The 56,197-nt window shown below is 46.6% G+C and carries 58 protein-coding genes, 1 riboswitch and 1 other annotated feature (2 of these 60 only partly in view); of the genes, 24 read left to right on the forward strand and 34 right to left on the reverse strand.

The features are described 5' to 3' along the window. From cls to AUC31_RS14650, 4 genes are all read right to left on the reverse strand, one after another. Positions 1–477 carry the start of a cardiolipin synthase gene (cls, locus tag AUC31_RS14635; protein ID WP_237150639.1) on the reverse strand. The gene continues 996 nt to the left of window position 1, outside the view, so the window shows 477 of its 1,473 coding nt (coding positions 1–477); its start codon is at positions 475–477; its stop codon lies off the left edge, out of view. A 154-nt stretch (positions 478–631) separates the two neighbouring features. After that, the gene (locus tag AUC31_RS14640) at positions 632–1,507 is read right to left on the reverse strand and encodes a GAF domain-containing protein (RefSeq protein ID WP_058382482.1); all 876 of its coding nucleotides are present in this window, start codon (positions 1,505–1,507) and stop codon (positions 632–634) included. Positions 1,508–1,668: 161 nt separating this feature from the next. After that, positions 1,669–2,241, reverse strand: a complete 573-nt coding sequence (locus AUC31_RS14645; protein ID WP_058382481.1) for an MEDS domain-containing protein — start codon at positions 2,239–2,241, stop codon at positions 1,669–1,671. A gap of 259 nt (positions 2,242–2,500) precedes the next feature. Continuing rightward, complete coding sequence (locus AUC31_RS14650; protein ID WP_058382480.1) at positions 2,501–3,835, reverse strand: hypothetical protein; 1,335 nt, start codon at positions 3,833–3,835, stop codon at positions 2,501–2,503. Positions 3,836–4,077: 242 nt separating this feature from the next. On the opposite strand from AUC31_RS14650, the gene AUC31_RS14655 reads away from it, so the two are divergent. After that, on the forward strand, positions 4,078–4,908 hold the full coding sequence (locus AUC31_RS14655) for an SDR family oxidoreductase (protein WP_058382479.1): 831 nt from the start codon (positions 4,078–4,080) through the stop codon (positions 4,906–4,908). A 67-nt stretch (positions 4,909–4,975) separates the two neighbouring features. On the opposite strand, the gene AUC31_RS14660 is transcribed toward AUC31_RS14655, so the two are convergent. Continuing rightward, entirely contained in the window at positions 4,976–5,362 is a 387-nt protein-coding gene (locus AUC31_RS14660; RefSeq protein WP_058382478.1) for a potassium channel family protein, read from the reverse strand. A gap of 21 nt (positions 5,363–5,383) precedes the next feature. Then, the gene (locus AUC31_RS14665; protein WP_058382477.1) at positions 5,384–5,854 is read right to left on the reverse strand and encodes a peptide-methionine (S)-S-oxide reductase; all 471 of its coding nucleotides are present in this window, start codon (positions 5,852–5,854) and stop codon (positions 5,384–5,386) included. A 409-nt stretch (positions 5,855–6,263) separates the two neighbouring features. Between AUC31_RS14665 and AUC31_RS14670 the strand changes: the two genes are divergently transcribed. Next, the gene (locus tag AUC31_RS14670) at positions 6,264–7,922 is read left to right on the forward strand and encodes a M4 family metallopeptidase (RefSeq protein WP_058382476.1); all 1,659 of its coding nucleotides are present in this window, start codon (positions 6,264–6,266) and stop codon (positions 7,920–7,922) included. A gap of 122 nt (positions 7,923–8,044) precedes the next feature. Here the strand turns inward: AUC31_RS14670 and AUC31_RS14675 are convergent, their stop codons facing one another. Further along, positions 8,045–8,563, reverse strand: coding sequence for a helix-turn-helix domain-containing protein (locus AUC31_RS14675; protein WP_058382475.1), 519 nt, complete (start codon positions 8,561–8,563; stop codon positions 8,045–8,047). A gap of 179 nt (positions 8,564–8,742) precedes the next feature. Between AUC31_RS14675 and AUC31_RS14680 the strand changes: the two genes are divergently transcribed. From AUC31_RS14680 to AUC31_RS14705, 6 genes are all read left to right on the forward strand, one after another. Beyond that, positions 8,743–8,994 carry a PLDc N-terminal domain-containing protein gene (locus AUC31_RS14680; protein WP_058382474.1) on the forward strand — a complete coding sequence of 84 codons (252 nt, stop codon included), beginning with the start codon at positions 8,743–8,745 and terminating at the stop codon, positions 8,992–8,994. Then, positions 8,969–9,859 carry an ABC transporter ATP-binding protein gene (locus AUC31_RS14685; protein ID WP_058382473.1) on the forward strand — a complete coding sequence of 297 codons (891 nt, stop codon included), beginning with the start codon at positions 8,969–8,971 and terminating at the stop codon, positions 9,857–9,859. Before AUC31_RS14680 ends, AUC31_RS14685 begins: the two co-directional genes overlap by 26 nt. Next, complete coding sequence (locus AUC31_RS14690; protein WP_058382472.1) at positions 9,856–10,623, forward strand: ABC transporter permease; 768 nt, start codon at positions 9,856–9,858, stop codon at positions 10,621–10,623. The genes AUC31_RS14685 and AUC31_RS14690 overlap by 4 nt, the downstream gene beginning before the upstream one ends. A gap of 95 nt (positions 10,624–10,718) precedes the next feature. Continuing rightward, positions 10,719–11,675: an arsenic resistance protein gene (locus AUC31_RS14695; protein WP_058382471.1), complete on the forward strand. Its 957-nt coding sequence runs from the start codon at positions 10,719–10,721 to the stop codon at positions 11,673–11,675. 219 nt (positions 11,676–11,894) lie between these two features. Then, positions 11,895–13,364 carry a Na+/H+ antiporter NhaC gene (gene nhaC / locus AUC31_RS14700; RefSeq protein WP_058382470.1) on the forward strand — a complete coding sequence of 490 codons (1,470 nt, stop codon included), beginning with the start codon at positions 11,895–11,897 and terminating at the stop codon, positions 13,362–13,364. A 229-nt stretch (positions 13,365–13,593) separates the two neighbouring features. Further along, a complete protein-coding gene (locus tag AUC31_RS14705; RefSeq protein ID WP_058382469.1) occupies positions 13,594–15,672 on the forward strand; it encodes a GAF domain-containing sensor histidine kinase in 2,079 nt (692 codons plus the stop codon). A gap of 73 nt (positions 15,673–15,745) precedes the next feature. Here the strand turns inward: AUC31_RS14705 and AUC31_RS14710 are convergent, their stop codons facing one another. After that, complete coding sequence (locus AUC31_RS14710) at positions 15,746–16,627, reverse strand: LysR family transcriptional regulator (protein WP_058382468.1); 882 nt, start codon at positions 16,625–16,627, stop codon at positions 15,746–15,748. A 123-nt stretch (positions 16,628–16,750) separates the two neighbouring features. Between AUC31_RS14710 and AUC31_RS14715 the strand changes: the two genes are divergently transcribed. Beyond that, complete coding sequence (locus AUC31_RS14715) at positions 16,751–17,485, forward strand: SDR family oxidoreductase (protein ID WP_058382467.1); 735 nt, start codon at positions 16,751–16,753, stop codon at positions 17,483–17,485. 31 nt (positions 17,486–17,516) lie between these two features. Further along, positions 17,517–18,089 carry a DapH/DapD/GlmU-related protein gene (locus AUC31_RS14720; protein WP_058382466.1) on the forward strand — a complete coding sequence of 191 codons (573 nt, stop codon included), beginning with the start codon at positions 17,517–17,519 and terminating at the stop codon, positions 18,087–18,089. Positions 18,090–18,178: 89 nt separating this feature from the next. On the opposite strand, the gene AUC31_RS14725 is transcribed toward AUC31_RS14720, so the two are convergent. From AUC31_RS14725 to AUC31_RS17970, 3 genes are all read right to left on the reverse strand, one after another. Continuing rightward, complete coding sequence (locus tag AUC31_RS14725; RefSeq protein ID WP_167549949.1) at positions 18,179–18,697, reverse strand: cyclophilin-like fold protein; 519 nt, start codon at positions 18,695–18,697, stop codon at positions 18,179–18,181. A 271-nt stretch (positions 18,698–18,968) separates the two neighbouring features. Next, positions 18,969–19,619 carry a class D sortase gene (locus AUC31_RS14730; RefSeq protein WP_058383752.1) on the reverse strand — a complete coding sequence of 217 codons (651 nt, stop codon included), beginning with the start codon at positions 19,617–19,619 and terminating at the stop codon, positions 18,969–18,971. A gap of 82 nt (positions 19,620–19,701) precedes the next feature. Beyond that, the gene (locus AUC31_RS17970; RefSeq protein WP_058382465.1) at positions 19,702–20,634 is read right to left on the reverse strand and encodes a DUF6612 family protein; all 933 of its coding nucleotides are present in this window, start codon (positions 20,632–20,634) and stop codon (positions 19,702–19,704) included. Between the two features lie 365 nt (positions 20,635–20,999). Here AUC31_RS17970 and AUC31_RS14740 point away from each other — a divergent pair, with 365 nt between their 5' ends. Beyond that, complete coding sequence (locus tag AUC31_RS14740; RefSeq protein ID WP_058382464.1) at positions 21,000–21,530, forward strand: GNAT family N-acetyltransferase; 531 nt, start codon at positions 21,000–21,002, stop codon at positions 21,528–21,530. Positions 21,531–21,625: 95 nt separating this feature from the next. On the opposite strand, the gene AUC31_RS14745 is transcribed toward AUC31_RS14740, so the two are convergent. Then, complete coding sequence (locus tag AUC31_RS14745) at positions 21,626–23,146, reverse strand: cobyric acid synthase (RefSeq protein ID WP_058382463.1); 1,521 nt, start codon at positions 23,144–23,146, stop codon at positions 21,626–21,628. A 103-nt stretch (positions 23,147–23,249) separates the two neighbouring features. Further along, a riboswitch (cobalamin riboswitch) is annotated at positions 23,250–23,434 on the reverse strand. A 142-nt stretch (positions 23,435–23,576) separates the two neighbouring features. Between AUC31_RS14745 and AUC31_RS14750 the strand changes: the two genes are divergently transcribed. Beyond that, positions 23,577–24,101 carry a cysteine hydrolase family protein gene (locus AUC31_RS14750; protein ID WP_058382462.1) on the forward strand — a complete coding sequence of 175 codons (525 nt, stop codon included), beginning with the start codon at positions 23,577–23,579 and terminating at the stop codon, positions 24,099–24,101. Positions 24,102–24,696: 595 nt separating this feature from the next. Beyond that, the gene (locus AUC31_RS14755) at positions 24,697–25,419 is read left to right on the forward strand and encodes an NADPH-dependent F420 reductase (protein ID WP_058382461.1); all 723 of its coding nucleotides are present in this window, start codon (positions 24,697–24,699) and stop codon (positions 25,417–25,419) included. Between the two features lie 191 nt (positions 25,420–25,610). On the opposite strand, the gene AUC31_RS14760 is transcribed toward AUC31_RS14755, so the two are convergent. From AUC31_RS14760 to AUC31_RS14770, 3 genes are all read right to left on the reverse strand, one after another. After that, complete coding sequence (locus tag AUC31_RS14760) at positions 25,611–27,047, reverse strand: DHA2 family efflux MFS transporter permease subunit (RefSeq protein WP_058382460.1); 1,437 nt, start codon at positions 27,045–27,047, stop codon at positions 25,611–25,613. A gap of 118 nt (positions 27,048–27,165) precedes the next feature. Beyond that, positions 27,166–28,503, reverse strand: coding sequence for an NtaA/DmoA family FMN-dependent monooxygenase (locus AUC31_RS14765; protein WP_058382459.1), 1,338 nt, complete (start codon positions 28,501–28,503; stop codon positions 27,166–27,168). A gap of 227 nt (positions 28,504–28,730) precedes the next feature. Then, positions 28,731–29,156: a MarR family winged helix-turn-helix transcriptional regulator gene (locus AUC31_RS14770; protein WP_058382458.1), complete on the reverse strand. Its 426-nt coding sequence runs from the start codon at positions 29,154–29,156 to the stop codon at positions 28,731–28,733. Between the two features lie 207 nt (positions 29,157–29,363). On the opposite strand from AUC31_RS14770, the gene cyoE reads away from it, so the two are divergent. Beyond that, positions 29,364–30,263: a heme o synthase gene (gene cyoE, locus AUC31_RS14775; RefSeq protein ID WP_058382457.1), complete on the forward strand. Its 900-nt coding sequence runs from the start codon at positions 29,364–29,366 to the stop codon at positions 30,261–30,263. Continuing rightward, positions 30,260–30,496 carry a hypothetical protein gene (locus AUC31_RS17780; protein WP_157073512.1) on the forward strand — a complete coding sequence of 79 codons (237 nt, stop codon included), beginning with the start codon at positions 30,260–30,262 and terminating at the stop codon, positions 30,494–30,496. Before cyoE ends, AUC31_RS17780 begins: the two co-directional genes overlap by 4 nt. Before the next feature lie 407 nt (positions 30,497–30,903). On the opposite strand, the gene AUC31_RS14785 is transcribed toward AUC31_RS17780, so the two are convergent. Then, a complete protein-coding gene (locus tag AUC31_RS14785; RefSeq protein ID WP_058382455.1) occupies positions 30,904–31,197 on the reverse strand; it encodes a hypothetical protein in 294 nt (97 codons plus the stop codon). Between the two features lie 405 nt (positions 31,198–31,602). Here AUC31_RS14785 and AUC31_RS14790 point away from each other — a divergent pair, with 405 nt between their 5' ends. Beyond that, the gene (locus AUC31_RS14790) at positions 31,603–31,836 is read left to right on the forward strand and encodes a hypothetical protein (RefSeq protein ID WP_058382454.1); all 234 of its coding nucleotides are present in this window, start codon (positions 31,603–31,605) and stop codon (positions 31,834–31,836) included. A gap of 189 nt (positions 31,837–32,025) precedes the next feature. On the opposite strand, the gene AUC31_RS14795 is transcribed toward AUC31_RS14790, so the two are convergent. Beyond that, the gene (locus AUC31_RS14795; protein ID WP_058382453.1) at positions 32,026–32,685 is read right to left on the reverse strand and encodes a hypothetical protein; all 660 of its coding nucleotides are present in this window, start codon (positions 32,683–32,685) and stop codon (positions 32,026–32,028) included. Positions 32,686–33,156: 471 nt separating this feature from the next. Between AUC31_RS14795 and AUC31_RS14800 the strand changes: the two genes are divergently transcribed. Beyond that, positions 33,157–34,062 carry an SMI1/KNR4 family protein gene (locus AUC31_RS14800; protein ID WP_058382452.1) on the forward strand — a complete coding sequence of 302 codons (906 nt, stop codon included), beginning with the start codon at positions 33,157–33,159 and terminating at the stop codon, positions 34,060–34,062. A gap of 79 nt (positions 34,063–34,141) precedes the next feature. Here AUC31_RS14800 and AUC31_RS14805 read toward each other — a convergent pair whose 3' ends face one another. From AUC31_RS14805 to AUC31_RS14825, 4 genes are all read right to left on the reverse strand, one after another. Continuing rightward, positions 34,142–34,594, reverse strand: coding sequence for a hypothetical protein (locus tag AUC31_RS14805; protein ID WP_058382451.1), 453 nt, complete (start codon positions 34,592–34,594; stop codon positions 34,142–34,144). Positions 34,595–35,124: 530 nt separating this feature from the next. Then, on the reverse strand, positions 35,125–35,457 hold the full coding sequence (locus AUC31_RS14815; RefSeq protein ID WP_058382449.1) for a hypothetical protein: 333 nt from the start codon (positions 35,455–35,457) through the stop codon (positions 35,125–35,127). Positions 35,458–35,805: 348 nt separating this feature from the next. Continuing rightward, positions 35,806–38,127, reverse strand: a complete 2,322-nt coding sequence (locus tag AUC31_RS14820; protein WP_058382448.1) for an MMPL family transporter — start codon at positions 38,125–38,127, stop codon at positions 35,806–35,808. A gap of 26 nt (positions 38,128–38,153) precedes the next feature. Then, positions 38,154–38,765 carry a TetR/AcrR family transcriptional regulator gene (locus AUC31_RS14825; RefSeq protein ID WP_058382447.1) on the reverse strand — a complete coding sequence of 204 codons (612 nt, stop codon included), beginning with the start codon at positions 38,763–38,765 and terminating at the stop codon, positions 38,154–38,156. Between the two features lie 137 nt (positions 38,766–38,902). Between AUC31_RS14825 and AUC31_RS14830 the strand changes: the two genes are divergently transcribed. Continuing rightward, positions 38,903–39,559, forward strand: coding sequence for a Type 1 glutamine amidotransferase-like domain-containing protein (locus tag AUC31_RS14830; RefSeq protein ID WP_058382446.1), 657 nt, complete (start codon positions 38,903–38,905; stop codon positions 39,557–39,559). Between the two features lie 81 nt (positions 39,560–39,640). Here the strand turns inward: AUC31_RS14830 and AUC31_RS14835 are convergent, their stop codons facing one another. Then, the gene (locus tag AUC31_RS14835) at positions 39,641–40,636 is read right to left on the reverse strand and encodes a YhdH/YhfP family quinone oxidoreductase (protein WP_058382445.1); all 996 of its coding nucleotides are present in this window, start codon (positions 40,634–40,636) and stop codon (positions 39,641–39,643) included. Between the two features lie 168 nt (positions 40,637–40,804). Here AUC31_RS14835 and AUC31_RS14840 point away from each other — a divergent pair, with 168 nt between their 5' ends. The 3 genes from AUC31_RS14840 (at position 40,805) to tyrS (ending at position 44,532) form a co-directional block, all read left to right on the forward strand. Then, a complete protein-coding gene (locus tag AUC31_RS14840) occupies positions 40,805–41,380 on the forward strand; it encodes a TetR/AcrR family transcriptional regulator (protein ID WP_058382444.1) in 576 nt (191 codons plus the stop codon). Between the two features lie 32 nt (positions 41,381–41,412). Continuing rightward, positions 41,413–42,879, forward strand: coding sequence for a DHA2 family efflux MFS transporter permease subunit (locus AUC31_RS14845; RefSeq protein WP_058382443.1), 1,467 nt, complete (start codon positions 41,413–41,415; stop codon positions 42,877–42,879). A gap of 118 nt (positions 42,880–42,997) precedes the next feature. Next, positions 42,998–43,239, forward strand: a binding site (T-box leader). A 78-nt stretch (positions 43,240–43,317) separates the two neighbouring features. Next, positions 43,318–44,532 (forward strand): tyrosine--tRNA ligase, encoded by a 1,215-nt coding sequence (gene tyrS, locus AUC31_RS14855; RefSeq protein ID WP_058382441.1) that lies wholly within the window; start codon positions 43,318–43,320, stop codon positions 44,530–44,532. Positions 44,533–44,876: 344 nt separating this feature from the next. Here tyrS and aldA read toward each other — a convergent pair whose 3' ends face one another. The 4 genes from aldA to AUC31_RS14875 all read right to left on the reverse strand — a co-directional run bounded on the left by aldA (position 44,877) and on the right by AUC31_RS14875 (position 47,786). After that, positions 44,877–46,316, reverse strand: a complete 1,440-nt coding sequence (gene aldA / locus AUC31_RS14860; RefSeq protein ID WP_083509198.1) for an aldehyde dehydrogenase — start codon at positions 46,314–46,316, stop codon at positions 44,877–44,879. A 99-nt stretch (positions 46,317–46,415) separates the two neighbouring features. Beyond that, complete coding sequence (locus tag AUC31_RS14865; RefSeq protein WP_058382440.1) at positions 46,416–47,114, reverse strand: Type 1 glutamine amidotransferase-like domain-containing protein; 699 nt, start codon at positions 47,112–47,114, stop codon at positions 46,416–46,418. Positions 47,115–47,140: 26 nt separating this feature from the next. Then, positions 47,141–47,554: an NUDIX domain-containing protein gene (locus AUC31_RS14870; protein ID WP_058382439.1), complete on the reverse strand. Its 414-nt coding sequence runs from the start codon at positions 47,552–47,554 to the stop codon at positions 47,141–47,143. Further along, the gene (locus AUC31_RS14875; protein WP_058382438.1) at positions 47,544–47,786 is read right to left on the reverse strand and encodes a hypothetical protein; all 243 of its coding nucleotides are present in this window, start codon (positions 47,784–47,786) and stop codon (positions 47,544–47,546) included. The genes AUC31_RS14870 and AUC31_RS14875 overlap by 11 nt, the downstream gene beginning before the upstream one ends. A 157-nt stretch (positions 47,787–47,943) precedes the next feature. Here AUC31_RS14875 and AUC31_RS14880 point away from each other — a divergent pair, with 157 nt between their 5' ends. Further along, on the forward strand, positions 47,944–48,618 hold the full coding sequence (locus tag AUC31_RS14880) for an ArsR/SmtB family transcription factor (RefSeq protein WP_058382437.1): 675 nt from the start codon (positions 47,944–47,946) through the stop codon (positions 48,616–48,618). Continuing rightward, positions 48,615–49,841 (forward strand): MFS transporter, encoded by a 1,227-nt coding sequence (locus AUC31_RS14885; protein WP_058382436.1) that lies wholly within the window; start codon positions 48,615–48,617, stop codon positions 49,839–49,841. Before AUC31_RS14880 ends, AUC31_RS14885 begins: the two co-directional genes overlap by 4 nt. A gap of 87 nt (positions 49,842–49,928) precedes the next feature. Here the strand turns inward: AUC31_RS14885 and AUC31_RS14890 are convergent, their stop codons facing one another. The 5 genes from AUC31_RS14890 to AUC31_RS14910 all read right to left on the reverse strand — a co-directional run bounded on the left by AUC31_RS14890 (position 49,929) and on the right by AUC31_RS14910 (position 53,302). Then, entirely contained in the window at positions 49,929–50,282 is a 354-nt protein-coding gene (locus AUC31_RS14890; protein ID WP_058382435.1) for a hypothetical protein, read from the reverse strand. A 24-nt stretch (positions 50,283–50,306) separates the two neighbouring features. Next, positions 50,307–50,576: a 30S ribosomal protein S14 gene (gene rpsN, locus AUC31_RS14895; RefSeq protein ID WP_058382434.1), complete on the reverse strand. Its 270-nt coding sequence runs from the start codon at positions 50,574–50,576 to the stop codon at positions 50,307–50,309. A gap of 39 nt (positions 50,577–50,615) precedes the next feature. After that, a complete protein-coding gene (gene rpmG, locus AUC31_RS14900; RefSeq protein WP_058382433.1) occupies positions 50,616–50,765 on the reverse strand; it encodes a 50S ribosomal protein L33 in 150 nt (49 codons plus the stop codon). Positions 50,766–50,780: 15 nt separating this feature from the next. Further along, positions 50,781–51,899 (reverse strand): GTP-binding protein, encoded by a 1,119-nt coding sequence (locus AUC31_RS14905; protein ID WP_058382432.1) that lies wholly within the window; start codon positions 51,897–51,899, stop codon positions 50,781–50,783. Between the two features lie 146 nt (positions 51,900–52,045). Continuing rightward, a complete protein-coding gene (locus tag AUC31_RS14910) occupies positions 52,046–53,302 on the reverse strand; it encodes a Y-family DNA polymerase (RefSeq protein ID WP_058382431.1) in 1,257 nt (418 codons plus the stop codon). A gap of 171 nt (positions 53,303–53,473) precedes the next feature. Between AUC31_RS14910 and AUC31_RS14915 the strand changes: the two genes are divergently transcribed. Then, on the forward strand, positions 53,474–54,223 hold the full coding sequence (locus AUC31_RS14915) for an SDR family NAD(P)-dependent oxidoreductase (protein WP_058382430.1): 750 nt from the start codon (positions 53,474–53,476) through the stop codon (positions 54,221–54,223). Between the two features lie 41 nt (positions 54,224–54,264). Here the strand turns inward: AUC31_RS14915 and AUC31_RS14920 are convergent, their stop codons facing one another. The 3 genes from AUC31_RS14920 to AUC31_RS14930 form a co-directional block, all read right to left on the reverse strand. After that, entirely contained in the window at positions 54,265–55,155 is an 891-nt protein-coding gene (locus tag AUC31_RS14920) for a fumarylacetoacetate hydrolase family protein (RefSeq protein WP_058382429.1), read from the reverse strand. 416 nt (positions 55,156–55,571) lie between these two features. After that, positions 55,572–55,859 carry a hypothetical protein gene (locus AUC31_RS14925; RefSeq protein ID WP_058382428.1) on the reverse strand — a complete coding sequence of 96 codons (288 nt, stop codon included), beginning with the start codon at positions 55,857–55,859 and terminating at the stop codon, positions 55,572–55,574. A gap of 12 nt (positions 55,860–55,871) precedes the next feature. After that, positions 55,872–56,197 carry the 3' end of a FusB/FusC family EF-G-binding protein gene (locus tag AUC31_RS14930; RefSeq protein WP_058382427.1) on the reverse strand. 355 nt of this gene lie beyond the right edge of the window, so the window shows 326 of its 681 coding nt (coding positions 356–681); its start codon lies off the right edge, out of view; the stop codon is at positions 55,872–55,874.

Genomic DNA, 56,197 nt, shown 5'->3' on the forward strand with positions numbered 1-56,197 from the left:
GATGAAATACTGGAGGTGGATATGTTTTGAGGCAGCGCGGATATCGTCGAACAAAGCATCAAACTTCCGTTTGCCATCATTGAAGATTTGAATATCAGCGGCTGTCGACAAAGGCGCATCAGTCCGCGCAGCATTCATTTGAACAATATCCATCCATTTCTCTTCGAGTGCAGCAGGCGGCTGGAAGCTTCTTGATTTCATTTCCGCAAGCTGGCGATCCTTCAGATCGGTAAAGTCACGGTTCTCATAGGCAACTGGCCGATTCAGACGGCTGCGCCTCAGGGGTTTTCCGAACAATAAATACAGCACAAAGCCGAGGATCGGGATAAAGAACAGGATCAAAATCCAGGCCCATGCCGAAGAAGCCGTTTTCCGCTCAAAAAATAAAATGAAAAACGCCAGAACCACATTGACGATGATGAAAATATTACTGATCGTGCTGAGCCATTCGAATGAAATTGCAATCCCTCCTCCCACTATTCTTTCTATATGAACGTTCAATAAAGCTTGTATCTGTTGTATTACCCTTTGATTGGGGTTTTTAACGTCTTCTTCCATGGAAACAAACGAACCCCGGGGAATCCATTAAACGTGGATTCATCCGGGGTCTCGCCTTTTTGTGTGCGTTCGTTTATTTCGAAAGGCCGTTTTCGTAGGAATTTTTCTGAATCAAGGCGAATCCGAGCTGATCGATGGCGATCTTCAGCGTCGCTTCCATTCGTTCGCCTTTCAAGGAATGGGCGAAATGCGGGACTTTCATAGCCATCGTCGGCAAAATGCCGGTAATGATCGGGGTGATTCCCATGATCTTCAAAGCTTTAATCAAATCCAGGAGAGGATCTTCGATGCGCGGATCGATTTGTGTAATGCCCGAGAAATCCAAGATCAGGTAATCGATGCCTTCACTTGCTTTCATCACGACATCCTCGATCAATTGATAAGCGCGTTCAAGCGTAATATGGCCTATAATCGGCAAGATCGAAATCTCATCCGACAAGGGCACGAGCGGAGACGACAAGGTCTGGATTTCCTTTTGGGCTTTGTCGAGTTCCAAGATATAGCTCAGCAAGGACGACATCATCTCGAACATCTCCTGCTGCTCTTCGGTGAACGAAACCGGTTGCTTGTCCAAGCCGCAAATCGTGCCGTACACTTCCCCGCTTTCGTAATAGATCGGGATCCCGATGAACGCACCGTTGCCGAATTGCGCCGAAATCTCAAGCTTGCCGGCATTGTCGTCTTTTGAGATATCTTCGATCAATAGCGGCTCCTGCCCATAATTAATCGCTAAACTGCAGAAGGTCTGGTCAAGCGGCGATTGGCTGTCTTCCACTACCAGTTCTTCGTGTCTATTGAACGCTTTCTTGATGGTATTGGTTTTTCCGTCATTTTCAGCAATGAATAGCGTGTTGATGTCCATTTGCTTGCTCAACATGTTCAAGATCTGATTAGCTGCATCATTGAAGTTCTGAAATTTTCTGGAAGGGCTGATTGTCTGATGGTGCATGTGATCCCTCCTCTATAGGGAGTGTCCAATGAGAAAATTGGCGCACTTTTCCTAACGATACTATAAGCCGCTCTTTGAATGCAATGTGCAGGATTTCTGGTATCGCCGTAATCGGCGGAACCCATGCTTCACAAAATTTAAGGCTAAATGAAAAACCAGGCTTAAGCCTGGTTCGATACTGATTGGTACTGAGGCGAAGCAATCAATTCGTCTTCCAATAAGACATATGGATGGGTTTTCATCAAACTTTCCGTTAAATGAAGAGGCATCTTCTTTTTTTCATACGCACAAACCAGTGGGAATTGATATTCATCCACCGCGCGATCTGCAATTTTTTCGAAATCTTCTATAAGGAATAGCGGTTCTTTCACACTTTCCCATTCCACATGCGCCCATGAGCGGAAGCTTAATTCGTTTTCAATATAAGGCGCCACCGTTTTGGTGAAATACTCATGGATGGCGGGTGGATGGTAACTTCCACTCGACCAATAGAAATGAAGGCTATTAACGAATTGTACCAGCTTTAGTTGTTTTTCAGTATACCGTTCCTCTAGGTGCGGCTTAAGTTCACGGGTCATCCGTTCGTTTTCCACGACTAAAATGTATTCGCCAGCATGAATTCCTTCATCTATGTAATTCAATAGCTGCTGCGCATAAGTTTCGGCTCCATCGAAAGCATACAATACGTGAACATTGCGCTGGGTTTCAAGCAATTGATTCATCTTGCTTCTCAAGCGACCTACCTTCTTTCTTTATTCAATTTCAACCAAAAAAGAAGTTCAATCCTCGACAAACTAATGAATCGAGAAAAACAGCTTGCTTTCTATTAAATTATACCATTACCCTGTACTTTTCTGCTGTTATTCTTTTGTATGCCTTCCAGCCTGGACGTTAAGCACCATATACACCGTTTTAGAACCTATACCACAAGAGAGAACACAGCCCTAATCAAAAAAAAGAAAGGGCTTGAGCCCTCTCTTTTTCAATCGTAAGTTACTGTTTTTTAGTTTGACGATACGTCAGTGTTCCAGCAGCCATGAAGATCAATGTGCTGAGTGCGACCCACAAGATCATCGTATTGGATTGGCCGGACATGCCGCCGAATCCAGTTGAAGGCATCTTGTCAGGTGCTGTGTTCTCGAAGTTCTCTGGGAATTGGTCGACGATGGCGCCGCTCAATCCTTTACCGATATCGAACATGATCGCATAACCTGCGCGGTATGTGTCATATGAAGCAGCATAGTCGCCGTTCACGTATTGCTGGAATGTGTCTACAACGGATTGTTCATGTGCTTCCACGCCTGCAATTGTTTCATCCAACGGCATGCGGTCTTCCGTTGCTGTGTTCAAGAATGTGCCAAGGTCTGTCGCGAATGTGCTTGTCAAAGTGGAAACGGCTTGCTCTTTCGCTTGCTCATCTTCTGAAGCTGTCGCATTTGCCAAGTCGCCTTGGACAGCGATGTGTTCGTTATTCCATAGTTCCACAAACTGGTTGCTCGCTTCTTCACCATAAACAGAAGCTAGAGCCGAACGGAACTCTTCAGTGTTTTGGTCTTGTGCCCAGTTGACGAAATCGAAGTCAGCCGAACCGTTATAGCCTTTTGCCATGCTCAATTGCGCAAGGGCAAAGTGTTCTGCTGCAATGCGGTTCACTGTCGAGCGGAAGTCGCCGGCTGGTGTGTTCGGGTCAGAAAACTGATCCGGGAACTGTGCCGAAATCGCTCCGCTGATGGCGCTGCCTGCACCGAAGATTTGCGTGAAGCCTTCCAAGTACATTGTGTAAGCAGCTTCGTAATCGCCTTCTACATAAAGATCAAACGTGTCTTGAACGAAATCTTCATGCTCACGAAGTGCTGCTGTCGCACCATCTTCAGGAAGATTGCCTTCTGTTGCCGTGCCGAGGAATGCACCCATTTCATCAACGAACGATTGGATTTGATCCAATGCTTCTTGTTGCATCGCGGCGTCATCCGCTTTCACGGCCGCTGCGTAATCATCTGTTCCCATATTGTGCTTATCGAAGATTTCAACGAAAGCCGCTCCGCCATCTTCCCCGTAAACGGAAGCGATGACCGGTTCCATATCAGCTGCGTTCTCATCGAGTGCTGCCATGGCTTCATCTGCAGCTTCGTCGCCATCATAAATTTTCATCATGGAATCCACTGCAAGCGCATAATGCTCGGACAATAGTGAATCCAAAGTTGCGCGAAGTTCCACGCCTGTCGTTTCCGTCGGCGGTGTTTCCTCAGCCGCCAATACGGTAGATCCGATTCCTGGCACCAAAAGCGATGCACCTACTACTGGTAGTAAAAGCTTTTTCATTTTCATCTAACCACTCCTCTGTTTTGTTTTCTTATAAGCTCAACGGAGCGGGTTTGAATTTAGATCACAATTTCTCAAAAAAAGTTCGCACCGGTTAAGCGGTTACATTGGAAAAGCCGGTTTAGCGCCCATTTCAGGTGGTAGTTAAGATAAAGTATCGTCATTTAAATACGAAAGCCCCGGCACAAGATATGGCCGGTTAGACAATAGGATTTTTAAGAACAGACTATATAGAGGAGGAACAGAACATGGGTAAATTACAAGATAAAGTAACCGTCGTTACAGGCGCAGCGACAGGCATCGGGAAAGCGACGGCAGAACTGTTTGCACAAGAAGGCGCGATTGTCCTGCTTGCGGATATTAAAGAAGAAGAATTGCAGGAAACAGTCGCTAAGATCAACGAAAACGGCGGCACGGCGAAAAGCTTCCAGGTGAATATCGCCAAGGAAGAGGACGTCACATCTTTCGCCAATCAAGTAAAAGAACAATACGGAACGGTTTATGCGTTGTTTAATAACGCCGGTATCGACCAAGAAGGCGGCAAAGTGCATGAGTATCCGGTCGATTTGTTCGACGACATCACTGCTACTGACTTGCGCGGCACTTTCTTGATGAGCAAATATTTCATCCCGCTCATGATGGACAATGGCGGAGCGATCGTCAACAACGCTTCAATGTCCGGCAGCTTTGCCGATTTGGACCGCTCCGGCTATAACGCAGCAAAAGGCGGCATCATCAACTTCACGAAATCCATCGCCATCGAATACGGAAGATCCGGCATCCGCGCCAATTCCGTATCCCCTGGCACGATTGAAACACCGCTGATCGATGAATTAGCTGGCTCTAAAGAAGAAGAAGCCGGACGTGAGTTCAGAGAAAGCAATAGATGGCTCGCTCCTCTAGGACGCCTTGGCTTACCGAAGGAAATCGCTACGACGGTATTGTTCCTCGTCTCAAGCGACAGCTCTTACCTGACAGGCCAGGACATCGTCGTCGACGGTGGGCTTACCGCTTACACATGGCCGGGCAAAATGGTCATGGACGACAGCTGGAAAAAAACGACCACAAAAGAACAATAAGGTTATAAAAAGAACCCCGACCGGCAGCTACTTTCAACAGCAGCCCGTTCGGGGTTCTTTCCTATTTCTATTTAGTTTTTTGTTTCGGTGTAGACTTTGCTTGGTTTGCCTTCACGTCCAATTGCTCGGGCCGCTCAAGTTTCACTACCGCATACGCGAGCCTCATCAACACCATGACCATTACACCAACACCGACAGCCAAATAAATCATCGTAAAGCTTCGGCTCAAGTTGCCGCTAGGTACGAGACCCGTATCGACTCCGGTTGGAATCAGGCTGACGAACGCAAAGTAAAAAGCATCAAACAAGGACCAGCCTTCTATTTGATAATAGAACAAAGTTCCCGACAGCACGATGAACGCCAAAGTCAGCAGCAAAGTCCTGAATAAGGGCTCTTTGCCAATGCGGTAGATGGCGGACAGCAAGCGTTTTAAGGTCAGTATAAGTGAAATCATCGGGTCATCACGCTCTTTTCTTTACGCATACTTAGTCAATAAAGCTGTTGGGATATGGCAGTAATCATCCGGACATCTGTCCAAACGGTCCTGATGCTCTGCTGCGCTCGCTATGTAGTTTTCAAGCGGCAAGACTTCGACTGCAATGCGCGCCGAATCCGTTCTTTCATTAATGAAGGCTTTCGCCGCCGTTAAATGCTCGGGGCTTTCGCTATAGACACCGGTCCTGTATTTCTCGCCGACATCCTCGCCTTGTTTATTGACGCTATAGGGATCGATGATTTCAAAGAAATACCCCATCAGTTGTTGGACCGACACGCGCGAAGCATCGAACGTAGTTTTGACGCATTCCGCGTAGCCATCATAATCGCCTGCTAGCGATTGCGTCTTGCCGTTCGCACGCCCCGCTTCGGTCGACTCGACACCCGGCAAGGTTTTGATGAACGCCTGAACGCCCCATAAACACCCGCCTGCAAAGTATATAGTCTCCATATCGACACTCTCCTTGTGCTGTAGTAGCTCTTTCTGCCGCTCTGATATATAAGCCGAGCTGTTCCATTCAGTATAGCATCTCAAGGAATCCAGCATAAATCTTCGCTAATTTCCTTATGCCATCTTTTGGCTGCGCCCAAATTTATTGTTTCAATAAACTGCTTTTTAAGAATAATTAGCCTTTCAAATCGTTTGCGCCTTTTCTGAATGGCGAAATAGCGCTAGAAGTGGCTCCATTTGGCCTAGTAAATAAACAAAAGGATTTTTTTGCCGTCTTCCCCCAAGTACAATCTTCACTTTTAACGGCTCATCAAAATACATACTCTACCCTATATATTCAGAATAATTAAATAGCTATGATGATTTTACCGAGTTGCAATACCGGTAAGACGAGAAGGAGTGACTTTTGATGAGCAAAAAGAAATTACTGACTTTAAGTTTGGCAGCATCACTCGCATTATCCGCCACAGCGGTTTCCGCCGATACCCTATCTAAACAGGCAACAGAAAAAGTCCATGTCAATAAAGACACCCAGACACCTGATTTCATTTCCGGAACATTGACTGAACCGTCCGATCAAGATGCAAAAGAAATTGTCTTTACATATTTGGAAGAAAACGAAGACACATACAAAATCGATAAAAAAGACCTTTCCAGCTTCAAAGTGATCAGCCAGGAAACAGATGATCTCGGCTTCACAAAAGTGAAGCTCCAGCAGAAATTCAAAGGAGTGCCCGTTTTCGGTTCCGTGATTAACGCCCATGTTGACCAAGACGGCGTGCTCACGTCCATCTCCGGGAATTTGGCGCCGGAATTGTACGATAAGAAATCCTTGAAGAAAGGCGCAACCTTGAAAGCCGGGGCTGCAGTCGAAAAAGCAGCAGCCGACCTGGAAGAAAAAATCGGCAGTTCCCCAGAGCTTGAAGCTGAAGTGACGCCGGAATTGGTCATCTATTCCAAAGACGGGCAAGCGCATTTTGCCTACAGCGCTGAATTCGAGTTCCTCTATCCGGAACCGGGGAATTATCAATACTTCGTGGATGCCAAAACAGGCGACATCCTCGATTCCTACAACCAGATCCATGAAGCGAAGCCTTCCGGAGGCGGTTCAAGTTTGACGGGAGAAGATTCAACAGCAACCGGCAAAGGCGTATTGGGCGATACAAAATCGTTCAATACTTTAGTCAATAGCAGCGGTTCTTACCTGGTCGACCGTACGCGCGGCAGCGGCATTTTCACGTACGACGCGAAAAACCGCACACGTACGCCGGGTACGCTTTGGCTCGACAGCGACAATGTCTACAACGCCGCTTATGACGGCGCAGCGGTCGATGCCCATACTTATGCTGGCCAGACTTACGATTACTTCCAAGACGTCCATAGCCGCAATAGCTACGACGGCAACGGCGCTGAACTGATTTCCACTGTCCATTATGGCCGCAGCTATAACAATGCGTTCTGGAGCGGTTCCCAAATGGTTTACGGCGACGGTGACGGCAATACCTTCGTGCCGCTATCCGGTGCGCTGGATGTCATCGCGCATGAATTGACGCACGCCGTGACCGATACTTCCGCTGACTTGATCTACCAGAACGAATCCGGCGCAATCAACGAATCGATGTCCGATATTTTTGGAACGCTTGTCGAATACCATTTCAATAACAAGCCGGACTGGCAAGTGGGCGAAGACATCTATACGCCAAGCGTCGCGGGCGATGCACTGCGCTCGATGGAAGACCCGACCTTGAGCGGAGACCCAGATCATTATTCGAAACGCTACACCGGCACGGGTGATTACGGCGGCGTTCATATCAACTCCGGCATCAGCAATAAAGCGGCGTTCCTGCTCGCCAATGGCGGCTCGCATTACGGCGTGACGGTCGCTGGCATCGGCAACGACAAAGCGGGCGATATCTACTACCGCACACTCACGCAATACTTGACGCCGAACTCCAACTACAGCCATTTCCGCGTTTCTACTATTCAAGCGGCAACGGACCTGTACGGCGCATCGAGCGCTGAAGTCGCAAGCGTCAAAGCGGCATTCTCAGCTGTAGGGGTTAACTGATCGATCGGCCAAAGCAACATAACGCAGCTATAAGCGCAGCTTTCATTTGCGCTCCTTATCCATAAATAAAGCACAGCTGATTCCATTCAGCTGTGCTTTATTGCGTTCATACTTTTATCGGATTATGGAATAATCACCAACGAAACAGCGCGCTCAGTACCCTCTTCCGGCTCTTGAGCATGATAGTATTTTTCCATTAATGAACTGAGTTCTGATTGAAACTCGTTAAAGGATTCGTCTGTTAGATTCAACTTCACTAAAGAAAATGTCGATTGATCCTGGGTCTGCTCTTCCACGCTGCGCTCATGATAATTTTTATAGTTTTGCAGAATGTACATGAAATAGTACGTGATGAACCGGATTCTCTCACTATAAGTAGCCGACTGCCAGTCTTCCTGGCTCACTTTATAGGCTTGCGTGTTCAGTGCATAGAGTTTTTCTTCCACTTTCCCGCTGCGGTTGATGCCCACGACTTTCAGTAAATCATCCTCCACCATGGAATTCACGTGTCTGTACAAAGTAGCTTGCGACACTTCTTTCAATAGTTTATTCAGCTGCAAAATCGATAATCCCTCTTCAACATCGATCAATTCCAAAGCTATTTTAAACCTGACCTGGTTTTTAAATAAATCAAATTCCATGTGCAATGTCCCCTTTTTGAGTGCGCTTAATTAGCTATTATATATTCTTTCAGGTGTTTTACCAACTTCCGTCAAATGCTTATCCAGGAGTATGTACACACTGAAAAAGTTGGGCATGCATAAAGTAGTTGACGTTTCTATTATCATTATTGATAATGATAATAGAAAGGGTGATAAATATGAATACTGATATTACTGCTTTACTGGAAATTGATTGGGGCCGGATTCTTCCATTCGCCTTGCCCATTATCGTTTTCAACTTATTGCTCATTGGCGTCGCGCTGTACGACTGGTTTAAGCGGAAAGACCGTATTGCGGCACCGTATGCTTGGCTCGCCGCCATCTTATTGTTCCAATCATTGGGGCCGATCTTGTATCTGGTCATCGGAAGGAAGGTCATTCGCCATGATTACAGTCGAGAAGCTTCATAAGACGATTAAAAAACGACAAATCTTGAGCGATGTCTCTTTTACGGTTGCACAGGGGGAATGCGTCGGCTTACTGGGGCCAAATGGTGCCGGCAAAACGACACTTATTAAATGCATGACTGGCGTTTTGCACTATGAACAAGGGAACATCACCTTCCATTCCAAGCCTATTGCCCAGCACAAACAAGATATTGGCTATTTGTCCCAACATACAGACTTCAAGCCGTGGATGAGCTGCGCGGAATCGCTTCGTTTCTTCGGAAAACTGTCCGGCCTGGATGCGGCAGTTTTACAGGAGGCTATCCCTGCGGTGTTGGAGGAAGTTGGGCTGAAGGGTAAAGAAAGCTATAAAGTGGAACAATTATCCGGCGGGATGAAGCAGCGGCTCGGAATCGCACAAGCCATTTTGCACGAGCCGCAATTGTTGATTTTGGATGAACCGGTCTCGGCACTCGATCCGATCGGCCGGAACGAAGTGAAAAAATTGATCGCCCGCTTGAAGAAACGAACGACGATCATCATTTCCACACATATCCTGGACGATGCCAGCGAATTTTGCGACCGCTACATCGTGATCAAAGATGGCGTGATTGCGGGAACCATCGACAGCCAACTTCAACAGGCCGACCGCAAACAGATCTTGGTGAAGACAGCGAAGACTCCACCAGCAAGCGGTATTGGGGCCGGTGATGGCGTGGCACATATTGAACGCCTGTCACCCTCCGCTTTCCTTTTGACAGGGACTGAACAACTTGATTTGAAAAAAGTCGTTAATGACATGGATGCACAAGAGCTGGATGTCAAGTCCATCGAGTTTTATGAAAAAGGAATCGAGGAAATTTTCCTGGAGATGGTGTCGGACACATGACCAACTTTTATACACTCACCCGTACAGAGCTGGCCGAAGCCGCAAAAGAATACAAGTTCATTTGGCTGACCTTGTTTTTCGTCATCTTGGGCGTCACCCAGCCTTTGGTCCATAACTATATGGACGTAATCCTCGAAAACGTAGGCGGTGCAGACGGCATCACGATCGACCCGAACCGGCCGGTGCCGAGTTCCGGAGAAGTTTTGCTGTCGACCATTTCCGGCCAATTTAACCAAATCGGGCTCATCATTTTAATCATCAGTTTCATGGGGCTCATTGCCTCCGACCGTAATAGCGGCATGCAGGACTTTATCTTGACCCGCCCGGTTTCGCTGCAATCTTACCTGATGTCAAAGCTTGCTGGCCACTGGCTCATCAGCATGTTCGCCATTGCCATTGGAGCCGTCGTTTCCTACGGCTATACCATTTTCTTATTCGGTTCGTTCTCTTTTTCCGATTTCTCGTTGTTCCTTTTGATGTACAGTTTGTGGATTCTCTACGTTATTAGCCTAGCGATCTTGATCAGCACATTCATCAAGGGGCCAATCCTGATTGCGGTCGCGACCATTGCCGCCTCCATTTTCTTTATCTTGATTAAAGGCTTTAACCAACTGGCGTTTCAATTGTCACCAGGCGGAGTCTTGAACGTCGCAGAAAACTACTTGCTGCCGGGTCGCGAGGTCAATCATTTCAGCATCCTGTCGTGCGGAATGTTTATTGTGTTTAACCTTTGGCTGGCTAAGAGAAACATCACACAGCAATAATCTTCAAGCGAACAGCCAGAAAAACAAACGCGTCCAACGGCTATGGTAGAATAAAGTCAAAATGTTCTTTACTTGAAGTTAGGTGTGGCGCAAAAATGAAGTTATTTGAGAAACTATACTCCTTAGTCATTTTTCTGGCCGTCCTGATTGGCTTGGGGCTCGGCCAATTCGAAGCAATCCAACAAAATGCAGAGCTGCTCATTCTCCCTTTACTGATCATCATGCTTTATATCACATTTCTTCAAATCCCCCTTGAACAGGCCAAGCAGGCTTTTAAAAATGCCAAGTTTTCCTCTATCGCCTTGATGGTTAATTTTGTTGTTACCCCTCTTGTCGCCTGGTTGCTGGCCTCTCTCTTCTTGGGAGGACAGCCCGCGTTATATATCGGCTTCATTATGTTGATGGTGACACCGTGTACGGATTGGTATTTGATTTTTACGGGGATGGCCAGGGGCAATGTGGGCTTATCGACAGCGATGCTGCCTATTAACTTGATTCTTCAAATTCTCCTGTTGCCGTTCTACCTTCTCGTTTTTGCCGGGACAAGTGGAAGCATTGATCTTTCCTTTTTGCTGGAAAGCGTATTGACGGTCTTGCTCCTGCCTTTATTTTTGGCTATTGTTACAAGAAAACTTGCCCAAAAGGGAAAATGGCTCAATGAACGGCATTTAGCTAAGCTTGCTTCATTGCCGATTTTGTTCCTCGCTTTGGCGATTACGGCCATGTTCGCTTCACAAGGCCGCTTGCTGCTAACAAACCTCGACTTGTTATGGCAATTGTTGCTGCCAATCTTGACATTTTTCCTTGTGACCTTCATCTTTGGCCAACAACTCGGGCGTTACCTGGAGTTTACATATGAAGATACCGTCAGCTTGAATATGACGACCTTGGCGAGAAACTCACCCATCGCCTTGGCTATTGCCATGACCGCTTTCCCAGACGAGCCTTTGATTGCGTTAACTTTGGTTATCGGTCCCTTGCTTGAATTGCCGATTCTGGCTGCTGTCACACAACTACTGCTGATCCTTCGAAAATTTCGGCCGCATTCTTAAGAATCCCCACCAGTTCATAGCCAACTGATGAGGATTTTTTCTATTGAACACCAAGTATTATGGATTTCTTTCATAAAATATAATATCAAAATAGCGCAAAAATATTTTGCGCAAAAATTTTAGATTTTGAAATTTTTGAAAAAATCATTTGCACCTCTTCGGAGCTCATGGCAAAATAGTTGAAAAGGCTTTCATTATCTTGCATTGAGGAGATGAACCATGAAAAATCAACAGAAAATAGAAATTCCTTTTGTTATGGCGTTAATTCCCTTCATCGTCATGATCAGCATCATGGCAATTACGATCATCAAATTTGGCGGCAGCCCGCATATCCCATTATTGATTGGTGCGGCCATTGCCGCTTTGATTGGCTGGCGCTACGGATACAAATGGGAAATCATCGAAGAAGGCGCCTATAAAGGCATCCGCATGGCGCTTCCGGCAATTGTCATCATCATACTCGTCGGTTTGATCATCGGGGCTTGGATCGGCGGCGGGATTGTGGCCACGATGATCTATTATGGATTGAAAATCATCACCCCTTCCCTATTCCTCGTGACCATCTGCATCATCTGCGCAATCGTCACTTTGGCCATCGGCAGTTCGTGGTCGACAATGGGAACGATCGGTGTCGCGGGAATGGGCATCGGCGTGAGCATGGGGATTCCTGCCGCCATGGTAGCCGGCGCTGTCATTTCCGGTGCTTATTTTGGCGACAAAATGTCCCCGCTGTCAGACACGACCAATTTGGCGGCTGGAATTACGGAAACGCCTTTGTTCACGCATATTAAGCATATGGTGTATACGACGATTCCCGGCCTCATCATCGCGTTAGTCGTTTACTTTATCCTCGGCAGGCAGTTTGCCGGCACTGCGGTGGATATCGGCAACATCAACAGTATCCTTTCCGCATTGGAAAGTAATTTCGTCATTTCCCCTTGGCTATTGCTCGTGCCGCTTGCGGTCATCGTCTTGGTAGCGAAAAAAGTTCCTGCACTCCCCGCTTTGACGATCGGCGTGTTGCTCGGTTGGCTGTGCTATGTCTTTATCCAAGGCGGCAGTGTGGCGGACGCCGTCAATACGCTTCACGACGGCTTCGTGATTTCGAGCGGCAATGAAATGGTCGATAATTTGTTCAATCGCGGCGGCATCGAGTCGATGATGTACACGGTGTCCTTGACGATTGTCGCGATGATCTTCGGCGGCATCATGGAACAAGTGGGGATGCTGCAAGCGATCGTCAACCAAATTCTCAAGGTCGCGAAATCAGCAGGCAGTTTGATCGCGGCGACAATCGTTTCTGCCTTTTTCACGAATGCGACCGCTTCTGAACAATACATATCGATTCTTCTCCCGGGAAGAATGTACGCCAAAGCGTATCGGGACAAAAAACTGCATTCGAAAAACTTATCACGGGCATTGGAAGACGGCGGCACCGTCACGTCTCCATTGATTCCTTGGAATACATGCGGCGTGTTTATCGTGGCGACTCTCGGCGTCACCACCTTCGCCTACGCGCCATACGCGATCCTGAACTATACCGTTCCGATCATCTCCATCTTCATGGCATTCTTTGGGCTGAAAGTCGAATTCTTGACCGAGCAGGAATTAAAAGCACTGGAAGAAAAAGAAGCACGGCAATCAGCAAAACCCGGCGACAGCGACACTTCAGATTCTGTCCTGACCTAACTCAGAAAACATCAAGCTAATCAAAGCTTGATGTTTTTTTAGATTGCCGGGAATCCATTCCCTATTCGAAAGGAAATTTTTTTATACAAACATTTAGTAACAAATAAAAGGATTGTAACTACACAGATATAGTAATATTGTAGACAGATATACAAAGTGATTCGGAAAGAAATGTTAAAGGCACTTGCAGATAGGCCCAACGATCAGTTGGCGAGAATGGAGACATACTATGGTGAATGATCAATCGCGGTATTCGAGGCTTGCGAACATCACACGCATTGTAAATACGAAGCTGGATTTGCATGAAGTTCTGCAGCAGGTCACGACGGCTATTTCCGAGGAAATTGTCCGATGTGATTCTGTCGGCATCTTTTTGCCAGAAGGCGATGGCACGTATCGCGGCTTTGCGGGAAAGCCGGAGATGATGAGTGGCATGACGCTGCAATCGCAAATTATCGACCCAAACACAGACAACCTGGCAGCGGAACTGATAGCGACACAAAAAACCATCTATATAGCGGATACCTCCACAGATAACCGGCCGGACTTGAAGCCAGTCGGCGCCTTCCAAATCAATTCCTTATTGGCGCTGCCGATTTCCTATGAAACGGACTTTATGGGGATGGTGTTCTTGTTCAATTACGGCACACCGATGAACCTGACACAATCAGAGATTGAAAGTGTCGAAGCTTATGTAAATATGGCAGCGGTCGCCATTCAAAACGCGAAGAGCTTCAATCAAAAAGAGAAACTATTAAGGGAAAAGCAATTATTGCTCGATCTTACACGTGAACTGTCTTTCTGTTCGACGATCCAAGAAAGCCTGAACGTGTGCTTCGCCTATTTGAAACGGGCGTTTGGCGACGGAGATTTTGCCGCACACATCATAAAGCCGCCAAGCATGAAAGGCGGCACGCCGACCCAATTTCAGGCAGCCAATGATATGACCGAACAGCACTGGCAGAAACACCTCGCCGAAATGGGGCTAAACGCCATTTATGCAGAACTGCTCGCACGCGCTGTATTGCAAAAAGAAGTCATCCGCGCAAACTTGGGTGCTCAACACGAGTTACTGCTGCTCCCAATGATTTCCATGGGGAAAGTCCACGGGATCGTATCAGCGGTATGCCGGTGCGAAGCCGCAGAAGACGCAGTGGATTTGCAAATCCCTTTCGCCCAGTCCGTTATCGAAGCCACCGCTCCGGTTTTTTCGAATTTATTGTATATGGACCAATTGGAAGGAATGGTGGAAGAGCGGACGGGTGCATTGTATGCCGCAAACAAGCGGGTCAATAGCGTCATTGAAAGCATTACGGATGGCTTTTTTGTGCTCAACAAAGACTGGGAATACACCTACATCAACCAGCACCTTTTCTTACCAAAAGGCAAGACAGCGGACGAGGTGCTCGGCAAAAACATTTGGGACGTCTTTCCCGAAACTATTGATACACTCACCTATAACGAGTTCCATCGCGCCATGATCGACCGGGTGACGGTTCGCTTTGAGTCGCAATCCGATGCGGAAGACTTTTGGTTCGAAATGACCGCTTATCCGTTTGATGACGGCATTTGCTGCGTGCTGAAAAACATCAAGGAAAAGAAGCAATACGAGAAAGAACTGAAACGGCTCGCCAACTTGGATTTGATTGGCCAGATGGCTGCGGGAATCAGCCACGAGATCCGCAATCCGATGACGACGGTTCGCGGTTTTCTGCAGTTGATGTTAATGAATGAACAATTAGAGCCGCATGCTGCTCATTTCAACTTGATGATCGGTGAGTTGGACCGTGCGAATGCCATCATCACTGAATTTCTATCCGTCGGCAATACAAGAACTTCGGACATGAAAATGATGAGCTTAAATACCATCCTTGATGATATTTCCCCATTGATTAAAATCGATACAGCCAACCAAAACAAACAAATCCATATTTACACCCAGGAAGTGCCGGAACTATTATTGAATCATAATGAAATCCGGCAATTAATCATTAATTTATACCGCAACGGACTGGAAGCGATGGATGAAGGGCAGACATTGACCATCGGCACCTATCCGGAAAACGACAATTCCGTGGTGCTCGCAGTGCAGGATCAAGGCAGCGGCATCGATCCCGCCATCATCGACAAAATCGGCACGCCTTTCTACACGACAAAAGATGAAGGCACAGGCCTCGGCCTCGGTATCTGTTACGCCGTGGCGGCACGCCATAACGCAACGATCACCATCGAAACAGGACCCGAAGGCACCATTTTCTTCACGAAGTTTCCGGTTGAACCTGAGCCAAATGGAGAGCCTGATAAATAAAATTTCAGTTTCCCGACAAGCAGAAAAAACATCAAGCCAATTAAAGCTTGATGTTTTTTCTATTTATAGAGCTCTAGTTGTGTAAATGAATTCGAAGTTGCTGCAAAAACAAATTCGCTGCACTGGAGAAAACCTGGTGCTTTTTCCAAATAATATTTAAGTTCGCTTCTAGTCTCGGGCGCAATGGAATAAAACACAGTTTGCTGTCTTCGCCAGTATTCACTAACTTATCCAGACACAATGCATAGCCAATGTTTTCTTCCACCATCAATGCCGCGTTGTAGATCAAATTGTAAGTTCCCACCACACGAAGATCCTCAATGTTTTTCCCGAACCAGCCGGACATTTCATTGCTGACCGCCGTTTGGCGAGAAATCAGCAAAGGCTTATCGATCAAATCTTCAGGCTGGATAAACGGCCGTTGTGCGAGCGGGCTGTCTTTTCGCATTAATACGCCCCAACGGTCAGTCGCTGGCAGTTTTATATAATCGTATCTCTGCTTGTCCATCGGTTCGATGACAATACCAAAGTCCAGCAAGCCATTTTCCAGTTTGTCGGTGATGTCGTCCGCGTTGCCGCTGTAAAGATGGAAACGGATGCCCGAGTGGTTTTCGAGCAGCTCCTTGCATGCTGTCGCAATGAATCGCATCGCTTCGGTTTCACCGCCGCCAATATAAACTTCCCCGCCAATCTCTTGCTTCGTTCCTTTTAAATTGGCTTCGGTTTTTTCGGTCAGTTCCACGATTTCCTTTGCTTTATTGAACAGGAACAGCCCTTCTTCCGTTAAGGTGATTTTCCGGTTTCCCCGCTCAAATAAAGTCGTTCCGAGTTCCGCTTCCAGCTCTTTCAATTGCCGGGATAATGTCGGTTGAGACAAATGCAGCTGTTTGGCCGCAGCCGATATATTTTGTTCTTTCGCTACCGCAATAAAGTAGCGCAATACGCGAAGTTCCATAATAGCCTCCTTTTCTTATGCTCAAAAAGCATAATAGATTATTTGATATAGGTATTGGATATCTGAATCCTATCATTTTATGATGGGAACGAATAGATAATTATTTTGAAGGAGGAATTCCACATGGCAATTGAAGGAAAAGTCATCATCATTATGGGAGCATCCAGCGGCATTGGAGAAGCAACAGCCAGAATTTTAGCCGAAAAAGGCGCCAAGTTGGTATTGGCAGCGCGCAGAGAAGATCGCTTGAAAGAGATCAAGGAATCACTGCCGGAAGCACACATTGTCTACAGAAAAGCTGATGTGGCAAATCATGAAGAAGTGCAGCAAGTCATCGATTTGGCGATTGCCGAATACGGCCAATTGGATGTGCTGTTCAATAACGCCGGGATTATGCCGACCGCCCCGTTAGCTGAAACAAGACGCGACGAATGGAAAAACATGCTGGATATCAATGTCATGGGGGTGCTGAATGGCATTGCAGCCGCGTTGCCGAAAATGGTCGAACAAAAATCCGGCCACATCATCTCCACCGATTCTGTGGCAGGGCATGTGGTCTATCCGCATTCAGCCGTTTACTGCGGAACCAAATTTGCTGTGCGGGCCATTATGGAAGGCTTGAGACAAGAGCAGCGTGAAAACAACATCAAATCCACGATTATCTCACCGGGCGCTGTCCTGACTGAATTATATACAACGATCAATGACAAAGAAGCATCGGTCGCTCTTCACCAAGCCCAATCAGAGTGGGGACTCGCCGCAGAAGACATTGCCCAAGCAGTCGCGTATGTCATCGATACACCGGATCGCGTGTCGGTCAGCGATATGATCATTCGCCCGACAGCTCAAGAGGTATAAAGAAAATAGGACCAGGAAAGGCGGTTTTCAGATGGAGATGCAAGAGTTTATCGCTTTTTGCAAAGCAGGCAACCCCATCTCAAGTACAGATAAAGAATTGCACAGCCTTTTGGTGCAAAGCAGTTTTCAAGCCCAGAAGATCATGGTGGAGTTGAACTCAACTTTTAACACGCAAAAAGAAATCGTCGCACTGTTCTCTGAACTGACAGGCGCAACAGTCGACGCCTCGTTTTTATGTTTGCCTCCCTTCTACACGGACTTCGGCAAGAACATAAGCATCGGTAAAAATGTGTTCATCAATACCGGTTGTTCTTTCCAGGACCGGGGCGGCATCACCATCGGCAATGGCTCATTGATCGGCATGAATGTCTCGATCGCTACCTTGAATCATGGCTTGCCTTTGGAAACAAGGGGCACCACCACACCCTTTCCTGTAGTTATCGGCGAAAACGTATGGATTGGCTCAAACGCCACCATCCTTCCCGGTGTGACAATTGGGGACAACGCCGTTGTGGCGGCAGGGGCTGTCGTTTCAAAAGACGTCCCTTCAAACACAGTGGTGGCAGGAGTCCCGGCAAAGGCCATAAAGAAAATTACGGAATAGCTGCGAATCATTTGTTCCCTAATTGGATGAGTGATAAAAAGAACGCATCGAGTCTAGGACTTGATGCGTTCTTCAACTATATAAGCCTTTTATTCATCATTTCCGGCGAAATTAAGGACAACCGTAACATTCCCCTCTCCGACCGCTTGAGTAAACTTTTCCACATTTTCGATATATCCGAGACGCGTGTATTGATGGGAAGTTGAAAGCTTGTCATAAAAAAATACCAGGCAATCGTCTCCGTAAAGCATGATGTCTCCCGCATTAATATGCTCTGGGCTCTCAGAATTTGTTGGGAGCCTTTCTGAAAGATAAAAGAATTTTTCATTTCCATGAAGATCTTCCATGTCTATGGTTAACGGAAGCAATTCAAGCAATGCTTCGGTTGTCTCGCTTTCGTAAAGTTGTGCTGAGAATACTTCGTTCCCTATTTGCAATTCTAAAGCAAGTAGATTTGCCATCTGCGCTTCCTCCCTTTTCTGGTTATTGTCATGACTTGATTGTTCTTCAGCATTTGGCTCTTCTATTTCATCTGTTACGCTCTCATCACAAGCACTTAAGCCAAGAGCCATGACGATGATGCCTAATGACAAAGCTAATTTCTTCATTTTCATTTCCCCTTCCTGTTGAGACTATGGAGAAATTTACTGAATCTAAATTAAGTAGGCTGATTTACTTGTGTTAAATGGATATTTTATATTTTCAATATCATCATAAAGCGCTGGAATTCAAATGACCAATGCCTATATCAAATAGTCCGATATGTGTTTTGGGCATACAACTTCAAAAATGTTTTCAATGTAAAAACCGGACTCCTTAGAGGAAGTCCGGTTTCGGGTTTGATAATGAATCGAATATGTCGAAAGGAAATGTCTTTGTTTATTGTATTTCTTGGACCTCTACAAGACTCCCTTGAATGATGTAACGGTCTGGAGCATAGCCAATATAATCAAACGGATAACAAGTGGTCAATGTTAATGTGGCTTCATCTTTATCCACAATCACCGTTCGATCCTCAGCATCGGTTATCCATATTTTCTCGATTGCATATTCATAGCGCTGTCCTTTGTACTCCAGAAAGACAGAATCGCCTTTTTCCATCTCTTCCAAACCTGTGAACACTGTATCGCGGTGGCCGCTCAGAACCGTGTGCCGCTGTTGATCGGGTGTTGTGGTCCATTCACTCACATACATGCCAACTCCTTGGTCGAGCGTTGCTTCATCCGCTCCCCAATAAGTGGAATAGCCCGTTTCAATGGAAGGAATCACTAACCGGCCGACTTCTTCTCCTGGCTCATAGTCATTCATGTCATTGCTCATTATAGGTGTTGGTTCTTGAACCGGTTCAAGGGAGCGTTCGGAAGCCGGTTCAGGGGTTGATGTCATAGGGTTTGACGCTGCATTATTCCATCCTTCGATTTCTTCCAGTGACACGGTTTCAGCTGCCTGCGCACTTTGCCACCATTGGAAGCCAAAATAACCTGTCATTGAAAGGCCAGCGATCATAATGATCGTATACACTTTATTCATGAAACCGGCTTGCACCTCCCTCTTTATTGAAATAAATCATTACAGAACAAAAAACCGCATACAGAGCTGCGGTTTTTGTTTTTTATTGAGTCGTTGTGCGTCTTCTGAACAATAACAGTCCAGCACCTAGAGCAGCCAAGCCCATTCCTGTGAATGCATATAATGGGTTGTTGCTGGCAGTGTCCGGCAATTCGCCGCCTTGTTCACCAACGCCTTCCATTGGAACCGCATTATCCAACACATCTTGTGGCACGGTGATCGGCTCGACGCCGTTAAAGTTGCTGATCGTCATGTCTGTGCTTTGAACCATGTTCAAGCTCTCACCGGCAGCCGAAATGTCCATATCTACATTCATAGACATTTCCGTTAAATAGAACGTGTCTTTCTCAATGGTCATTTCGTAGCTAAGCTCATTGAAATTGATTTCTTCCATCATGCCTTCCATGGACATGTCCGCGCCTTCTTCACCCATCATGGATTCGAACGATGCCATAACAGCTTCCATCAATGCTTCTCCGTCGCCTTCATAAGTCAGCTGGTATGCATCTCCTGTGTCTTCCACCGACATGTCTTCCCCGAGCGCTTCAGCCTGGGCCACTTGATCGCCGGCAGTCGTCATCGCCATCAGTTCATCCAAGCCTTCAGAAAGTTCACTCGGCAATTTCACCCAACCTTGCATCGGGTCTTCCTGGTAAAAGCCCTCTTCTGTCCAGTAGGATTCCAAAGTCTCTTCTTCCCCACTAGGTCCAGAAGTAGTGACCGTCTGATGCATCGCAAACGGATTGAATGTCACATCTTCTTTCGTATGAATCGGAATCGTCGTCGTTTCTCCAGTAGCAATGTCCGGCATGGTGATTTCCATAGTCGTCTCGCTGGAGTAACTATCGAGCGATGACATCGCTTCGTTGGACTTTTGCAGCACGTCGACTGCGCTCATTTCCTCAGCTAAAGCCGGAGTGGCAGTCCCTACTGCAAGCACCGTCACAAAAGAGGCAGGTATCACTTTTTTCAACATGTAAACACGTCCTATTCCATAGTATTAAGAAGCCGGGATGAACTCTCATATATGTATGTACTTTCCAATTAAGCCTCTTATAGTTCCTACTTCCCTATATAATTTGGCTAAAACATTCATATAGTCACCCATTTTTGAAAAATGGCTTTAGCAAGGCGGTTTCGCTTCTCTCTTTTTCAATAAAATATTTCAACTAGCGAGTTCTTTTCTTTTCTTTTCTTCGACGAATAATTCAAGGTTTACCCGTCCTTGTTACACTCACGATCGCGCTATATACTAGAACTAACTTTTCACCTGAAGGGACTGAACTATGCGCAGATATCAATATGATGACCTCGACACTATCAAAAATGGAGGGAATACTATTGATTTTACAAATGAATACCGAACGATTGTTATTAAGAAAAATGGAAGCCGCTGATGCTAATGAGCTGTTCCAGATCTGGTCTGACCCACTAGTGACCGAGTTTATGAATATCGAAAACTTCACTTCCAAAGTCCAGGCATTGGAGATGATTCAACTGTTTGATCAACTGCACCAGGACCAGGCAGCCATTCGCTATTCGATCATCGAGTTGGACACTGGCGAGTTGATCGGTTCTTGTGGATTTAATTTTGTCGATCATGAAAATGCAAAAGCCGAAGTCGCTTACGATATCAGCCAAAAACATTGGCGCCGGGGTTTTGCTGCTGAAGCCGTCAGTGCTCTAGTACAGCATGGATTCCTTGAAATGCAGCTGAACAGAATTGAAGCTAAGGTCGACCCGAACAACGAACCATCGATCAGACTATTGGAAAGGCTCAATTTCCACTATGAAGGCACTTTGCGGGAAACTGAAATAATAAACGACGTGTTTTTCGACTTAACTATGTATTCAAGATTGAAATCAGATTAAATTATCGTGAAAAAAGCCGAACTTCTTATCGAAGTTCGGCTTTTTGTTCTTTATCATCCACTGTTTTCCAGCGGTATTGAAAGATTTATTTCTTCTTATACCTTGCTTTTGTGAGCCGCGTCAGCCGATAAGCCGAGTAATTGGTAAACTGCTTCAATGTTCATATGGCTGCGGACTTGCTCTGCTAGAAAATCATATGCTTCTTCCCTTCGCTGGGCATCGGGTTTCACATTGTCTTCCAATGGTTCTAACCCTTTTTTGACTCGCAATTCATTGACCAGTTCACGCGTGAAGTTGCGGTTATGGAAAATGCCATGGAGATAGGTGCCGGCAACGCTGCCATCTGCGCTGACTGCCCCGTCCATCCGGCCATCCGACAGCTGCATAAATGGAGTAGCCTCTCCGCGAATGGTCGATCTTCCCAAATGGATTTCGTAGCCTGTCAGCATCTGTCCGTCTTTTACTTGCCTGCCGGTCATTAAAACGGTTTTCTTATCCCCGACAAACACCGTGTCGACCGGCAGTAAGGAAAGGCCGCTTGCCGCTCCGCCTTCCCCGTCGACCGCCTCATTATCTGTTAGTGATTCCCCAAGCAATTGAAAACCTCCGCAAACTCCGAAAATCTTGGTCCCGTGCTGGCGCAGCTGTTGGATCGCTGCATCGAACCCCATGTCCTTGAGCCACGCAGCGTCGGCCAATGTGTTTTTGGTTCCAGGAATGATGAGCAGGTCTGGTGTACCGAGCTCTTCGACTTTTCCGATCAGGCGTACGCCTGTTTCCGGTTCATCAAAGAACGGGTCTATGTCTGTGAAATTCGAGATTCGAGGGAGCCGGATGACGGCTATGTCTACCGCAAACTCTCCAGGCTTCGGTTTTTTAAACCGCAGCGATGACAATGCGAGAGAATCTTCTGCATCGATTTGGACATCAAGATAAGGCAAGACCCCGAGCACCGGAATGCCTGTTTCTTTTTCCAGCCAGTCAATGCCATCATCGAGCAGCTCGCGCATGCCACGGAATTTATTGATGATGATTCCTTTTACACGAATTCGTTCCGATTCATCGAGCAAAGCGAGCGTTCCGACGATAGCGGCGAACGCACCACCCTTGTCGATATCCACCACTAAAATGACAGCGGCATCTGCCAAGTGGGCCATTCGCATATTGGCAATATCTTTATCCTTCAAATTGATTTCTGCAGGGCTCCCGGCACCTTCGAGCACTAGCACGTCGAAATCCTGCTGCAGTCTGCGCATCGACTGCTCGACCGCCGGCATCACTTGCTGCAAAAAATCGTCGCGATAGGTTTTTGCATTCATGTCCATAAAGTGCCGGCCATGGACGATGACTTCTGACACCATGTCCTGCTTTGGCTTGAGCAAAATCGGATTCATGTCAAAAGTCGCCGGAATCCGGGCTGCTTCCGCTTGAACTCCCTGCGCCCTGCCGATTTCGCCGGCTGCTTCTGTCACAAACGAATTCAGCGCCATGTTCTGTGATTTAAACGGAGCCACACGGAATCCATCGTCTGAAAAAATTCGGCATAGCGCTGTACAAATCAAGCTTTTCCCCACGTCGGAAGCTGTTCCTTGAATCATAATCGAAACTGCTGGCATACTTTTCCCTCCACTCGCCAAAATAGAAAAATCCCCCACGAGCGCGAGGGATTGGAAAAAACAGCACAAAAAAGGCGTACTTCCAGCTTGTCCTCGCAAGCGAACGGGCATCCGCATAAAGGCAGGTCTCCTGGCTCGTGATCATCGCCTTCTGAATCTTCCCGAAGCATCGCTTCAATGGCTTTTTCAGATGACTCTCACTTACAGTGGCGGGACCGCGCCGGAATTCAACCGGCTTCCCTTTTAACTCATGTTCAAGACACAAGCACCTTTATGAATTGGATTCAAACTCTATTTTTCTTTTCATTATATACACAGTCATTCTTTCCTCACTAGCTTTACTTTTTTCATCTGTTACACCAACTGCTATACAAGCAATCGCACGCTCTATAAAATAAGAGAAAACACTAACTGAAGAGGAGAATGCCCGATGTCAAAGACAGCTTTATTAATCGTTGATGCCCAAAACGAGATGTTCGACCCAGCCAATCCCGTCCATCAAAGTGAACAATTGCTGGAGAATTTGCAGTCGTTGATCAAAAAAGCGCGTTCAGCCGATGTTCCCGTCATTTATGTGCAGCATAACGACGCCGGCCTTGTAGAAGGCACCGACTTTTGGCAAATCCATTCGTCCGTCACTCCTGAAGAAAGGGATACCGTCGTTCAAAAATGGACGCCTGATTCCTTCCATGAAACAAAGTTGCTAGAGGTATTGAAAAACAATGGCATCCAAAACCTTGTCATTGCCGGCAACCAGACTGAGCATTGTATAAATGCGACCACACGCAGCGCCAGCCAGCTGGGATTTAACGTGACACTCGCCAAAGACGCGCACGGCACCTGGGATTCGGAAACGATGAGCGCCGAGCAAATTATCGATCACCATAATGGCCTATTAAGCGAGTTTGTCACGTTGCAGGAGACGAAGTATATCGAGTTTTTGGGACGAGCTTAAATAACCCACGTACCTCGATAAAAAATTACAATTACTCTTCCCGGAATTTATTTTGGGAGGAGTTTTTTTATGAGAAAGTGAAGCTTTTGAGTTATGCACAAGATGCAGTCCACTAAAAAAGAAGAAACTCATATTAGAGTTTCTTCAATTCCAATAATTCGTCATATATAAACATATATAATTATGAAACTCTGCTTTTAAAGTGTTATGGAACAGGCTATTACATGTATCATTTTTTCTAGCAATTTCACCTTCTCTTGTTATTCCTCAAAACTCAATCAGTGAACCCTCATTAAAAGGGGTTATATAATGGTGCTCATCGAACCAATACTGGCTACACATCACACGGTCTGCTAATCACAACATTTATGTGATGTTTCGGAGACTTTTTGGCATTGTTCTCTTCAAAGAGGTGAAAAAAGCCTTTTGTGGAAAGCTTTAGGGTAGAATGGTTCATCTGTATTTATTTTACTCATCTTCTATGTTAAAATTTACTTAGTCTACTAAATGTATTGTTTGGTTAAGTAAATGTACAGTTGATTTAATTTTCTTTTAGATAAGTTAAAGAATATATAAAATTATGGGAGGCAGAAAAATGAAGTTTGGAATTATAGGTGCAGGCCCCATTGGAGCCAGTCTTTCTAAGAAATTAGTGAAAAATGGACATGAGGTCAAAATTGCCGATGCCCGGGACATTAAACATTTGGAAGGTAAGGACATTGCAGGAACACCTGTGGATGTCAAAGAGCTGATCACCGATATTGATGTTCTATTACTCTCTCTCCCTCTCCATGTCATGCCGAGCATTCGGCCGATCATCGATCAAGTTGGGGATGAAGTCATCATTGCAGACACATCCAATTATTATCCATTTAGAGACAATGAAATCGAAGAAATCGAAAACGGAATGGTGGAAAGTGTTTGGGTTTCCAAGCAGCTAGGAAGACCGATCGTCAAAGCCTTCAGTAATCAATTAGCTTATACATTAGAAAATAAAGGAACTCCAGAAGGCACGACTGGTCGCATTGCCATGGCCATTGCCGGTGATGACCCCGCACAAAAACAAGTACTGATCGACGTCGTGAATGAGCTCGGCTTCGATGCAGTGGATGCCGGTTCGTTAAGCGACTCTTGGAGAGAACAACCCGGAACTCCTGCCTACTGCACTGAACTGACAAAAGAAGAACTGATCGAAGCCTTGAATGCGGCCGATAAAGAAAAAGCACCCGTCCAGCGGGACAAGGTAATGGAGAAGTTTTCAGCTGGCATGACGCATGATGATATTGTGAGAATCAACCGCGAGACCTATAATTCCTAATTCAGGAAACCCTTTTGTTAAAAACAAATGGATCAAAGAAGAAATGTTCTCATGCATCTATAAACATGATAATAAAATGAAGCTCAGTAGCTGTCTTTTAAGCCACTGAGCTTCATTTTTTGTGTTTTTTATTTAGCCAACTGCTTGTCATGTCATGTGAGATGTTTCTTAATTGGCTTAATCCAATATATTTAATGTGGTGAATTTATTACTTCGCGTTGGACTACTACCCGACGGATAAAGAATCCCATGACCAGGCCAATTGCCGCGATCCCCACTGTAAACAAAAAGACGTTTTGCAATCCTGAAGCCATCGCATTGGCGATTTCCGCAGGCTGTGTCGGTGCAGAAGAACTGTGTAGATAGCTATCCATACCGCCTGTCAAAATACTGACGGCTACCGCTGTCCCGACTGCCCCGATCACTTGCTGCAGCGTATTCATGACCGCCGTGCCATGCGGGTATAATTCGGGCGGCAATTGATTTAGCCCGTTCGTTTGGGAAGGCATCCAAATCATTGCAATCCCAACCATCAGACCGACATGCAACGCCACGATAAATGCCACTGATGACGCAGTAGTCAATGTGGTGAAAAACCACAGCATCGTCGTAACGAGGATAAGTCCCGGAATGACGAGCCATTTCGGTCCGAATTTATCAAACAACCGGCCGATAAATGGCGACAATAGCCCATTCAACGCACTGCCAGGCAATAGCATGAGTCCGGCAATAAAGACAGACAATCCAGCACCTGTTTGCAAGAACATCGGCAGAATGATCATGCTCGACATAATGATCAACATGCTCATCATTACGAGAAGCAGCCCCACCACGTACATTGGAAATTTGAAAACCCTCAAGTTTAATAGCGGCTCCTTCATTGAGTTCTGGCGCAGCACAAAGAAGAGTAAGGCAATAAGACCAATGATGATAGAAGTGATAACGACCATACTGCCCCATCCCACTTCTCCTTCACCAGCCTTACTAAAGCCAAAGACCACTCCTCCAAAACCGATAGTTGACAGTAGAACTGAAAACAAATCGATCCGCGGTTTTGTCACTTCAGTCACGTTTTCCAAATACTTCAGCCCGATTAACAAGCCGATGATCAGGAATGGCAGCGAGAACCAGAAAATATAATGCCATGTTAAGTATTCGATCAATAGACCGCCGATAGTCGGGCCGGTTGCGGGCGCGAACATGATGACCAGTCCGACAAATCCCATAGCCGCTCCCCGCTTTTCAGGGGGATAGATGACCAAAATGGTGTTGAACATGAGGGGAAGCAATAAGGCCATGCCTGCAGCCTGCAGCACCCGGGCCACCATCAGCATTTCAAAATTAACGGCTAGTGCCCCAATTAATGTCCCCGTAATTAAGCTAATAAGCGCACCAACGAACATCTGTCTCGTGGTAAACATTTGCAGCAGCAAGCCACTGATCGGCATCAAAATACCAAGCGTTAACAAAAATCCAGTCGTTAGCCATTGTGCGGTTGCCGCCGAAATTTGAAATACGTCCATTAAGTTCACGATGGCGATGTTTAAGGCGGTCTCACTGAACATGCCGACAAATCCGACGATGAGCAGCGACGCTAAAATCGCTTTTGTATTGTATTGTTTCTTCATTTTTTCTCTCCCAGTAAGCTAATTAACTTAATAATGCTTTATTTTTTTGCAAAGCCTTATTTATATAAATTTGAAGCAATTGAAGTGTTTTACTCATGAGAATTCTCTTTTATCCCGCTTACTTAGTCTCAGCGCTTCCGTATTGATAAGGAACGCCCATATTCTCGCGTAATGTGTTTCCTTCATACTCTTTGTGGAACAAGCCGCGTTCCTGCAAAATCGGCACAACTTGCTCCACAAAATCGGCCACTCCATCGTAGGCGATATCCGGCACAACCGAAAAGCCATCCGTCACGTCTGCCAAAAACCATTCTTCCAGGAAATCTGCCACTTGTACTGCGGTACCGGCAACGACCGGATGGTAATTGATAACTCCGTGCGCCAGAACGTCCCGAATGGACAATCCTTGTTTCAATAATTGCAAAGCTCTAGGGGAACGGGGATCCTGAGGGCTAGCATAGGTACGTTCCAGCAACTCCGCCGGCAAGGGCCGATCGATATCCACTGTGTGTACCGATAGCCGCAGTCCCACCATGGATCCCAGGTAGCTGACACGACTTGGAATCTCATCGGGATTGAAACTCATCAACTGTCTCCGCCGTTCTAAACCTTCTTCTTCCGTCGCGCCGATCGAGAACATAAAGCCGGCATACATCTTGACGTCATCCGGGTTTCTGCCAAAACGAGCGGCACTTTTCCGGAGCGCTTGCCGGTGTTGACGGGCCGACTCAATATCATAAGGATTCGCGTAGACGCCGGATGCGTATCTCCCCGCTAACTCCAATCCTTCAGCTCCGCCGCCGGCTTGGAAAATCACTGGCTGTCCTTGTTCCGACGGCGGAATTGGCAACGGGCCGCGGGAAGCGTAGTACTGTCCTTGAAGATTGATCGGCTGTATTTTATCCATATCAGCAAATTTGCCGCCTTCTGTATCCAATGTCCAAGCGTCTGGTTGCCAACTGCCCCATAACGACTGGACAATTTGAATCGATTCATGAGCCTTGGCATATCGTTCTTTACGGCTTGCAACTTGCATACCGAAGTTCGCTGCCGCTTCTGGAGTAGATGAAGTTACCGCATTCCAGCCGACACGTCCGCGGCTGATAACATCCAGCGCCTTGAATTGCCGCGCTATATTATAAGGGTAATTGAACGTTGTGGAGTGGGTTGCCACAAGGCCGATATGCTCTGTTTCTCTGGCCACCGCCATAAGGGCCAGCATCGGATCCATTGGAAAACTTGGTGTCTGTGGGCCTAAGTCGACGGTCAATGCCGGTGTATCTGCAATGAAGATCATTTGGAATTTCCCTTTTTCCGCTATCTTCGCCCGTTCCACATAATTGTCCGTATTGGTATAAGCTGCCGGATCGGTGCCGGGCATTCTCCAAGCGCTGAACTCAGCCCCATAGCCCGAAACCATTTGTAACGCCAATTGCATTTCTTTTCGTTTTGTCATGTTAGTACTCTCCTTTGTTTGTTGATAGGCTTTGTTTTTTAAATCAGCATGTACAGAATTTTTGCGTCTGCCCATCTTTTTTACATATTACTTAAATGAACTTACAGTTAAGTTCGATTTATTTAGCTTGCTAAGTAAGTGATTCCTTATGGCCTCGAAATTAAAGCTTCCAAGCAACTTTATATTACCTAAAAAGTTAGCTTACTAAATATATAGTCAGAGAGAACTTAAAACAAGTTCTTCTCCATACGCTTCATTAAATCTCTTAATACCAACCGTTCTTCTGGTGAAAAGCCATTCAGCAATTTTTCTTGCTGCTGCTTCCATTTGAAATCAACTGGCTTTTCTATCTCTTTCCCTTTGTCCGTTAGATATATCCGCATAACCCTGCCATCTTGTTCGTCACGCTTACGGATGATAAAGCCGTTTTGTTCCAGCGATTTGACCATATTGGTGACCGTCGGTGGTTCACACTTCAAATGATCGCCCAATTGCATTTGAGTGATTCCATCTCCTGCCCATAAACGGGCGAGCAAATTGTCCTGCCCTACATAAAGATTGATCTCTCTCAAGCTTTCACTATAATCCCGACGCATCTTGGATGATACTTTATCTAAGGACTCACGGATATCACAATCTACAGAGGCCTTCATAGATTCCCCTCCACTAGTCAATATATATTTAGCCCACTAAATATATCATCGTGAAAATCGGCTGTCAAATGCTTTCAACCACGCTTACTCTGTCGGGATAGACTTAGAATGTTCATATTGTATACGTAAAAATAATTATTCCTTAGAAATCTGTTTATCAATTAAGGTATATTAACCTTTGTAGGCTTAAAGGAGTTGGAACTAAAAATGATAGAACAAACCCAGAGAAACTTATGGGCTCAAGTCGTGAAAACCGGAATCATCAAGTCAAATTTAATTCCAATGCTTGCGGGACTTATGCTCGCCTTATATACATATCAATATAGTTTTATAGATAATATCGCAAATATTATCTTTGCGCTTTTAGGTACTGCTGCTGTTATTGCGGCAGCTGGTTCATTCAATAATATTTATGACCGCGATATTGATTCCGTAATGGCACGAACAAAAAATCGTCCAACCGTTACCGGCACTATACCACTTAAAAAAGTGGTGATTGTTGCAATTCTGTTGTTAGGTGGCGGACTAGCTTTATTGTACTTGGCCGCCCCGCTAGCCTCCTTTCTTGGATTTTTAGGCATATTCTTCTATGTGGTTCCTTATACCATGTGGACAAAACGCTATACAATCTGGAATACGGAAGTGGGAAGCATCTCAGGCGCGATGCCTCCTTTGATTGGATGGGCTGCAGTAGGGCCCGATATTTGGCATCCTGCATGCTGGGCTTTATTTTTAATCCTAGTCATTTGGCAAATGCCTCATTTTTATGCGATTGCCATTCGCAAGCATGAAGATTATGCTGCTGCAAATATTCCAATGCTGCCAGTCGTAAAAAGCAGAAAACGCACCTACCTCCAAACCAATGCGTACCTGATCTTGTTAGTGTTTTCCAGCTTGTTATTCCTGCCGTTAAGCCTTGGCCTGACTTTGGTTTCACTGATTCTAGGGTTATTTTGGCTAGGCTTGAGTTTATTTGGCTCACACAAGAGAGGAATTGAAGTCTGGGCGAATAAAATGTTCTTATTTTCCTTAGTACACATGGTCGGCATTTACTTTACTGTGATTATTTACGCTTCTGTCGGGTTAATTCTAACTGCCACTTCTTGACTGGCTCAAGCAACTCAGATGTTCTCTTTTTCTTCATCCAAACGGAAGCTTATTACTTTCCCTTTGTGGACGATGAGGAAATCTTTTCTTTAGGTTATTACACGGCAGCCGAAGAAGGCGCTTCAAGTTGGCAATTCAATATTTTAGCTAAGGATCTTTCTGAGGAAGAATATGAAGAAGTTGTAAGAGGGCTTTATTACGAAATGTTTAATGTCATTAGAGATTTAAATTAAGTTATAAGACGGGATACCTCCACTTGATACAACAGGGGAGGTATCCCGTTCTCTATTTGCTTTGATGAGAATGCAGCTTGATTTAGATTAAGTTATATTCAGTTTTTTTCTTGGATTTTAACGAGTCTAATGAGCCAGTATAAAGCAATCCACGGCAGAATAAATTTAGTGGTCCAGGCAATTGCATTCGGGAAAAAAACGATTGAATTAATACCGATAGCTGATGCTAATACCCATAATAGAGCAAATATTATTGTTAATATCAAGTACTTCAATTGGTTCATCCCTTCTAAGAAAGGTCTAATATGTGAATGCGAATTAATTCATATTAAGTTACATTTACTCTTTTAATTACCTTATTATTTTTTATCCCAGATAAATACGGCTTAGTTCTATGCTCTCTTAAATTATATTTTTTTACTATTATAGTTTTGTATTAAAGTTGCTAAAATCGCAATTAAAAAAACGATGAAACTGTTTATTAAGAGATAGTAACCTACTTGCATGCCATAAAATATTGCAAAAGCATCCCGAATAAGAAATAGTCCTAGTACACCGCCGATTGTCCCAAATAAAATCGCTAATAATAATATTGTAAACGCTACAGAATATAGATTTTTCTTTTTCTTATAGCCTTTAAACCCAATAATATTTGCGACAATTATAAAGAAAACCATAAGTATTAAGAAAAAGTAAGTCATTTAACCCTCCCTTACATAATTTTAGTTTCTTAAATTTAAAAGTCATTGCCATAAAGTCTTTCTTTTAATCTTTGGTAGTTGAATGTAACTTAAGTGCGGTGAGTTACATTCAACTTTCTCAAACATCAACTACATTTAGACTAACACCAACTCCCATAATATGTATATGAAATAATTACCTTTACTTTATTGAATAAAATCGTTCGTAAGAGTACAGATTCACAAAAAGGAGAGACGATGTGCTTTGCACACCTTCTCTCCTTTGAAATACACATGACTTCCGATAATCGCATGATATGTAAACTACTCTTTTATATTGTTAAAGCCGAATATTAAATAAGGCATTCTTGTATAATTAATGGAGACCATATATTTAATTTGACTGGTTGAGAAAGGAAGATTTAGTTGAATGAAAAATTCAAAAACAAAGTTGCTTGGTGCAAGGTTTGTGATCAAGGATGGGCTACTATCGTGAAAGCTAAAGGTACGAACCGATATTGGGTACAGTGCTCAGAGTGTGATAGTGAATGGTACCACCCATTGCATGCACAATTAAATATAAATATTAAGGAAACCATAGATCCTTCATCAGAAGAAATTCAAGAGACTGGGTGGGGTGAATATATCATCACAGAATGATAGCTTCGAACTACTATTCATAGCCAAAAACTTAAGTTTTCATTATATTTCGTGAGACTTTACTTTTCATCATCTATTTTGCTCTCCGTTCTAAAAAGTACACTTTGCCTTTTGACGATTAAGGACTCTATCGATCATCGGTAAAATATTTTTGTCGAAGTTCTAATATATGAATTTACGCTTTTTTCTTCACTGTAAATAAACTGTTTTAAACTGATGTTCGCTTGGTTTTCTTTCATGAACCCTGACTTCATCATAACTCATCCATTTAATATCTCCCAATAATGGATAGAGCAAGTCGAATCTTGGCTTTTCTTGATAAAGGACTTCTGAATAGATGTACTTTTGTTCTTTATCTTCAACTACTAGTGAAGCCGTACAATCATATATCCCAATCTCTATTTCAATTTTCGCTTTCAATTTACGATTGGGACTGGATTTTGGCTTTTTATACGTTTTTTTGAATGTATAATTTTTTTCGACTACCTTTTGATACGCATATAAAAAGGGCTCTTCATCCCAACCCTTGTCTTTACAAATAACCTGTAGTCCATCCATCATCAGGTCAAGTGTCTTTTTCTTTTTCTCTAAATCGGATAGCTGGTAAAAATCACTTACATCATAGGGGATCGTTACAGGCAATAACCCGTCCATGATGACGGGTTGACAAGCCAATTCGGCATTTGGATAACACTCAAATTGGACACTACTTACATCATCAAAATGAAGTTTAGGTAAGAACTGTTCAAAGAGATAAACAATGCAGTTGGTTTCAAGATAAAATTGATCTTGTTTCGGTTTATTATGTAGTGGTGAACGATCTTCAAAATTAAAGCCTCCAAATAACATTCAATAATCTCCTTCTTATGGCCTTGAGTGATATCTACTATCAGAAACCAGCCTCAACCACGTAGTATCCGTTGAATCACCTCATAAGCAGCAATCGTTTCGCTAAAAATACGAAGCTGGTTAATAAAGAATTAAATAATTCTAATACTAAATTTATAAGCTTCTTCTTTCTATAATGCTTGATAGCTAAACCTCAATCCTATTGAAATGCGAGTTTTCAAACCTTATGGCACAGCCTTTTGAATGTATCATATTTTCGTTTGAAATCAGTTTTGATGGATTATCTAATAAAGCGCATGGAACTTGGAGATTGAATGTAACTTAATTAGGATTATGTTACATTCAAAAATTATTAAAACTCCCCCCTTTCTTGATTTTGGTAAAATAGGAATAATCGATTTTATAGCTCTTTCAAGAAAAACAAATACAAAATTTCGCATTCGCAACCGGATTACAAATGGAGGATAAGGCATGAAAAAAGTAATTGATATGATTGATTCGAAATCAATAACGACAGGCGTTTCATTAGTCGATTTAAAAAAAGCTGAAAAACAATTAGGGGCACTTTTCCCAGATGAATTTAAGGACCTTTATCTTGAAACGAATGGCGCCGAATTCGGTGAATGGGTCTTATTTTCACTCACCATGATTCAAAACCAATCCAACAGACCTGAAAACTTACCTACTGATATGATTTGTATTGGAGAGAATAAGAGTGGCGATAAACTTTGCTACCGCATACGAAAAAGATGGATGCAGGAGCATGTCTATCGGTGGAATGTAAAAAGTGGAAATACAGAAAATAAAGCGTCCACGTTATATGAGTTCATCGATTGGTTTGTCCCGAAAAAAAATGCCGGCAAGTCTCAACTAATCGGTCATTTTGCGGTAGAAAGTGGAGAACTGGTAGTCACAGATCCATGCTACTCAATGGAGGACACAGAGATGCAAGTTCATTTAGCCAATGTAAAAAAAGGACAATGGACAGCCTCCATTTCTTATACAGACGATGAAACCGTTAAAACGTTGACGGCTTACTTCGCAGAAAAGAAACCGAGTGGCAAATGGCATGTTTGCGATCGGCTTATTGGCGTTGATTCTGCACAGGCGGGTATCTTCGATGCCAATTTATTTGGAAAAGATGAAAGTATTCCTGGTGAAGTAGAAAACGTTTATGACATTGAGATAGATGAAGAGGGATTAAAATACTACGTTGCCTGTTCGGATAGCGTAGCATCTGATGAACAGGGAGGAATAGTCCCTGGTGGTACCGTTGCCATGTCGGGATACGGTGATGGGATGTATGAAGTCAGAATAAAATACAATGTTTCTAAAGAGATAGTAGGCGTGATGATCGACTTTGGTGACGAAGAATAACCCCTTGATTTATCTTCTTTTGAATGTAACTTAATTGCTAATAAGTTACATTCAAACTCCTAATATAAATTTAGACAAATCACTTTTGTTGAACATCTCTTTGTATAAATGAAACCCTTGGAGGTTCTGTCGACACCACATCGATTGTATGATTCAAAGCATTTATCCCGTAGTGTTTGTATGGCCCAGGATGTTCTTCATCAGCTGTGGTACCGATCTCAATAAAGTCCAGGTATCGGGATTTTGAATAAAGTGAAAAACGCCGTCCTTCATAATCCTCGTACTTGTCTAAAGCAGTGAAACTCTCGTTTAGAACCGAATAAGCAATGTAAAAGTCAAACTCAAGTCGAAGAATGGGAAGGGTTTCATCCACATCGAAGACTTCGTGAGACGAAAAATTATCATTTTCACTAATTGGAGTGTCAGGTGTTTTACAACGGTCAATATCGACGATTAAGGCGTTGTCTTCAGGTTCGAACAATGAATTCAAATAAAGATAGCCTGGGTATTGAAGCAGTTCAGCATAATTCATGAAACTCTCCTTCCTAGTCTATCGGCTTTTGAATGTAACTTAATTCACATTAAGTTACATTCAAAACCTTATTTCATCATCCTAACTGAAATTTTTCAGAATATGCTTACTTAAACTTTAAATAGTGGGATAGATACTAACGAGAAACAATATAGTTAGACCTGCAGTAACCATAGAGCTAAACAAAATTATATATTTAGTTTCCCCTCTAATTTCCGGAAATTTTGACTGTAAATCTGGAATCAAGAAGAAACATGAGAATTGAACTATTCCAACTACTATCGCTCTTCCTATATCAACATTATTCAAATCTGCAAAAGGTTTATTGAAGTTTTCACTCAAGTAAAAAATGCAAAGAACAAATATGGAGTTTAAAAAGAAAAGATATAAAAAATACTTCAGATGAGTCATGTCTTAAATTATCCCCTTTAGTTAAAAATCAGTTTTTAGCTTTTACCATTGCATTCTTAATAAAGACTGAATGTAACTTAACTGCACTTAAGTTACATTCACATCCTCAACTTTATTGTCTATTTTCCAACTAACTCCGCTACCCATTCTTTGAACCAATCGGGTGGTAATTCCAATTTAGTGAGGTCCATTTTCATAAGCTGTTCATGTGAATAAAACTCGTACCAATATAAATCCCATTGTGCTTCAATATCCCGGGCAATAACAAAAGCTAATTGATCCTGGTCGTCTAAATCTTCTTCATCCCAAGCCATCGTTACATTATCGCACCACATACAAAAATCAACTTGAGGAAATTTGTTTTCTTTCTTGCAAATCGTATCTAAAAGGGTCTTAAGATTTTCACATGAATAGGGAAGATTGATGCTGGTCTTATTCAAATTCCACTCCACAACAAAGTCCTCCTCTTTTAATACGGTTTATCAGCAGAAAATTTAATGATTTTCATTTTTTACTAATAATACCATGTTGGAAAGTTGAAAATTATAGTCGAAGAAAATTTATCAGAAAATAACCGTTCGTAAAAGTACACTTTTACGAACACTCCGAAATGGACTGGAAACGACCGAGTATAGCGTTCGTAAATACATAAAATAACTTTACGAACGTTCGCTAATTCTCAAACACTTTTACGAACGCTTTTCGATTACCCTCAGCTTCCCTTTCACTGACGAGCGATCCTCAAGAATTTTTGACCAAAGAAAAACTGCCGGGAAGCTTCCCGGCAGTTTTTGCTATCTTTAGATGGAGTTTTCTCCAGTATTCGTGCGTATCGCTTTATCTTTATCTTTTTCATTCAATTCATGAAGCAATTTTTCGCCTTCAATGTCCAAATCCGGGAGAATCTTGTCGAGCCATTTTGGCAGCCACCAGATTTTGTCGCCGAACATCGACATGACGGCCGGCACGAAGATCATGCGGATAAGGAATGCATCGACGAGGATGCCGAACGCTAAGGCAAAGCCAATTTGCTTGATCATGATGTCATCTGTGAAGATAAAGCCGGAGAATACCGAGACCATGATCAATGCGGCGGCGACCACGACTTTACTCGCCGTCTTGTAGCCGCTGACGATGGCCCCATCGCCTTTTTCACCGTGTATATAGGCTTCGCGCATCGATGACACAAGGAATACTTGATAATCCATGGCGAGCCCGTACAGAATCCCCGTGACCATGATCGGGATAAAGCTCAACAACGGGCCGCCGGTATCGATTCCGAAGAGCGATCCGAGCCAGCCCCACTGGAAGACTGCGGTTGTGGCGCCGAATGTTGCCATGATGCTCAACAGGAAACCGACCGTTGCCTTGATTGGGATCAAGATCGAACGGAACACGACTAACAGGATAAGCAGTGACAGCACGACGATAATGGCGATATAGATCGGGAATACTTCAGCGAGTTTTTCCGAGATGTCGATATTGACCGCCGTCAAGCCGGTCACGCCGATTTCTGCATTGGTGTTTTCAGTGGCAGCGGCATCTGTCCGTAAACTTTCCACCAATTGTTTTGTCGCTTCATCGGTCGGCCCGTTTTCCGGAATGATGCTGATGATGGCGATCGTTCCGTCTTCATTAAAGCCGCCTGGAGATACTTCCGCTACGCCGTCGAGCTGTGAGATATTGCTGAGCAGCTGGAAATATTCCTGCGGATTCACTGCAGCTGCGTCCTGGTCTTTCGCCACGACAAGCAACGGGCCGTTAAAACCTTCCCCGAAGCTGTCGGAAATGACGTCATAGCTCTGCCTTACAGCGGTGTCTTGATTGGCGCTTTCGCCGGATGGCATGCCGAGGTTCATTTGCGCGACCGGCACTGCGAGCGTACCAAGAACGATAATGACCAGTAAGACCGCGGCCCATTTCGTTTTCAATAAGCCGGTGATCCATCCTTGGGCAAAGCTTGGTTTCGAGCTGTTGTTCGCTTGGGCTTTATTTCTCGTTTTGGCTGAGACGATCCGCTCACCGATCAACCCGAGCAAGGCCGGGAGAAGCGTGAGCGCGACCAGCACATCGATTAGCACCGTCAATGCGGCGACGATTGCCATACTGCTGAGGAACGAGATGCCGATGACCAGCAAGCCGCTGAGCGCGATGATGACGGTCAAGCCGGCAAAGAATACCGCGCTGCCTGCTGTGCCGACTGCACGGGCAGCCGCTTCTTTCGCGGTCAATTGTTGTTCGGTGATCAGTTTGCGCTGTCTGTTAACAATGAACAAGGCATAATCGATGCCGACTGCAAGGCCGATCATCAAAGCGAGAACCGGTGTCAGGCTGTTGATTTCGAACATGCTCGACAAGGCGAACGTCCCGCCGACACCCACACCGACGCCGATCAATGCCACAACTAGCGGCAAGCCCGCTGCGATGAGTGAGCCGAGCGTGACGACCAGGATGACTGCTGCGATCGCGAGCCCGATGATTTCATGGGTGCCGCCGATCGGGATATCGACGCCTTGCAGCGCACCCGTCGGAATGACTGTGATGGAAGAATTGTCTTGAGCGATATTTGCGGCATCCGCAAGTTCTTCGCGTTCCGCTTCACTCAAGTCTTCCGCTGTTTTGGTCAGTTGGAACTGGAATAATGCGACCGTGCCGTCCTCTGAAATCTGGATGCCCGGGACCGGCATTTCTTGAACGATGAACGGCCGGTGGTTGACTTCAGACGCCGGAAGCTGGCTCATCATGTCCTGCAGTCCCTGCATCTGTGCCATTGCTTCCTCGTCCTGCAGCATATCCATCGGATTGACGACATGTTCCAAACTGTAAATTTCATTGGCTGCCATGGCTAAAGCTTGGGCATTGGCCGGATCGTCAATGGCTTCCCCTTCCGGCACTTCGAATAAATAACTGCCTTGCCCGCCGGATGCTGCCGGGTATTCTTCCGCCAATTCGTCCAGCACGTCCTGTGCGGCGGTGCCGTCAATTCTTGTTTCGCTGCTTGTATTCACGCCATTCGTGACAATGGCTGTGATGATGACGCCTAAAATGAGCAGCCAGCTGGCAATAAAGATCCAAGGCTTGCTATAGGCTGTTTTTCCGATGCTGTAAAAAAATCTCGACACTTGTGCAACTCCGTTCTCTACTTTTATTAGTTAAAGCCTTTTCGTAAATGGGCAAAAACGATATCGATGTATTGGTTAAACTCGTTATCTGCCTCGTCCTGTTCCCCGTCTTTCGGCAATTTAACGGCGATGCTTTCATCAAGCACCGGCAAAATCGCACCGAATACGGCGCCGATCAGAATAGGGTAATACTCTTCCGGATAGTCGCTGCCGAACTCTTCACTGATTCCGCGTTTCGCAAAATCCTGCACTTCCATCAATGCGCCGGTTACATACAATTTGAGCGAAGGGTAGTTTCGTGACAGTGAAACTAGCTGATTGAGACGCCTCAATTTATTGATCGTGAAACTTCCGCGGATATACAATTCGATGGTGTCTAAAGGCGTGTAATTTTCCGTGGAGAAGGAGAACTGGCCGTCGCGCTCTAAATAATCATTCATCGTCAAGGAGTTGGCGATCGCTTCTTCCTTGCATGAAAAATAATTGGCAAATGTCCGGCGTGAATAGCCTGCCGTTTTAACGATATCTTCCACAACAAACCCGTCTACACCATGCTCCACCGCTAAGTTAAAAGCAGCTTCGGCCAAGGCTTGGCGTGTCGCTATTTTTTTCATATCCCGCAAACCGCTGTCAGTCATTCCATCACCTCATTTTCAATTCTTACATGTTATACCACAAAAATTGCCTAATGTGCAATTTTTCCCTTTGGGCAATTATAAAAACCGGACCGATTAACTGTATAATGGTTATCATCAGCTGCACGAAGGAGGCCCTTATGAAAATCCATTATTATTTAGGCTGGTTTACTGATTTTTTCCCGGAAAACCTGAGCAAAGCTTTAAGGGAAGACCTTCCAGAACGGAAATCGCTCGTGATGGTCAGTTCGGATCCATCAGATGCTGAAGTGGACGGCGCTGTGGAACGTTCCTGGTTAGATCAGGCAGGCATTTCATTCGATGAATATCATTTAATCGATTCGAACATAGAGCAGGAAGTGGCCCATGCCTTAATCAGAAATGCCTCGGCCATTTTTCTATTGGGCGGAGATACGCTTGAGCAAAACCGGTTTTTGAAGGATTTCAAATTAGCGGAACCGATCAAAACGAGCACCGCCTTGGTCATGGGGGCCAGTGCCGGGGCGATCAATATGTCCGCTAAATGGAAATGCTCGGAACGCTTTGGCTATCCTGAGGGCATGGACATTTTTTGCGACGGCCTCTCGCTAGACCCTTTTTCCGTGCTGTCCCATTTCGACCTCGAAAACAATATGGCACTCGTACAAGAAGAGCTGTCTGCCCTGTCGGATGAAATGAACGTGTATGCGTCAAATAAAGACTGTGCCTTGCGCTCAAAAGGCGGCCATATCGATATTTTAGGGGATGTTTATGTCATGTCGCGCTCAAACATCCGGAAATTGGATGAGACTTTTTAGCTTCATTGGCTGCGTCAAAAAGCAAAACAAAAAACGTTCGGCAAGCAGAATTTCATGCTTGCCGAACGTTTTTTGATTGGTTTAAGCATTTTGGCAATTAACGATCGTTCTCCCTAAATGCTTCCCGTTTTTGATTGCCTCGATCGTATCAGGAATTTGTTCGAGCGAGACTTCGTCCGTCAAAGTTGTTTGGGTGATGTTCCAGTCGGCTGACATCTTGTCCCAGATGGCGCCGCGTTTTTCGATCGGCACATTGACTGAATCGATGCCAAGCAAATTGACGCCTCTTAGGATGAACGGCAGCACCGTCGCCGTCAGTTGAAGGCCAGCTGCGTTGCCGCACATGCTCATGCTGCCGCCATAGGAAATTTGCGGGATGAGGACCGATGCCACATCGCCGCCGACCGTATCGAGGACATAATCGAATTTTTGCTTGTTCAATGGCTTTTTCAGTTCGCCCAGATCATCCGGGAAAATGACCGCGCTGGCCCCGAGCGATTTCGCCACGTCCACTTGATGGTCTTTGCGCACCAAGGCCGTGATATTGGGGTAGCCGATTTTAGAAAGAATCTGCAGCGCGACGCTTCCGACGCCGCCAGTCGATCCTGTCACCAATAGCTCCGGATTGTTTTTTGGGTCCATACCGTTTTGTTCGAGTGCTTGGATGGATAAGGCCGCCGTGAATCCTGCCGTCCCGAACACCATAGCGTCTTTCAAGCTCAAGCCGTCCGGCAAAGGCACGATCCACTCGGCCGGCACGCGGGCATATTCAGAGAACCCGCCGGTATGACTCATGCCCATTTCAAACCCGGTGACAATCACTTCCTGGCCTTGCTGGAATCGCCCGTCCGCTGTATGTACAACCGTTCCGCTGAAGTCGATTCCGGGAATCATCGGGTAATCGCGGATGACTCCGCCTTTTTTCTGCACCGCGAGCATGTCTTTGTAATTGATCGACGAATACGCCACTTTCACCAAGGCGTCTCCTTGCGATAATTGGTCTTCACTGATTTGTTCCACGCCGTAGGTCACTTCATCTTCTTGCTGTTTAATGACAATCGCTTTAAATAAATCCATGAAAATCCCTCCTTGCTCTTCTCTTCCCGATTCAGTGTGGCAGCATGCATTATCTGGAGAGATCCTCTTGCACTATTTTTTACTGCTGTGGGCGAACCCATTCTTTGACAATGATTTATTCAACAATTATATTAGACTGGTCGGTTTAATTATTTTAAGAGGTGAATTATGTCTAAACCCAATACGAAAGTGGCGTTGATCGAGGCTGCTTCCAGATTGTTCCGCCTGCACGGCTACGAAGGGATCAGTCTTAACGATATTTTAAAAGAGATCAATATTCCTAAAGGCTCCTTGTACCATTATTTCCCTAATGGCAAAGAAGAGCTGGCTGTCGAGGCCATTCATCATACCAAAGATATTGTTTTGGCATGGATTGAAGAGTCGTTCGAACAAATCGGCGATCCTGTCAAAGCGGTGCAAGACCATATTCATCAGCTGACCGTTCTATTGAAAGATGAGACAGAACAGGTCGGGTTTCCGATTGGAACGATTGCAGCTGAAAAATATTCGACCAATGAACCGATCAGGTCCGCGTGCCAAACGGCATTCGAAGAGTGGAGCGAACTATACTCCACTAAGTTTTTTGAAGCAGGATACAGTGAAAAGCAGGCTAAAGATTACGGTGTTTTCATTCTGGCCGCGATCGAAGGAGGCATTCTTCTTTCACTTACTACCAAAAGCGAGGAATCGCTTTTAATCATCGCCGATCAAATTCCTTTCATCTTGTCAAAAAGAGAGAATTAGAATCAGGCATTTCAGAGAGGAATGGATAAAATATGACAACAATAGCAGGACAGCAACAAGAAACCATCAAAACGACCCCTATTTTAATTTCATTCTTAATCGCAGGCTTTATTGGATTGTTCAGTGAGACTGCGCTCAATATGGCATTGGGTGATTTAATCCAACAATTCGGCGTAGGATCGTCCACCATCCAATGGCTCACGACCGGATACTTGCTGACACTCGGCATACTGGTCCCTGTGTCGGGCTTATTGCTGCAATGGTTCAGCACAAGACAGCTATTCATTGCCGCGCTGGCCTTTTCAGTGACCGGCACCTTGATCGCTGCACTGGCGCCGAGCTTCAGCATTCTCATGGTGGCCCGTGTCATCCAGGCAATCGGAACAGGCTTGCTGTTGCCGCTCATGTTCAACACGATTCTATTGATCTTCCCTATTCATCGCAGAGGGGCGATTATGGGATTGATGGGCTTGGTGATCATGTTCGCTCCGGCGATCGGGCCGACGATTTCCGGATTTTTAATTGAAAACTTAAGCTGGCATTGGATTTTCTGGGTGTCTCTTCCGTTTCTAGTGTTTGCACTAGTTTTCGGCATCATGTTCATGCAGAACGTCAGCGTGATCACAAAACCTAAGATCGACATCACTTCCATCGTCTTATCGTCTCTTGGATTTGGCGGCATCGTCTATGGATTCAGCACCGCTGGGGAAAGCGGCTGGGGCAGTTTCATCGTCATCGCATCTATTGCGGTTGGATTTGTCTCATTGTTCTTGTTCTCCATCCGGCAATTTAAAATGGACCAGCCGATGATCAACCTCCGCGTCTTTAAATACCCTATGTTCACCCTTGGGCTCGCGGCTGTGTTTATCGCGTTCATGGTCATCCTGTCATCAGCCATTCTGCTGCCGCTGTATTTGCAGACGGGACTTGGCTTGGCAGCTGTCACAGCCGGGCTCATCCTCCTGCCGGGCGGCGTGTTAAATGGATTGATGTCACCGATTACCGGGCGGATTTACGATAAATACGGGCCGAGAGGATTGGTCATTCCCGGATTTTCCATCATCATCATTACCTTGTGGAACTTATCAGGCGTCACGACCGCCACGACCGCAGTCACAATCGTCGTCTTGAATACTCTTTTGATGGTCGGGGTTTCATTGGTGATGATGCCTGCCCAAACCAATGCATTGAACCAATTGCCAAAAGACTTGTATCCGGATGGCACCGCTTTGATGAACACCCTTCAGCAAGTATCAGGCGCCATCGGGACAGCGGTCGCCATCACCATCATGTCATCGACACAATCGACCTATATGCAAACTGTGTCCGATCCAAACAGCGCTTCCGCTATTCCCGAAGCACTGACGGCTGGCGTACAAAATGCCTTTACATTCGGTTTGGTGCTCGCTGTGATCGGTTTGGTGATTTCTTTCTTCATCAAATCCGTCCACCTGGCCAAAGAAGAAGCACCTCAAGGAAAAGTTGTCGAAAACACTTAAAAATGAACGATCGATTCAGCCGGTTTCAATTTAGGATTTGACTTCTTTTTTATTCCAGTTATAATGAAAAACAATATCTGCATAACGAAGATTTGCCCGAGCATTTCGGAGTATAAGAACAAAAGCGATGATAAGAACGAGTACCTGTGACTGAAGCATACAGAAAGCGGCCGGTTGATGAGAGGCGCATGCGGTGTCTGGGGAAATACCTCTTTGAGCTGTGTACCGAACCTTCAGTAGGCTACACCGGAGTTGCATCCGTAATCCATGCAGAAGTATCGCTTCGGCCGTACTTTCCAAGGGAAGCTGTGCGAGCAGCTTCCGAACTAAGGTGGTAACACGCATATCCGCGTCCTTTAGGGTTTTTCCCTAGAGGGCGCTTTTTTGTATTCTTATAGATTTTGCGATATGACTATTCCAAGACAAGGAGATGTTAGCATGCGACTCACACCCGCTGAACAAATGAAAATCATCGAAAAAGGAGCAGCCGAAATCATCGAGGAAGGCGAATTGCTCGAAAAGCTCGAACGCTCATACAATGAACAGCGCCCGCTCACCATCAAGCTTGGGCTCGATCCGTCCGCACCTGATATCCACCTTGGCCACGCAGTAGTTTTGCGCAAAATCAAGCAATTACAGGACCTCGGCCACCAGGCGGTCATTTTGATCGGCGACTTCACCGGGCGCATCGGCGACCCTTCCGGCAAGGCGAAAGGACGGACCGCGCTCAGTGACGAAGAGGTCCGGCAGAATGCGGAGACTTACTATGAACAGATCTTCAAAGTGCTCGACAAAACGAAGACAACGGTGCGTTTCAATAGCGAATGGCTGTCGAAACTGAATTTCGAGGAGGTCTTGAAGCTTGCCGCCAGCACATCGGTCGCGCGCATGCTCGAACGCGACGATTTCCAGAACCGCTACCAAAACCAATCGCCGATCGGCCTTCACGAGTTTTTCTACCCGCTCATGCAAGCCTATGATTCCGTTGAACTGAAAGCGGACATCGAAATCGGCGGCACCGACCAGACCTTCAATATTTTGATGGGCCGTACGCTGCAAAAGCATATGGGCCAGGAAAAACAAGTCGCCATCTTCATGCCGCTGATCGAAGGGCTCGACGGCGTGGAAAAGATGAGCAAAAGCCTGGGCAATTACATTGGCATCAGCGAAGCGCCTGAAATCATGTTCAAAAAAGTGATGGAAATCCCCGATCCCTTGGTCTTCAAGTACTTTGAACTGACGACCGATGAGCATCCCTTGGCGATCGAATCCTTACTTGACCGGCTCGAAGACGGCGAAAACCCGCGCAATATCAAATTGGAACTGGCGGAAATCATCACGGCGCTCTACCACGGCGAAGACGCGATGAAAGAAGCAAAACGCTACTTCGAGACGGCCTTCCAAAAGCGTGAAATCCCGGAAAATATCCCTTCGCTGCTGGTGGAAATCGGCAAGGAACGCATCGAAGAAATCATCCCGCAGCTCGTGGAATCCGGATTTGTCCGCAGCAAAAGTGAATTTGTGCGGCTCATTGAACAAAACGGCGTATCGTTTAACGGCGACAAGCTGACACGCGAAGAACTCGACACCATCGTCCATAACGGCGACGTCCTGCAGATCGGCAAAAAGCGCTTCGTGCGTTTTGAAAAATAAGTAAAGAAAAGGAGAGTGACCGAAAGTAAAGGCTGATGTCCATTGCGACGGACGCTTTCGGGGCCACAGGATGTGGGTCATGCAGCTGGCGCGACAGGACGTCGCGTTGCCAGCTGCCAGGGCACCATGTAATTTCGTTGCTCCCACATCTGCAATGCAGATGCGTCGCAAATAAATGAACTCAGTTACACTTCGTTCATTTATTCGCCGCCTCCATTTCCATCAGCTGTTATGAAAATAAAAATTATAAAAAAGTCAGACATAATTAAAACAGCCGGAGAAAAAGAATCTTTTTTCTCCGGCTGCTTCATTTTATATACGTATGGGACAGACCCTTTTTTACTTTATTTTTTATACTGCATATAAACAACTTGTGTCGCAAGGAAGTCTTCCATGCCATGCTTGCCGTCCGCACCGCCGAGGCCGGATTGGCGCATGCCAGCGTGATAGCCCTGCACTGCTTCGAAGTTTTCACGGTTGACGTAAGTCTCGCCGAATTTCATTTCATTGACGACGCGCATTGCTTCGTTCAGGTCGTCTGTATAGATAGAAGAAGACAAGCCGTAAACCGTATCGTTGGCCATTTCAATTGCTTCTTCAATAGTGCTGTAAGTGGTCATCGGAAGCACCGGTCCGAAAATCTCTTCACGCATGATATCGGAATCGTGTGTCACGTTCGTTAAAATAGTTGGCTTGTAGAAGAACCCGGCCAGATCCGCGCGTTCCCCACCTGTCGCAACGGTCGCCCCTTGCGACACTGCATCTTTAACCATGCCTTCGACAGTCTCCAAACGGTCCTGGCTGATCAGCGGCCCCATTGTTACGTCTTTGCTTTCTCTCGGGTCGCCGAGCTTGGTCGCTTCGAATGCCTGGATAAGTTTTTGGCTGAGCTCTTCCGCCACGCTTTCATGGACATAAAGACGCTCCGCATTCGTACACGCCTGTCCGCCATTTGCGAGTCTCGATGTGGTGATGGCTTTTGCGGCCAGGTCCAAATCTGCATGCTGCGTGACGATAGCTGGCGCTTTACCGCCAAGTTCGAGATTGACCTTGGTGATGTTTTGCGCTGCCGCTTCCATTACTTTCGTACCGGCCGGCAAGCTTCCTGTCATCGTGATCATCTGAACTTTCTTGTGCGAAGCCAGCGCATTGCCGATTTCAGAACCAGTTCCGGTTACCACATTGTAGACGCCTTTTGGAATTTCTTCCATCGCGTCGACGATTTTTGTGAATTCCATGGCGGTATTCGGTGTTTGCTGGCTCGGTTTGATGACGATTGTGCAGCCAGTGACAAGCGCTGTCGCGACTTTCCGTGCCAGGATGAATACCGGGAAATTCCAAGGGATAATGCCTGCTACGACGCCGATCGGCTTTTTGTAGACTAAGATATTTTCATTCGGATGGTCGCTTGGGACGATTTCCCCTTCGATGCGTCGTGCCCATTCGGACATATAATGGAAGTAATCAATCGCCAAGTCAACTTCGCCGCTTGCCAGTTCATAGTCTTTTCCTTGCTCTTCCTGCAATAAGTCGATAAATTTATCACGGTTTTCAGCGATTTTATCGCCCAGCTTGCGGACGATTTTCCCGCGTTCGATATTCGGTTTCAATTCCCAAGCCTGTTGTGCCTGATGCGCCGCTTCTACTGCCTTATTCACATCTTCTTCCGTTCCTTTAGGAATCTTAGAAATCACTTGTTCCGTTGCCGGGTTGATGATGTCGATCCATTCGTCTCCAGTAGACTTTATATATTCGCCGTTCACATACATTTGGTGAGTTTGCAAAAGATCTCCTCCTAATTTTCCAATTAGTAGGTTTTTCCCTTTATGGTTACCGGTAAACTTGGCCTTCTGCACTAACATGCTTAGACAGGAATTAAACTTTTACATTGCGTCAGGGTTTCCCAGAAACTTGGTTTCCAGTTCATGTTCATATCCCTCGCCTACACGGTAAGCCTTGGCGTAAGGGCGTGAACTGACAGCGCTATGCAAGTCCTGTTCAGTAAAATGAAGCGCCACGCCGTCATCCGCGGCTAGCCCTGGCTTGATCTGCCCTTGCTCAAGCAGCCGTTGAAACGTCGGACGCCGGTGTGTTTCCCCGTCGTAATGGGGGCAATTGCTGCCGGTCAAAAACCCTAAGCAGTCCAATGGATGAAGCTCATCGCCATAAGAATCGGTGACGCCTTGTTCGAACCAGCAAATCGATCCCGCACTGATGCCTGCCAGGATAATTCCTTGATTCCAAGCTTTTTCAATGATCCGGTCCAAGCCCCATTCCCGCCACAACGCAAGCAAGTTTTTCGTATTACCCCCGCCGACATACAAAATGTCCTGTGACAAGACGAACTCTTCCAGATCTTGTGCGGGCGGCTTGAATAATGACAGATGCGTCGGCTCGCAGCTTTGTTGTTCGAAGAAGTCGTAGAAGCGCGCGATATAGCTGTCTGCGTCTCCGCTTGCCGTCGGGATAAAGCAAATTTTCGGCGTTTCTTTCGGTGATTGTTCCAATATGTATAAATCGAGTAGCGGGTTCTCCGGCTCCATCGAGAAGCCGCCTCCGCCTAGTGCGATAATCTGTTTCATTGGGTTTCCTCCTGCCTCTGCACTTTTTATGTATCGAGTTGTTCATTCGCAGCCAATTGCTGCAATTTCGCCGCGACCTCCCGCGGTTTTATATTCAGCTTATGTGCCTCTCTCAGCTGGACCCATACCGGCTCGTACGTCCCGCGACGTCGATCCAAGTCTGTGTACTCTTCTCCCAATCCCGTGCCGATAGTGCCGCCGGTTCTCTTCGCTATAAAAAAATACTGATTGCCTTCATAGTATATTGTTGCGAAAAGCCCTTCGATTTCCACTTGCACGCCCAGTTCCTCGAATGCTTCCCTTTTTGCTGCAGCTTCCGGCGTTTCGTGTTGTTGAATGCCGCCGCCTGGAAACACATAATACACAGAACCAGCGTGTACGCGTTTGATCAGCGCTACCTTATTCTCTTCGACAAGTACGACCGAGCCTCTATTCCCCATAGAGCTCTTTATCTTTTTGATTGCTCAAGCGGATATAATACGGAAACAGCACGATGAGCAACAGCCCGATCGTTCCGCTCACATAGCCGAGCGCCATCAAAAATCCGCCATTGTTGAATGATATGTACTGCCTCGCGCCGCACGATGGACAGTTCTTGCCATCTTTTGCTACGCCCAGTTTCCAGACGTCTTTCGCCTTCCATTTTACTCCGCAATTTGTGCAATGTGCCATCATTCACCACTCCTTGCTGCTAATTACGCTTTTAGTCGAATAAAGTTTCATATGATCGAAGAAAGTTAACCAAGCACCAACTCTTTACAAATCCAGCGTCATTCCATTACACTTTACCTATTCAATAAAACACTTGAATAGATAAGGAGTGATTCGGATGGAAGCACGGGAATTCAAAAATTTCGCCTATGGGCATTTCACGAAAATCAGCAAAGCTTTATCGAGCCCAAGGCGTTTCGAGTTGCTCGATTATTTGGCGCAGGGGCCGAAAACGGTGGAACGCCTGGCGAAAGAGACGCATATGTCGGTGGCGAATACTTCACAGCATCTGCAAGCGTTGCGTGAAGCCCGGCTCGTCACTTCTTCGAAAGTGAAAAACCATCATTATTATGAACTTGCCGATAATGAAGTCGCCCAATTATTGCAGTTGACGAAACGGCTCGCTGAACGGCAATTCCCCGATATGGGCGAGGTCCGGACGACGGAAACGACAGCGGGTGGTGCGGTTCCGGTCATGTCCTCGGCTGAGGCATTGGAGGAAGTGGCTAGCGGACGCGCGGTATTGATCGACGTGCGGGCTGAAGATGAGTACGCCAGCCGCCACTTGACGGATGCCGTGTCGATTCCGCTAGCGCAACTCGAAGAGAAACTGGAACACTTGCCGGTTGGCAAAAAAGTCATTGCCTATTGCCGGGGCGCTTATTGCCTGTATGCGAGTGATGCTGTACGTTTTCTCCGTGAACGCGGGTTTGAAGCGTACCGTTTGGACGAAGGACCGGCGGATTCAGCCATTTCCCAGGAAATCGATACGGACGGTGGCGAGATTCGATGAGAAACATCCAATTCGGTATTAAAGAAAATATCGTCCAGTTTCTCCTGCTCGTGCTGACGAACTTTTTCGTCGGTTCGATGGTCGGGCTCGAACGAACTGTCCTGCCGATTATCGGCGAAGAAGAATTCGGGCTCGCTTCAGCGAGTGCTGCGCTGTCGTTCATTATCAGCTTCGGGTTCTCGAAAGCGATCGTCAATTATTTTGCCGGCGCCATCGCCGACCGGCTGGGCCGCAAAAAAGTGCTGATCGTCGGCTGGAGTGCAGGGCTTTTTGTGCCGCTGCTCGTCATTTTCGCCGACGCCTGGTGGATGATCGTCGTCGCCAATATTTTCCTCGGCATTAACCAAGGCCTCGCCTGGTCGATGACGGTCAATATGAAGATTGACCTTGCAAAACCGACAGAGCGAGGGCTCGCGGTCGGGCTCAATGAATTTGCGGGCTATACCGGTGTTGCCGTCATGGCCGCGTTGTCCGGTTACGTTGCCTCGACTTTCTCAAACCGCCCCGAACCGTTCTATATTGGATTGGCAGTTGTAGCGATCGGCCTTCTGCTATCGTTTCTCGTCCGGGATACCGGCGAACACTTGAAGCGTCAGGCCAAGTCGGCATCACAAGAGGCGGCCCTTTCCGCAGGTGAAGTGTTCAAGCGCACAGCGTTCAAAAACCCAACACTGTCAACCGCTACCTTCGCCGGGCTTTCCACGAATTTGAAAGATGGCATGGCGTGGGGCTTGTTTCCGCTATTTTTCGCCGGTGTCGGATTGAGCGTTCCGGAAATCGGCTTGCTCGTCGCTTTGTATCCGGCCGCCTGGGGATTTTTCCAGTTATTCACCGGATTCTTGAGCGACCGCTGGGGCCGGAAATGGCTGATCGCCGGCGGCATGTGGCTGCAGGCTGCCTCGCTATGGCTTTTGCTGATGGTTGATCAATACAGCCTATGGATCGTGGCATCCATTCTTCTCGGCCTTGGGACCGCAATGGTCTATCCGACCTTGCAAGCAGCGATCAGCGATGTGGCCGCCCCCTCTTGGCGTGCTTCTTCGATGGGTGTCTACCGTTCATTCCGCGACAGCGGCTATGCATTCGGCGCATTATTCGCCGGCATCTTGACCGACGTCATCAATGTCGAATGGGCGATTGGCTTGGTTGCCTTTCTGCCGATGATTGCCGGTGTAATGGCTGCGCTGCGCATGAAAGAAACGCTTCCGGAGAAAGCAAGCTAGTTGAAGAAATCGCTGCACCAAATATCGCAACAATAAAAAAGCCGCCAGAGAGTTTTCTCTGGCGGCTTTGGCGTATTCAGATAAAGTTCATTCGCTGATGAACAGGAAAAGCTGCTTGTCTTCCTGTCCTGCTTCACCGGCGAAGCGGTCTGTATAGTCGAGCCATTTCGCTCGTTCTCGGCGGGCTTCGATTTTATCGCCGAGCTCCGCTTCGATTTGTTGCATCATGGTGGCGATTTCCTTGAGCGAGCGGTTGAAGCAGTAAGCTGCCTGCTCGAACGGCGAATGAAGCACCAGCAAACGGCGAAACTCCTCTACGGTATCCGCTTGTTCAGCCAGCGCATCTTCCAGTTCTATGATAAAGCGGTATAATTGCCGCTGCTCCTCACCCAGTTTCGCCACTTCGCTTTTCAGCAAATAGGCAATCATGCCGTCGTTCATTGCCCCCACTCCTCTTTCACTATCTTACCAACTTGATTTTTTGACGCCGGGGATCTGCCCTTTATGTGCAAGGTCGCGGAATGCGATGCGGGACATGCCAAATTTGCGCATGAAGCCGCGCGGGCGTCCAGTCACTTCGCAACGGTTCTTCAAACGGGTCGGCGACGAATCTTTCGGCAATTTCGCCAATGCTTCGTGATCGCCTTGCGCTTTCAGTTCTTTGCGAAGTTCCGCATAGCGCGCCACCATGTCACGTTGTTTTTTATCGCGTGCTACTTTTGATTTCTTGGCCATCGATAGGCTCCTCTCTATTATGCAATAATTTTTGCTAGATTACTTGGTTTCGCGGTGCAAAGTCACTTTTTTCAAGCGCGGGCAATATTTTTTCAATTCGATGCGCTCCGGGTTGTTGCGCTTATTTTTGGTCGTCGAGTAATTGCGGTCGCCCGTTTCTGTGCAGGCCAGTGTAATGTTCACTCTCATGCTAGTTCCTCCTTTTTAATGAGTCATGGCTGTTTGCGGCAGCGGATCAGTGAACCCACTCCAGTCTTCCGCCATTTCTTGTTGTGTCAGCAAGCAGTTATCCAATGATTGAATGATATCTTGTTGATCCATTTTGATGCCGATCAGCACCAACTCGGTCATTTTCACACCGTATGCCTCGTCCCACGCGCCTGCTGTCTCAAGGCTCGCAGAAGGACCTGCCTGGGACAATAAAGTCGCAAACGAGTCGCGTGTGGCGATACGCAAAAACCCTTTGGCGCGGACAATTTCCACCGGCCAGTCCATGATCCAGTCAAACAAGCGCTCCGGATGGAACGGGGTTTCGCTGCGGTAAACGAAGGAAGCGATGCCGTATTCTTCGGTTTCCGGCACGTGTTCTTCGTTGAGTTCTTTGATCCAACCGGCGCCTTGGCTCGCTTTGTCCAAATCAAACCGGCCTGTGTTGAGCACTTCGCCGAGTGGCACTTGCGAGCGCTCGGTGCGCAGAATATTCGCAGACGGATTTAAGGCCCGCAGAACGCCATGCAGCTCGTCCGCTTTGTCGTCTGTGAGTTGGTCGGTTTTGTTCAACAGGATCACATCCGCAAACTCGATCTGGTCGATAAGCAAATCGGAAATTTCCCGTTCATCGGATTCCGTCGCCCCTTCTTTTCGGTCGAGCAAAGTTTCGCCGGAAGCGAAATCGCGCCAGAAGCCGTGGCCGTCGACGACTGTCACCATCGTGTCGAGCCGGCACATGGCGGACAGGTCCACCCCGAGCACGTCGTCCATATAGCTGAAGGTCTGTGCGACTGGAACCGGCTCGCTAATGCCGGACGATTCGATGACAATATAATCGACATCGCCCTCACTCGCCAACTTCTCGACTTCCACGATCAAGTCTTCGCGCAATGTGCAGCAAATACAGCCATTTTGCATTTCGACCAGTTTTTCTTCTGTGCGGGAAAAGCCGCCGTTTTGGACAAGTGCGCTGTCGATATTCACTTCGCTCATGTCGTTGACGATGACTGCGACTTTCAAGCCTTCGCGGTTCGTTAAGATATGATTCAATAGCGTCGTCTTGCCCGCGCCCAGGTATCCGCTCAATACAGTAATGGGGATGCGCTTGTCCATATGATCTAACTCCCTTATTGTTTCAATCAATAAATCGTAATTATTACGTTTTATATATTAAAGCGCTTTGATCATTTGTGCAAGTATTTTTTCAGCAGAATAAAAAGCCCTGCCATATTGGCAAGGCTTGCTTTATATCAAACACTTCATTTTTTATGCCCGCCGATCAGCTTCGTGCGGTCAATCGCCGTGCCGGCGTCTGTACCGGAAACGCCACGGTAAATCGCGGTCGGCCCGTGCTTGCGCTTGATCGCATCCATCGCTGCGCCAAGGCGCCGCCTTTGCCATTTATCCGCTTCGAACAAGCTCAGCTGCATCGAAGTTTCGTCTTCCAGATTGGTGATGGACAGCGAGATTTGACGGACGGGCTGGCCGGTGTAGAATTCCCGGAACAGTTCTTTGCACACAGCGTAGATTTTCAAGGTGTCGTTGGTTGCTTCGTCGATCGAACGCGAGCGTGAGAAGCCTCCGCCGAATGAAGTTTTGCTGTAGCTCATGCCGAGATGGATCGTGCGCCCTGCCATGCGCACTTCCCGTGTGCGCATCGCGACATCTTCACACATTTCCAGCACAATCGTCAGGATGTCTTCACGCGTTTCATAATCGCGGTAAAGAATTTGGCCTTTCCCGAAACTTTTCTGGCCTTCGATGAGCAGCGATCCAAGTTCCGAGTAATCGATGCCGCGCGCGTGCTGGTGCAGTTGATGACCCATGATGCCGAAGCGGTCCTCTAGCCGTTTGACGTCCGCCCGCGCCAAGTCGCCGACTGTGAATATTCCCATATTATTGAGGTTGCGTTCCATTCGGCTGCCAATGCCCCACATTTTGCTGAGCGGGGAAACCGGCCATAATTTTCTCGGCACGTCTTTCATCGTCCAATGCGCGAGCCCTTTTTTCTTGCCTTCGAGATCGAGTGCCAGCTTGGCCAGCAGCATATTCGGCCCGATGCCGACTGCAGATGGCAAGCCGAACTGGCGCATGATCGAATCCTGCATGTCGATGGCTGCTTTTTCCGGAGTTCCATACACATGAATGATGCCCGTCAAATCGATGAAACTCTCATCCACACTGTAGACATGGATGTCTTCTTTTGGCACGTACTGGGCGAACAGGTCGGTAATGGCCATCGAAATCTCCAAGTAAAACTGCATCCTCGGCTCAATGAGCAGGATATCCGGGTGATCCGGAATTTCAAATAGCCGTGTGCCGGTTTTGACACCGAAGCGTTTTTTCATTTCCGGCGAGGCTGCGAGCACGACGCTGCCTTTTCGCTCCTGGTTTCCGACGATGGCGATGCACGCTTCCATCGGATCAAGGCCGCGCTCGACTGCTGAACAGCTGGCGTAAAAACTGCGCATGTCGATACAGGCGATATAGCGGGGCTTTCCTGTTTGTTTTCCCATGACGCCACTCCTATATAGAACGTTTGTTCTTATTTTAATGGAAAAGTTAGAAAGCGGCAAGAGGCAAAAGAAAGGAATTCCCAAAAAGACAGAATGTTTTGAACTAATTTGGGATAATCAGTAAACTTAAAGAGCAAAGATGGAAAGATCAATTCAAGGGGGAATGAAATAATGGCAAGATTGGAAGGAAAAGTGGCCGTCATTACCGGAGGCGCTGGCGCTATCGGCAAAGTGACGGCGAAACGTTTTTTGGCGGAAGGGGCAAAAGTCGTACTCGTCGATATTTCCGAAAAAACGCTCCAAGAAACGAAGCAAGAATTAAGGGGCGGCGTGGAAATTGTCCAAGCCGATGTTTCCAAAGAAACAGACGTCAAAAACTATGTCAACAAAGCGGTCGAAGCGTTCGGCAAGATCGACGTGTTCTTCAACAATGCAGGAATCGAAGGGCGTGTCGCTCCGCTCACCGAGCAGACGGTGGAAGATTTCGATCAAGTCATCGCCATCAATGTGCGCGGCGTCTTTCTCGGCATGAAGCACGTGCTGCCGATTATGTACAAGCAAGGCTCCGGGAGTGTCATTAATATGTCGTCGGTGTCGGGCCTTAGCGGTTCACCGAACGTCAGCCCATATATCACATCGAAGCACGCGGTCGTCGGTTTGACGAAAGCCGCAGCTTACGAAAGTGCGCGCCATCAAGTCCGCGTCAATTCGGTCCACCCGTCGCCGGTCAATTCACGCATGATGCGCTCGCTCGAAGAAGGACTCGGTACAACCGAAAAAACTTTGTCGAAAACGATTCCGCTCGGCCGCTACGCCGAATCCGAGGATATCTCCAATCTAGTGCTGTTTCTCGCTTCCGATGAAAGTACGTTCATCTCAGGCGCCCAGTACCGCGTGGATGGCGGCATGGCCGCATTATAGAAAAAGGCGGACACCCACCATTCGGGATGTCCGTCTTTTATTTATTCACGGCCCGGCAACTTCAAATCTTCGACCGGGTTGTGCAAAGTTTGAAATCCATCGATGCGGCATTCGACCACGTCGCCGTCGCGGATGACGACGGCCCCCGGCGTTCCGGTTGAGATGATGTCTCCGGGCAATAGCGTCATCACTTCCGAATGAAACGCAATGAGCTCCCGCGGGCGGAACGTCATATTCGAGACGCTGTTTTTCCGGTGGACTTCCCCGTTCTTGACGGTCGCCACCGTCAGTTCAAGTACGGCCTCCACTTCGTCAGGCGTCACGAGTTCCGGCCCGAAACTAAAGAAAGTGTCGAAACTTTTCGCGCGCGTCAAATAGCGCGGATTCTTCTCGAGAATGTCTTCAGCGGTCATATCGATAACCGTCGTGAAACCCGCCACCACATCGAATGCATCTTCTCTTGAAACATTCTTACATTCGGTTCCGATAATGATGCCGAGCTCCGCTTCAGCCGTCACCCGGTTAGACTGCTTCGGCAGCTCGATTGCATCGCCCGGCCCAATGATCGTCGTATCGGGTTTCATGAAACTCGCCGGTTCGGTGTCTGGCGATACTTCCTTCAAATCGGCCGCATGCTCGGCATAATTCAGCCCGATGCCCCAGATTTTTCGCGGATGGCGGTATAAAGGCGCGTAATCCGCTTCGGAAAACGCCATGAGCGATGCTTCGAGCGCCCCTTCAGGCATGCGTTCGAATTCTTCCCTCAGCCACCTCTTCAAGAGCTCGAGTTCTCCTGTTTCGATCAGCGTGAACAAATCGGTCGGCCAGTTTTCTGCCGTATGTTCGTTGAGCTTGCGCAATGGCAAAAAGCCGTCCTTCATGACCAGTGCCGCTTCTTCCGTGCCGTTCCACTGGATTGTCGCGAGGCGCATCACACCTCCCCCTTTCCTTTCCCTTTATTTCGGTTTCTTCCGGCCGAAACCCTGCCGAAAGACAGAAAAACAGGCCTTCCTTCTAAAGGAAAGCCTGTTAGCAGAATGTTGAACAACTCCGTAACACACTATAATTCAAAAGATTTTAGCCTCTTCGATTTCTAAAAATCAATGACCTAGCTAATTATTTGGAGAAGCGTTCGCTCGTAAACCCTTCTGCTCAATAATGCTGCGCATTACGTTCGCAAAGATAATGTCTCCCATAGGTCGACCTTATCTTTCCAGTGGTAAAGCGAGACGACCGAGACCCCGCAAGACGCAAAGCGGCTGAGGAGGCTTGGGCGCGAGCCCACGGAAAGCGAGCGATAAGCTTCGGAAAATACGACTTTCTTGAGTTTCTCAAAAGCCTGCTGGTTTCAATCGTTTTCTTTTAATCCATCGATATATTGTTTCGCTTCGAGGAGCGAATAGCCGAATGCGAGACGCGCCGCTTTAATGGCCCGGATTTCCTGACCTTCAGCGATCAAGCGCCGCAGCTCACCATTGATTGCCGGTTCTTCCAATGTGACTTCCGCTTCCAATTGTTCAATGCGTTTTGACATATGCTTCATGCGCACCTCCAATGCCTGGATTTGCTGGCTCAGCAATAAATACACCGCGCCAACAGCCCCTAATGACAATCCGATTAGCCATATCCAATCCATGCCATTCTCCATTTAACGTTCCAGCCGATCTAGAAATTTCTCGAGGCGGTCGACGGTCGTCAGTCGGGCATTGCACGCCGCTTCATCTGCACAGATGTACTGGCCGTGCTTGACGTAGCTGTCGAGATTCGCCCCTTTGGTCTTGGCCATGAATAAACCGACCGAACTGTGTTTATGGCAAATCATGCAGACGCCCTGCTTGCGGCTCGCGCCGAATTGGCCGCTCACGGTTTGCAGGCGGCCGTTCCGTTCGGCCACCAAAAAGCGGTTGGTGTTTTCCTGCCAGGACAAATACGACAAGGCGTGAAAATCCATTGCTGGGAGATTCGGCCCTTTCA

It is taken from the genome of Planococcus rifietoensis (genome assembly GCF_001465795.2).
GTDB classification, from domain to species: Bacteria; Bacillota; Bacilli; order Bacillales_A; family Planococcaceae; genus Planococcus; species Planococcus rifietoensis.

What these genes read in the sequence shown, in the direction of transcription:
- AUC31_RS14835 (WP_058382445.1), bottom strand. Translation starts at nt 40,636, where the DNA reads ATGGATTTATTTAAAGCGATTGTCATTAAACAGCAAGAAGATGAAGTG.
- AUC31_RS14650 (WP_058382480.1), bottom strand. Translation starts at nt 3,835, where the DNA reads ATGAAAATGAAAAAGCTTTTACTACCAGTAGTAGGTGCATCGCTTTTG.
- AUC31_RS14685 (WP_058382473.1), top strand. Translation starts at nt 8,969, where the DNA reads ATGATTACAGTCGAGAAGCTTCATAAGACGATTAAAAAACGACAAATC.
- tyrS (WP_058382441.1), top strand. Translation starts at nt 43,318, where the DNA reads ATGCGACTCACACCCGCTGAACAAATGAAAATCATCGAAAAAGGAGCA.
- AUC31_RS14745 (WP_058382463.1), bottom strand. Translation starts at nt 23,146, where the DNA reads ATGCCAGCAGTTTCGATTATGATTCAAGGAACAGCTTCCGACGTGGGG.
- AUC31_RS14840 (WP_058382444.1), top strand. Translation starts at nt 40,805, where the DNA reads ATGTCTAAACCCAATACGAAAGTGGCGTTGATCGAGGCTGCTTCCAGA.
- AUC31_RS14925 (WP_058382428.1), bottom strand. Translation starts at nt 55,859, where the DNA reads ATGGATTGGATATGGCTAATCGGATTGTCATTAGGGGCTGTTGGCGCG.
- AUC31_RS14655 (WP_058382479.1), top strand. Translation starts at nt 4,078, where the DNA reads ATGGGTAAATTACAAGATAAAGTAACCGTCGTTACAGGCGCAGCGACA.
- AUC31_RS14845 (WP_058382443.1), top strand. Translation starts at nt 41,413, where the DNA reads ATGACAACAATAGCAGGACAGCAACAAGAAACCATCAAAACGACCCCT.
- AUC31_RS17970 (WP_058382465.1), bottom strand. Translation starts at nt 20,634, where the DNA reads ATGTTGAAAAAAGTGATACCTGCCTCTTTTGTGACGGTGCTTGCAGTA.
- AUC31_RS14760 (WP_058382460.1), bottom strand. Translation starts at nt 27,047, where the DNA reads ATGAAGAAACAATACAATACAAAAGCGATTTTAGCGTCGCTGCTCATC.
- rpsN (WP_058382434.1), bottom strand. Translation starts at nt 50,576, where the DNA reads ATGGCCAAGAAATCAAAAGTAGCACGCGATAAAAAACAACGTGACATG.
- rpmG (WP_058382433.1), bottom strand. Translation starts at nt 50,765, where the DNA reads ATGAGAGTGAACATTACACTGGCCTGCACAGAAACGGGCGACCGCAAT.
- AUC31_RS14690 (WP_058382472.1), top strand. Translation starts at nt 9,856, where the DNA reads ATGACCAACTTTTATACACTCACCCGTACAGAGCTGGCCGAAGCCGCA.
- AUC31_RS14670 (WP_058382476.1), top strand. Translation starts at nt 6,264, where the DNA reads ATGAGCAAAAAGAAATTACTGACTTTAAGTTTGGCAGCATCACTCGCA.
- AUC31_RS14720 (WP_058382466.1), top strand. Translation starts at nt 17,517, where the DNA reads ATGGAGATGCAAGAGTTTATCGCTTTTTGCAAAGCAGGCAACCCCATC.
- AUC31_RS14870 (WP_058382439.1), bottom strand. Translation starts at nt 47,554, where the DNA reads ATGGGGAATAGAGGCTCGGTCGTACTTGTCGAAGAGAATAAGGTAGCG.
- AUC31_RS14750 (WP_058382462.1), top strand. Translation starts at nt 23,577, where the DNA reads ATGTCAAAGACAGCTTTATTAATCGTTGATGCCCAAAACGAGATGTTC.
- AUC31_RS14800 (WP_058382452.1), top strand. Translation starts at nt 33,157, where the DNA reads ATGAAAAAAGTAATTGATATGATTGATTCGAAATCAATAACGACAGGC.
- AUC31_RS14675 (WP_058382475.1), bottom strand. Translation starts at nt 8,563, where the DNA reads ATGGAATTTGATTTATTTAAAAACCAGGTCAGGTTTAAAATAGCTTTG.
- AUC31_RS14730 (WP_058383752.1), bottom strand. Translation starts at nt 19,619, where the DNA reads ATGAATAAAGTGTATACGATCATTATGATCGCTGGCCTTTCAATGACA.
- AUC31_RS14865 (WP_058382440.1), bottom strand. Translation starts at nt 47,114, where the DNA reads ATGAAACAGATTATCGCACTAGGCGGAGGCGGCTTCTCGATGGAGCCG.
- AUC31_RS14710 (WP_058382468.1), bottom strand. Translation starts at nt 16,627, where the DNA reads ATGGAACTTCGCGTATTGCGCTACTTTATTGCGGTAGCGAAAGAACAA.
- AUC31_RS14665 (WP_058382477.1), bottom strand. Translation starts at nt 5,854, where the DNA reads ATGGAGACTATATACTTTGCAGGCGGGTGTTTATGGGGCGTTCAGGCG.
- AUC31_RS14765 (WP_058382459.1), bottom strand. Translation starts at nt 28,503, where the DNA reads ATGACAAAACGAAAAGAAATGCAATTGGCGTTACAAATGGTTTCGGGC.
- AUC31_RS14660 (WP_058382478.1), bottom strand. Translation starts at nt 5,362, where the DNA reads ATGATTTCACTTATACTGACCTTAAAACGCTTGCTGTCCGCCATCTAC.
- AUC31_RS14725 (WP_167549949.1), bottom strand. Translation starts at nt 18,697, where the DNA reads ATGAAGAAATTAGCTTTGTCATTAGGCATCATCGTCATGGCTCTTGGC.
- AUC31_RS14795 (WP_058382453.1), bottom strand. Translation starts at nt 32,685, where the DNA reads ATGTTATTTGGAGGCTTTAATTTTGAAGATCGTTCACCACTACATAAT.
- AUC31_RS14830 (WP_058382446.1), top strand. Translation starts at nt 38,903, where the DNA reads ATGAAAATCCATTATTATTTAGGCTGGTTTACTGATTTTTTCCCGGAA.
- AUC31_RS14875 (WP_058382438.1), bottom strand. Translation starts at nt 47,786, where the DNA reads ATGGCACATTGCACAAATTGCGGAGTAAAATGGAAGGCGAAAGACGTC.
- AUC31_RS14915 (WP_058382430.1), top strand. Translation starts at nt 53,474, where the DNA reads ATGGCAAGATTGGAAGGAAAAGTGGCCGTCATTACCGGAGGCGCTGGC.
- AUC31_RS14890 (WP_058382435.1), bottom strand. Translation starts at nt 50,282, where the DNA reads ATGAACGACGGCATGATTGCCTATTTGCTGAAAAGCGAAGTGGCGAAA.
- AUC31_RS14880 (WP_058382437.1), top strand. Translation starts at nt 47,944, where the DNA reads ATGGAAGCACGGGAATTCAAAAATTTCGCCTATGGGCATTTCACGAAA.
- AUC31_RS14770 (WP_058382458.1), bottom strand. Translation starts at nt 29,156, where the DNA reads ATGAAGGCCTCTGTAGATTGTGATATCCGTGAGTCCTTAGATAAAGTA.
- cyoE (WP_058382457.1), top strand. Translation starts at nt 29,364, where the DNA reads ATGATAGAACAAACCCAGAGAAACTTATGGGCTCAAGTCGTGAAAACC.
- AUC31_RS14705 (WP_058382469.1), top strand. Translation starts at nt 13,594, where the DNA reads ATGGTGAATGATCAATCGCGGTATTCGAGGCTTGCGAACATCACACGC.
- AUC31_RS14885 (WP_058382436.1), top strand. Translation starts at nt 48,615, where the DNA reads ATGAGAAACATCCAATTCGGTATTAAAGAAAATATCGTCCAGTTTCTC.
- AUC31_RS14755 (WP_058382461.1), top strand. Translation starts at nt 24,697, where the DNA reads ATGAAGTTTGGAATTATAGGTGCAGGCCCCATTGGAGCCAGTCTTTCT.
- AUC31_RS14805 (WP_058382451.1), bottom strand. Translation starts at nt 34,594, where the DNA reads ATGAATTATGCTGAACTGCTTCAATACCCAGGCTATCTTTATTTGAAT.
- AUC31_RS14825 (WP_058382447.1), bottom strand. Translation starts at nt 38,765, where the DNA reads ATGACTGACAGCGGTTTGCGGGATATGAAAAAAATAGCGACACGCCAA.
- AUC31_RS14910 (WP_058382431.1), bottom strand. Translation starts at nt 53,302, where the DNA reads ATGGGAAAACAAACAGGAAAGCCCCGCTATATCGCCTGTATCGACATG.
- AUC31_RS14905 (WP_058382432.1), bottom strand. Translation starts at nt 51,899, where the DNA reads ATGGACAAGCGCATCCCCATTACTGTATTGAGCGGATACCTGGGCGCG.
- AUC31_RS14715 (WP_058382467.1), top strand. Translation starts at nt 16,751, where the DNA reads ATGGCAATTGAAGGAAAAGTCATCATCATTATGGGAGCATCCAGCGGC.
- nhaC (WP_058382470.1), top strand. Translation starts at nt 11,895, where the DNA reads ATGAAAAATCAACAGAAAATAGAAATTCCTTTTGTTATGGCGTTAATT.
- AUC31_RS14695 (WP_058382471.1), top strand. Translation starts at nt 10,719, where the DNA reads ATGAAGTTATTTGAGAAACTATACTCCTTAGTCATTTTTCTGGCCGTC.
- AUC31_RS14785 (WP_058382455.1), bottom strand. Translation starts at nt 31,197, where the DNA reads ATGACTTACTTTTTCTTAATACTTATGGTTTTCTTTATAATTGTCGCA.
- AUC31_RS14920 (WP_058382429.1), bottom strand. Translation starts at nt 55,155, where the DNA reads ATGCGCCTCGCGACAATCCAGTGGAACGGCACGGAAGAAGCGGCACTG.
- AUC31_RS14640 (WP_058382482.1), bottom strand. Translation starts at nt 1,507, where the DNA reads ATGCACCATCAGACAATCAGCCCTTCCAGAAAATTTCAGAACTTCAAT.
- AUC31_RS14680 (WP_058382474.1), top strand. Translation starts at nt 8,743, where the DNA reads ATGAATACTGATATTACTGCTTTACTGGAAATTGATTGGGGCCGGATT.